The organism is Actinosynnema sp. ALI-1.44, assembly GCF_001984155.1.
GTDB lineage: Bacteria > Actinomycetota > Actinomycetes > Mycobacteriales > Pseudonocardiaceae > Kibdelosporangium.
Window position 1 is genome coordinate 341664 of record NZ_MTQO01000053.1, and the last position, 57671, is coordinate 399334.

54 protein-coding genes and 1 pseudogene (2 of these 55 cut by a window edge) are annotated in these 57671 nt (G+C 67.6%); 26 read left to right on the forward strand and 29 right to left on the reverse strand.

Annotated elements, in window-relative coordinates; genetic code table 11:
• A protein-coding gene (locus ALI144C_RS43510) for an inositol-3-phosphate synthase (RefSeq protein WP_076993127.1) crosses the window boundary here: on the forward strand, nt 1-1037 show its 3' portion. 46 nt of this gene lie to the left of the window's left edge; the window shows 1037 of its 1083 coding nt (coding positions 47-1083); its start codon lies off the left edge, out of view; the stop codon is at nt 1035-1037.
• Nucleotides 1038-1106: 69 nt separating this feature from the next.
• On the opposite strand, the gene ALI144C_RS43515 is transcribed toward ALI144C_RS43510, so the two are convergent.
• From ALI144C_RS43515 to ALI144C_RS43530, 4 genes are all read right to left on the reverse strand, one after another.
• Nucleotides 1107-3167, reverse strand: a complete 2061-nt coding sequence (locus ALI144C_RS43515; protein ID WP_441297609.1) for a PhoX family protein — start codon at nt 3165-3167, stop codon at nt 1107-1109.
• 166 nt (nt 3168-3333) lie between these two features.
• Nucleotides 3334-5373 carry a PhoX family protein gene (locus ALI144C_RS43520; protein ID WP_076993129.1) on the reverse strand — a complete coding sequence of 680 codons (2040 nt, stop codon included), beginning with the start codon at nt 5371-5373 and terminating at the stop codon, nt 3334-3336.
• Nucleotides 5374-5464: 91 nt separating this feature from the next.
• Nucleotides 5465-6253, reverse strand: a complete 789-nt coding sequence (locus ALI144C_RS43525; protein ID WP_076993130.1) for a hypothetical protein — start codon at nt 6251-6253, stop codon at nt 5465-5467.
• Nucleotides 6253-6726: an RNA polymerase sigma factor gene (locus ALI144C_RS43530; protein WP_237774600.1), complete on the reverse strand. Its 474-nt coding sequence runs from the start codon at nt 6724-6726 to the stop codon at nt 6253-6255. Before ALI144C_RS43530 ends, ALI144C_RS43525 begins: the two co-directional genes overlap by 1 nt.
• A gap of 148 nt (nt 6727-6874) precedes the next feature.
• On the opposite strand from ALI144C_RS43530, the gene ALI144C_RS43535 reads away from it, so the two are divergent.
• Genes ALI144C_RS43535 through ALI144C_RS43545 form a run of 3 tightly spaced genes read left to right on the forward strand, consistent with a single transcriptional unit; the run spans nt 6875 to nt 9192 of the window.
• Entirely contained in the window at nt 6875-7765 is an 891-nt protein-coding gene (locus ALI144C_RS43535; protein ID WP_076993132.1) for a DNA-processing protein DprA, read from the forward strand.
• Nucleotides 7762-8514 (forward strand): ComF family protein, encoded by a 753-nt coding sequence (locus tag ALI144C_RS43540; protein ID WP_083753909.1) that lies wholly within the window; start codon nt 7762-7764, stop codon nt 8512-8514. The genes ALI144C_RS43535 and ALI144C_RS43540 overlap by 4 nt, the downstream gene beginning before the upstream one ends.
• 18 nt (nt 8515-8532) lie before the next feature.
• Nucleotides 8533-9192, forward strand: coding sequence for an SDR family oxidoreductase (locus ALI144C_RS43545; protein WP_076993133.1), 660 nt, complete (start codon nt 8533-8535; stop codon nt 9190-9192).
• Here the strand turns inward: ALI144C_RS43545 and ALI144C_RS43550 are convergent.
• The 9 genes and pseudogenes from ALI144C_RS43550 to ALI144C_RS43595 all read right to left on the reverse strand — a co-directional run bounded on the left by ALI144C_RS43550 (nt 9164) and on the right by ALI144C_RS43595 (nt 17411).
• Nucleotides 9164-10474: an amidohydrolase family protein gene (locus ALI144C_RS43550; protein WP_076993134.1), complete on the reverse strand. Its 1311-nt coding sequence runs from the start codon at nt 10472-10474 to the stop codon at nt 9164-9166. The two genes, ALI144C_RS43545 and ALI144C_RS43550, sit on opposite strands and share 29 nt — an antisense overlap.
• A 9-nt stretch (nt 10475-10483) precedes the next feature.
• Nucleotides 10484-11430: pseudogene (locus ALI144C_RS59265) on the reverse strand (nitric oxide synthase oxygenase).
• A 32-nt stretch (nt 11431-11462) separates the two neighbouring features.
• The gene (gene trmB / locus ALI144C_RS43565; RefSeq protein ID WP_441297610.1) at nt 11463-12140 is read right to left on the reverse strand and encodes a tRNA (guanosine(46)-N7)-methyltransferase TrmB; all 678 of its coding nucleotides are present in this window, start codon (nt 12138-12140) and stop codon (nt 11463-11465) included.
• A gap of 67 nt (nt 12141-12207) precedes the next feature.
• Nucleotides 12208-12717 (reverse strand): hypothetical protein, encoded by a 510-nt coding sequence (locus ALI144C_RS43570; RefSeq protein WP_237774639.1) that lies wholly within the window; start codon nt 12715-12717, stop codon nt 12208-12210.
• A 370-nt stretch (nt 12718-13087) separates the two neighbouring features.
• Nucleotides 13088-13846 carry an ABC transporter permease gene (locus ALI144C_RS43575; RefSeq protein ID WP_076993139.1) on the reverse strand — a complete coding sequence of 253 codons (759 nt, stop codon included), beginning with the start codon at nt 13844-13846 and terminating at the stop codon, nt 13088-13090.
• A complete protein-coding gene (locus ALI144C_RS43580; RefSeq protein WP_076993140.1) occupies nt 13843-14781 on the reverse strand; it encodes an ABC transporter ATP-binding protein in 939 nt (312 codons plus the stop codon). The genes ALI144C_RS43575 and ALI144C_RS43580 overlap by 4 nt, the downstream gene beginning before the upstream one ends.
• A gap of 233 nt (nt 14782-15014) precedes the next feature.
• Nucleotides 15015-15671: a response regulator gene (locus ALI144C_RS43585; RefSeq protein WP_076993141.1), complete on the reverse strand. Its 657-nt coding sequence runs from the start codon at nt 15669-15671 to the stop codon at nt 15015-15017.
• 5 nt (nt 15672-15676) lie between these two features.
• Nucleotides 15677-16846, reverse strand: a complete 1170-nt coding sequence (locus ALI144C_RS43590; RefSeq protein WP_076993706.1) for a sensor histidine kinase — start codon at nt 16844-16846, stop codon at nt 15677-15679.
• A gap of 97 nt (nt 16847-16943) precedes the next feature.
• The gene (locus tag ALI144C_RS43595) at nt 16944-17411 is read right to left on the reverse strand and encodes a hypothetical protein (protein WP_076993142.1); all 468 of its coding nucleotides are present in this window, start codon (nt 17409-17411) and stop codon (nt 16944-16946) included.
• 59 nt (nt 17412-17470) lie between these two features.
• Here ALI144C_RS43595 and ALI144C_RS43600 point away from each other — a divergent pair, with 59 nt between their 5' ends.
• The 4 genes from ALI144C_RS43600 (at nt 17471) to ALI144C_RS43615 (ending at nt 22094) form a co-directional block, all read left to right on the forward strand.
• Nucleotides 17471-19048, forward strand: coding sequence for a dynamin family protein (locus ALI144C_RS43600; protein ID WP_168211520.1), 1578 nt, complete (start codon nt 17471-17473; stop codon nt 19046-19048).
• 120 nt (nt 19049-19168) lie between these two features.
• Complete coding sequence (locus ALI144C_RS43605; RefSeq protein WP_076993707.1) at nt 19169-19528, forward strand: nucleotide exchange factor GrpE; 360 nt, start codon at nt 19169-19171, stop codon at nt 19526-19528.
• Nucleotides 19525-21399 (forward strand): dynamin family protein, encoded by a 1875-nt coding sequence (locus ALI144C_RS43610; RefSeq protein WP_076993144.1) that lies wholly within the window; start codon nt 19525-19527, stop codon nt 21397-21399. Before ALI144C_RS43605 ends, ALI144C_RS43610 begins: the two co-directional genes overlap by 4 nt.
• Before the next feature lie 146 nt (nt 21400-21545).
• Nucleotides 21546-22094 carry a hypothetical protein gene (locus ALI144C_RS43615; protein ID WP_076993145.1) on the forward strand — a complete coding sequence of 183 codons (549 nt, stop codon included), beginning with the start codon at nt 21546-21548 and terminating at the stop codon, nt 22092-22094.
• 127 nt (nt 22095-22221) lie between these two features.
• On the opposite strand, the gene ALI144C_RS43620 is transcribed toward ALI144C_RS43615, so the two are convergent.
• Together ALI144C_RS43620 and ALI144C_RS43625 are read right to left on the reverse strand one after the other, a co-directional pair.
• A complete protein-coding gene (locus ALI144C_RS43620) occupies nt 22222-24036 on the reverse strand; it encodes a phosphoenolpyruvate carboxykinase (GTP) (protein WP_076993146.1) in 1815 nt (604 codons plus the stop codon).
• A gap of 629 nt (nt 24037-24665) precedes the next feature.
• Nucleotides 24666-25316 (reverse strand): DUF6802 family protein, encoded by a 651-nt coding sequence (locus tag ALI144C_RS43625; protein ID WP_076993147.1) that lies wholly within the window; start codon nt 25314-25316, stop codon nt 24666-24668.
• A gap of 317 nt (nt 25317-25633) precedes the next feature.
• Between ALI144C_RS43625 and ALI144C_RS56055 the strand changes: the two genes are divergently transcribed.
• Nucleotides 25634-25804 (forward strand): hypothetical protein, encoded by a 171-nt coding sequence (locus ALI144C_RS56055; protein WP_168211502.1) that lies wholly within the window; start codon nt 25634-25636, stop codon nt 25802-25804.
• Here the strand turns inward: ALI144C_RS56055 and ALI144C_RS43630 are convergent.
• Nucleotides 25778-26620, reverse strand: a complete 843-nt coding sequence (locus ALI144C_RS43630) for a septum formation family protein (RefSeq protein WP_083753911.1) — start codon at nt 26618-26620, stop codon at nt 25778-25780. The two genes, ALI144C_RS56055 and ALI144C_RS43630, sit on opposite strands and share 27 nt — an antisense overlap.
• A 175-nt stretch (nt 26621-26795) precedes the next feature.
• On the opposite strand from ALI144C_RS43630, the gene ALI144C_RS43635 reads away from it, so the two are divergent.
• Both ALI144C_RS43635 and mctP read left to right on the forward strand, forming a co-directional pair.
• Complete coding sequence (locus ALI144C_RS43635) at nt 26796-27071, forward strand: DUF3311 domain-containing protein (RefSeq protein ID WP_076993149.1); 276 nt, start codon at nt 26796-26798, stop codon at nt 27069-27071.
• Nucleotides 27068-28714: a monocarboxylate uptake permease MctP gene (gene mctP, locus ALI144C_RS43640; RefSeq protein WP_076993150.1), complete on the forward strand. Its 1647-nt coding sequence runs from the start codon at nt 27068-27070 to the stop codon at nt 28712-28714. The genes ALI144C_RS43635 and mctP overlap by 4 nt, the downstream gene beginning before the upstream one ends.
• Nucleotides 28715-28773: 59 nt before the next feature.
• On the opposite strand, the gene ALI144C_RS43645 is transcribed toward mctP, so the two are convergent.
• From ALI144C_RS43645 to ALI144C_RS43660, 5 genes are all read right to left on the reverse strand, one after another.
• On the reverse strand, nt 28774-29280 hold the full coding sequence (locus ALI144C_RS43645; protein ID WP_143231215.1) for a hypothetical protein: 507 nt from the start codon (nt 29278-29280) through the stop codon (nt 28774-28776).
• A 131-nt stretch (nt 29281-29411) separates the two neighbouring features.
• Complete coding sequence (locus tag ALI144C_RS43650) at nt 29412-30338, reverse strand: bifunctional helix-turn-helix transcriptional regulator/GNAT family N-acetyltransferase (protein ID WP_076993152.1); 927 nt, start codon at nt 30336-30338, stop codon at nt 29412-29414.
• Between the two features lie 404 nt (nt 30339-30742).
• Nucleotides 30743-30892, reverse strand: coding sequence for a hypothetical protein (locus tag ALI144C_RS56060; RefSeq protein ID WP_168211503.1), 150 nt, complete (start codon nt 30890-30892; stop codon nt 30743-30745).
• 187 nt (nt 30893-31079) lie between these two features.
• Complete coding sequence (locus ALI144C_RS43655) at nt 31080-32273, reverse strand: AAA family ATPase (protein ID WP_076993708.1); 1194 nt, start codon at nt 32271-32273, stop codon at nt 31080-31082.
• A 125-nt stretch (nt 32274-32398) separates the two neighbouring features.
• A complete protein-coding gene (locus ALI144C_RS43660) occupies nt 32399-33679 on the reverse strand; it encodes an acetyl-CoA C-acetyltransferase (protein ID WP_143231216.1) in 1281 nt (426 codons plus the stop codon).
• Nucleotides 33680-33757: 78 nt separating this feature from the next.
• On the opposite strand from ALI144C_RS43660, the gene ALI144C_RS43665 reads away from it, so the two are divergent.
• Nucleotides 33758-35074 carry a 3-oxoacyl-ACP reductase gene (locus tag ALI144C_RS43665; protein ID WP_076993154.1) on the forward strand — a complete coding sequence of 439 codons (1317 nt, stop codon included), beginning with the start codon at nt 33758-33760 and terminating at the stop codon, nt 35072-35074.
• Between the two features lie 3 nt (nt 35075-35077).
• Nucleotides 35078-35923: a MaoC family dehydratase gene (locus ALI144C_RS43670; protein ID WP_076993155.1), complete on the forward strand. Its 846-nt coding sequence runs from the start codon at nt 35078-35080 to the stop codon at nt 35921-35923.
• Nucleotides 35924-36087: 164 nt separating this feature from the next.
• On the opposite strand, the gene ALI144C_RS43675 is transcribed toward ALI144C_RS43670, so the two are convergent.
• Complete coding sequence (locus ALI144C_RS43675; protein ID WP_237774601.1) at nt 36088-36735, reverse strand: TetR/AcrR family transcriptional regulator; 648 nt, start codon at nt 36733-36735, stop codon at nt 36088-36090.
• A gap of 91 nt (nt 36736-36826) precedes the next feature.
• On the opposite strand from ALI144C_RS43675, the gene ALI144C_RS43680 reads away from it, so the two are divergent.
• Nucleotides 36827-37468, forward strand: coding sequence for an SCP2 sterol-binding domain-containing protein (locus ALI144C_RS43680; protein ID WP_076993157.1), 642 nt, complete (start codon nt 36827-36829; stop codon nt 37466-37468).
• A complete protein-coding gene (locus ALI144C_RS43685) occupies nt 37465-38043 on the forward strand; it encodes an SCP2 sterol-binding domain-containing protein (RefSeq protein ID WP_237774602.1) in 579 nt (192 codons plus the stop codon). The genes ALI144C_RS43680 and ALI144C_RS43685 overlap by 4 nt, the downstream gene beginning before the upstream one ends.
• Here the strand turns inward: ALI144C_RS43685 and pdxR are convergent.
• On the reverse strand, nt 38006-39358 hold the full coding sequence (pdxR, locus tag ALI144C_RS43690) for a MocR-like pyridoxine biosynthesis transcription factor PdxR (protein ID WP_076993158.1): 1353 nt from the start codon (nt 39356-39358) through the stop codon (nt 38006-38008). The two genes, ALI144C_RS43685 and pdxR, sit on opposite strands and share 38 nt — an antisense overlap.
• Before the next feature lie 46 nt (nt 39359-39404).
• Here pdxR and ALI144C_RS43695 point away from each other — a divergent pair, with 46 nt between their 5' ends.
• Nucleotides 39405-40367, forward strand: coding sequence for an aldo/keto reductase (locus tag ALI144C_RS43695; protein WP_076993159.1), 963 nt, complete (start codon nt 39405-39407; stop codon nt 40365-40367).
• Here ALI144C_RS43695 and ALI144C_RS43700 read toward each other — a convergent pair.
• Nucleotides 40361-41095, reverse strand: coding sequence for a helix-turn-helix domain-containing protein (locus ALI144C_RS43700; protein WP_143231217.1), 735 nt, complete (start codon nt 41093-41095; stop codon nt 40361-40363). The genes ALI144C_RS43695 and ALI144C_RS43700 overlap by 7 nt on opposite strands.
• Nucleotides 41096-41146: 51 nt before the next feature.
• Here ALI144C_RS43700 and ALI144C_RS43705 point away from each other — a divergent pair, with 51 nt between their 5' ends.
• Nucleotides 41147-41719, forward strand: coding sequence for a TIGR03086 family metal-binding protein (locus ALI144C_RS43705; RefSeq protein ID WP_083753913.1), 573 nt, complete (start codon nt 41147-41149; stop codon nt 41717-41719).
• On the opposite strand, the gene ALI144C_RS43710 is transcribed toward ALI144C_RS43705, so the two are convergent.
• The 3 genes from ALI144C_RS43710 to pdhA are packed head-to-tail and all read right to left on the reverse strand — an operon-like array spanning nt 41716 to nt 45254.
• The gene (locus tag ALI144C_RS43710) at nt 41716-43023 is read right to left on the reverse strand and encodes a dihydrolipoamide acetyltransferase family protein (protein ID WP_076993160.1); all 1308 of its coding nucleotides are present in this window, start codon (nt 43021-43023) and stop codon (nt 41716-41718) included. The genes ALI144C_RS43705 and ALI144C_RS43710 overlap by 4 nt on opposite strands.
• Before the next feature lie 3 nt (nt 43024-43026).
• Nucleotides 43027-44046, reverse strand: a complete 1020-nt coding sequence (locus tag ALI144C_RS43715; protein WP_076993161.1) for an alpha-ketoacid dehydrogenase subunit beta — start codon at nt 44044-44046, stop codon at nt 43027-43029.
• The gene (gene pdhA, locus ALI144C_RS43720; protein ID WP_076993162.1) at nt 44046-45254 is read right to left on the reverse strand and encodes a pyruvate dehydrogenase (acetyl-transferring) E1 component subunit alpha; all 1209 of its coding nucleotides are present in this window, start codon (nt 45252-45254) and stop codon (nt 44046-44048) included. Before pdhA ends, ALI144C_RS43715 begins: the two co-directional genes overlap by 1 nt.
• Before the next feature lie 359 nt (nt 45255-45613).
• Here pdhA and ALI144C_RS43730 point away from each other — a divergent pair, with 359 nt between their 5' ends.
• Nucleotides 45614-47032, forward strand: a complete 1419-nt coding sequence (locus ALI144C_RS43730) for a M20/M25/M40 family metallo-hydrolase (protein WP_076993164.1) — start codon at nt 45614-45616, stop codon at nt 47030-47032.
• Here the strand turns inward: ALI144C_RS43730 and ALI144C_RS43735 are convergent.
• Nucleotides 46994-47671 (reverse strand): endonuclease V, encoded by a 678-nt coding sequence (locus tag ALI144C_RS43735; RefSeq protein ID WP_441297605.1) that lies wholly within the window; start codon nt 47669-47671, stop codon nt 46994-46996. The two genes, ALI144C_RS43730 and ALI144C_RS43735, sit on opposite strands and share 39 nt — an antisense overlap.
• Nucleotides 47672-47679: 8 nt before the next feature.
• Nucleotides 47680-48765, reverse strand: coding sequence for an ADP-ribosylglycohydrolase family protein (locus tag ALI144C_RS43740; RefSeq protein ID WP_083753915.1), 1086 nt, complete (start codon nt 48763-48765; stop codon nt 47680-47682).
• A 145-nt stretch (nt 48766-48910) separates the two neighbouring features.
• Here ALI144C_RS43740 and ALI144C_RS43745 point away from each other — a divergent pair, with 145 nt between their 5' ends.
• From ALI144C_RS43745 to ALI144C_RS43780, 8 genes are all read left to right on the forward strand, one after another.
• Nucleotides 48911-49840 (forward strand): ABC transporter substrate-binding protein, encoded by a 930-nt coding sequence (locus ALI144C_RS43745; RefSeq protein WP_143231218.1) that lies wholly within the window; start codon nt 48911-48913, stop codon nt 49838-49840.
• Nucleotides 49841-49859: 19 nt separating this feature from the next.
• Nucleotides 49860-50768, forward strand: a complete 909-nt coding sequence (locus ALI144C_RS43750) for an amino acid ABC transporter permease (RefSeq protein WP_083753916.1) — start codon at nt 49860-49862, stop codon at nt 50766-50768.
• 5 nt (nt 50769-50773) lie between these two features.
• Complete coding sequence (locus tag ALI144C_RS43755) at nt 50774-51535, forward strand: amino acid ABC transporter ATP-binding protein (protein ID WP_076993715.1); 762 nt, start codon at nt 50774-50776, stop codon at nt 51533-51535.
• A 4-nt stretch (nt 51536-51539) separates the two neighbouring features.
• Nucleotides 51540-53726: a hypothetical protein gene (locus ALI144C_RS43760; protein WP_237774603.1), complete on the forward strand. Its 2187-nt coding sequence runs from the start codon at nt 51540-51542 to the stop codon at nt 53724-53726.
• Nucleotides 53727-53738: 12 nt separating this feature from the next.
• On the forward strand, nt 53739-54113 hold the full coding sequence (locus ALI144C_RS43765; RefSeq protein WP_076993717.1) for an NTP pyrophosphohydrolase: 375 nt from the start codon (nt 53739-53741) through the stop codon (nt 54111-54113).
• Between the two features lie 172 nt (nt 54114-54285).
• Nucleotides 54286-56085 (forward strand): NHL domain-containing thioredoxin family protein, encoded by a 1800-nt coding sequence (locus tag ALI144C_RS43770; protein WP_076993718.1) that lies wholly within the window; start codon nt 54286-54288, stop codon nt 56083-56085.
• 80 nt (nt 56086-56165) lie between these two features.
• On the forward strand, nt 56166-56459 hold the full coding sequence (locus ALI144C_RS43775) for a GroES family chaperonin (protein ID WP_083472926.1): 294 nt from the start codon (nt 56166-56168) through the stop codon (nt 56457-56459).
• 19 nt (nt 56460-56478) lie between these two features.
• Nucleotides 56479-57671 carry the 5' portion of a VanW family protein gene (locus tag ALI144C_RS43780; protein ID WP_076993166.1) on the forward strand. Its footprint extends 688 nt past the window's final position, so the window shows 1193 of its 1881 coding nt (coding positions 1-1193); the start codon lies at nt 56479-56481; its stop codon lies off the right edge, out of view.

A 57671-nucleotide genomic window follows, 5' to 3' on the forward strand; every position in this document is an offset into this window, starting at 1 on the left:
CGGCTTCGCTGGTGCAGGGCGTCCACTACTACCGCGACGCCGATCCAGCCACGCGCGTGCCCGGCCTGATGCACGTGCAGTTCGGTGACTACCACGTCCGCGACGTCGAGTTCGTCGCGGCTTTCGACGTGGACGCCAAGAAGGTCGGCCGTGACCTGTCCGAAGCCATCGTGGCCAGCGAGAACAACACGATCAAGATCTGCGACGTGCCCCCGCTCGGGGTGACCGTGCAGCGCGGCCACACCCTCGACGGGCTCGGCGAGTACTACCGCGAGATCATCACCGAGGCCGACGAGGACCCGGCCGACGTGGTCAAGGTGCTCAAGGAGTCCGGCGCCGACGTGCTCGTGTCCTACCTCCCGGTCGGTTCGGAGGAGGCGGACAAGTTCTACGCCCAGTGCGCCATCGACGCCGGTGTCGCGTTCGTCAACGCGCTGCCGGTGTTCATCGCCTCCGACCCCGTGTGGGCCGAGAAGTTCCGCGCGGCGGGCGTGCCGATCGTCGGCGACGACATCAAGTCCCAGGTCGGCGCGACGATCACGCACCGGGTGATGGCGAAGCTGTTCGAGGACCGCGGCGTGGAGTTGCTGCGGACGTACCAGCTGAACTTCGGCGGCAACATGGACTTCATGAACATGCTGGAGCGCAAGCGCCTGCAGTCCAAGAAGATCTCCAAGACCCAGTCGGTCACGTCGCAGATCCCGCACGAGATGGAGAAGGCCGACGTGCACATCGGTCCGTCGGACCACGTGCCGTGGCTGGACGACCGCAAGTGGGCGTACGTCCGCCTCGAGGGCCGGTCCTTCGGCGACACCCCGCTGAACCTGGAGTACAAGCTCGAGGTCTGGGACTCCCCCAACTCGGCCGGTGTGATCATCGACGCGGTACGCGCCGCCAAGATCGCCAAGGACCGCGGCATCGGCGGCCCGATCCTGTCGGCCTCGTCCTACTTCATGAAGTCCCCGCCCGAGCAGTACTCGGACTCCGAGGCGTTCGACGCGGTCGAAGCCTTCATCCGCGGTGACGTCGAAGCCTGACCCATAAAACCCTCGTGAGTGGTTAACCGTGTTAGAACACGGTTAACCACTCACGAGGTGTTTTTGCCCTCAGTCGCAGATCGAGCCGCGGCGTGGCCAGACCGCGACCACGGACGGCCGCGGCTGGCTGTTTCCGCCGTCCGGCCAGTGCGACAGCGGGTTGTCGGCGCTGGCGCCGGTGAGCTCACCCGGGTGCTGCACGGACACGAGCACGAAGTCGTTCTCGACGACCGGCCCGCAGGTCTCCGCGCCCTTCGGCACGGTCAGGAACTGCTTGACCCGGCCGCGGTAGCGGCCCTCGGTCGGCACAGCGAACAGGCCGTCGTTGGACTTCAGCGCGTTGCCGTCGGTCGAGATCCAGAGATTGCCCCGCTTGTCGAAGGCGACGTTGTCCGGGCACGAGATCGGGCTGACCTGGGTCTTGTCGTAGCCGCCGAAGTAGGTGTCCGGCGAGGCCGGGTCACCGCAGACCAGAAACAGCTTCCACGCGAACTTCGTGGCTGTCGGGTCGTTGCCGCGCTCTTCCCACTCCAGCACGTGGCCGTGCTTGTTGTTGACGCGCGGGTTGATCTCGGTCGCGCCTTCCTTGCCCGCCGCCACACCGCGGTCGGTGTTGTTGGTCAGCGCGGCGTAGACACGGCCGGTCTTCGGGTTGGCCTCGATGTCCTCGGGGCGGTCCATCTTGGTCGCGCCGACCTTGTCGGCGGCCAGCCGCGTGAAGACGTAGACCTCCTCGGCGGTGAAGCCGTCCACGAAGGACTTGTTGCCGCTGGCGAGCGGGATCCACTCACCGGTGCCGTCGAACTCGCCGTCGGACGGCAGCTTGCCGGTGCCGTCGATCTCGCTCGCCGGGCTGTCCCCGGTGAACTTGGCGACGTACAGCGTGCCGTCGGTGAGCAGCTTCTTGTTCTCCTCGCGCACCCGCTGGCTGCTGCCGTGCTTGAAGCGGTTCTTCGAGACGAACTTGTAGACGTAGTCGAAGCGCTCGTCGTCACCCATGTACGCGACCACGCGACCGTCGCGCGCGATGCGGATGGTGCAGCCCTCGTGCTTGAAACGGCCGAGCGCGGTGTGCTTGACCGGCGTCGAGTGCGGGTCGTGCGGGTCGATCTCGACGACCCAGCCCGCCCGGTTGAACTCGTTGGGCTCCTGTGCGACGTCGAAACGCTTGTCGAACCGCTCCCACTTGCGCGTGGTCGACTTGCCCAGCTTGCCGTAACGGGTCACGCGCGGGTCGGTCGACGCGGTGCCGCTGTTGGCGTAGTAGCCGTCGAAGTTCTCCTCGCCGGACAGGATCGTGCCCCAGGGGGTCACGCCACCGGCGCAGTTGCCGAACGTGCCGAACACCTTGCGGCCGGTCTTGTCGGCGGAGGTCTGCAGGTACTTGCTGCCCGCGGCCGGTCCGGCGAACGCGAACTCGGTGGTGACCGTGATCCGGCGGTTGTAGTGCCGGTCGAGGACGGGCACGAGCTTGCCCGACCAGAAGTCCTTCTGCACCACGACGACCGAGAAGCCGTGTGCGGCCCAGCCGATCTTGACCTGCTCCTCGGTCGGGTTCTCGGCGCTGTAGCCCTTGAACATGAAGGTCTCGGACGTGTACTCGTGGTTCGAGCCCATCAGCCAGCGGTTCCAGCCGAGCGGGACCAGGCCGCAGAAGTCGTTGTTGAAGCCGAACTGCTTGGCCTGGGCGGCCGCGGTCTGCTTGTCGAAGTCGAACCTCGGCGCGCCGGGCAGCACCGCGTCGCCCCAGCGGATCACGACAGCCTGGTCGTAGCCCGCGGGCGTGACGATCCTGTCCTCGGTGTTCGGCGCGACCGGGTCGAAGTTCAGCCCGTCCCGGCCAGGCCTGCGCCCTTGGGCGTCAACTGCCTGCTCCTTCGTGTCGGGCGCGAACTGTTCCTTGGTGTCAGCCGCGGCCGTGCCTCCGAGCGCGGTCACCCCGGCACCGGCGACAGCGAGCACGGCACCTGCCTTGAGCATTCCGCGCCGCCGAACCACATCGCGGACGACGTCACCGAAGTACTCGTTGTCAGAGGTGTTGGGCGCATCGTGGAAACACGCGTTGTTGCAACGATACTGACAGGTGATGGCCTGCCGTCCGTGGTGGTTTTGGGTGAGCAACGGCAGCATGCGGCGGCCATGCTCGGGGCGTGAGGACACGCGAAGCCTCCCGTACGAGGGTCAGTCCGGAACGGCTGAAACGTAAGCTCGAGAAGGGGTGATCAGCCGAAATCCAGGTGAACGCGGAGCGAACAGCTGACGCCATCGCACGGGAGAATCGCCTGGTTACCGCACGTTATGACCCGATCTTGTCCGGTCCGTGCCGTCCCGGCTTCCACACCGCGACGACCGACGGCCGCGGCTGGCTGTCCCCGCCGTCCGGCCAGTGCGACACGGGCTTGTCCGCGCTCGCGCCGTCGAGCTCACCGGGGTGCTGCACGCAGACCGTGACCAGCCGCTCCTGCACGATCGGCCCGCACGTCTCCGCGCCCCTGGGCACCGTGAGGAACAGCTTGAGGTTGCCGCGCTGCGGGCCTTCGGTCGGCACCGCGTACAGGCCGTCGTTGATCCCCAGCGCGCCTGCCGAGTCCGAGGAGATCCAGAGGTTGCCGTACTGGTCGAACGCGACGTTGTCCGGACTGGAGATCGGGCTGACCTGGTCCTTCGGGAAACCGGCGAAGTACGTGCCCGGGTCCTTCGGATCACCGCACACCAGGAACAGCCACCAGTCGAACCGCAGTGCCAACGGGTCGTGCTCAGTCAGCTCAAGGACGTGGCCGTGCTTGTTGTTGTTGCGCGGATTCGGCTCGGTCGCGCTTTCCTTGCCGGGCAACACACCCCGGTCGACGTTGTTGGACAACGCCACGTAGACCTTGCCTGTCTTCGGGCTGGCCTGCACGTCCTCCGGGCGGTCCATTTTCGTCGCACCGGCCTTGTCGGCGGCCAGCCGCGTGAAGACGTAGACCTCCTCGGCGGTCATGCCCGGCACGAACGAGCGAGTGCCACTGGCCAACGGGATCCACTCGCCGGTGCCGTCGAACCTCCTGTCGGACGGGAGTTTCCCGGTTCCGTCGATCTCGCTCGCCGGGCTGTCCCCGGTGAACCTGCCGACGTACAACGTGCCCTCGTCGAGCAGGGTCATGTTGTAACGACGCGCGGCACGGCTGTTGCCCTTGCGCATCTTGTTCTTGGACACGAACTTGTACAGGTACTCGAAGCGCTCGTCGTCGCCGGAGTACGCGACCACACGCCCGTCACGCGCCACACGGATGTTGGCGCACTCGTGCTTGAAACGGCCGAGCGCGGTGTGCTTGACGGGCATGGACTCCGGGTCGTTCGGGTCGAGTTCGATGACGTACCCGAAGCGGTTGACCTCGTTGGGCTCCTGCAGCATGTCGAACCGCTTGTCGAACCGTTCCCACTTGCGGGTGGTCGCACCGGTCGCGACGCCGTAGCGCGCCGCCCGTGACTTGACCGGCTCGGCGGTCTGGCCCGCGTTGGCCCAGTACCCGTTGAAGTTCTCCTCACCGGACAGGATCGTCCCCCACGGCGTGACGCCGCCCGCGCAGTTGTTCAACGTGCCGAGTGCGAGCGTGCCGCTCGGGTCGGCGGACGTCTTCAGCAGGTCGCTGCCCGCGGCGGGCCCGGTGATCCGGAACGGCGTCGTCATCGTGATGCGCCGGTTGTGGCGGCCGATCACCGGCTTCAGCCTGCCCGACCCCCGGACCTGCTCGACCTCGACGACCGACAGGCCGTGCGCCGCCCACGCGATCCTGGCCTGTTCCTCGGTCGGGTTGGCGGCCGAGTAGCCCTTGAACATGAAGCTCTCGGACGTGTACTCGTGGTTGGTGACCAGCAGCTGGTTGCGGCCGGGCCCCGGCAGCAGCGCCGCGAAGTCGTTGTTGAAGCCGAACTGCATGGCCTGCGCGGCGGCGGTCTGCCTGTCGAAGTCGAACGCCGGGGCGCCCGGCAGCACCGGGTCGCCCCACCTGATGACGATCGCCTGCTCGTAGCCGTCGGGCACGACCACGGCGTCCTTCGTGTTCGGCTGGACGCGCTCGAAGTTCATCCCGGGGATCCCCCGGTCCTGGTCTTCGTCGGCCGCGGCTGTGCCGCTGAGCCCGGCCACACCGCTCGTGGCGAACGCGACCACGGCACCCGCCTTGAGCGCCGACCGCCGGGAGATCACGTCGGTGACGATGTCGCCGAGGTAGTCGTTCGCCGAGGGGTTCGGCGCCGGGTGCGAGCAGGCGTCGCCGCAGCGGTACGCACAGGTCACCGCCGCCCGGCTACCGCCGTTGAGCAGGGGCAATGGGATGCGTGGTGGTGAGGTCAAAGCTCCTCCAGTCCGCTCGGGAGGAGATCGACACTAAGCCGCGGCGGTCGGAAAGTGAACGACCGAACGTCGCCTTGTGTTCACCTCGCGTTCATGTACCGCTGTAGAAGATCTCGTCGGCATCGTTGTACAGCGAGTACGCCGACGGCGGCCTGGCCGAGTTCATGTAGGCGCCGAAGAGCACCACGTCTTGGCCGAACTGCTTGGTCGTGGCCGGGAGCAGGTCGTTGTCCTCGACTCGGCGCAGCATCATCTTGTGAGCCGGGCGGCTCATCACGTACACCCAGACACCCTTGGTGCCGTCACCGAGAAACTTGTCCGGCACCTGCCTGCGGCCCCAGTCGTACTTGCCGTTCTTCGGCTGGCTGACCGGTGTGCAGTCGGGTTCACCGAAGGTCAGCTGGTCCGGTCCGTTGATCACGCCGCCGTCCGGCGTCTGAGCCAGGCACATGAGTCGCTCACCGCGCCTCGTCTGGATCACGTATGCCCACGTGATCAGGAACTTCTTGTCGGCAAGCTGCTTGGTCATGAGGCTCGCCGGCTGGATCACGACGGTTTCGCCGTCACGCGGTACGTACTTGGCTCCCCACCCGCTGTCCGGCAGCGGCTGCCCGGAGGTCGTCCTGCCCGCCGGGCCGGTGGTCTCCGGCAGAGCGCCCGGCTGGACCGGGGCGGTCGCCTGTTGGATGACCATGATCGGGACGGCGATCAGAACCGCCGCCGCTGCCGCCACGATGGCCGTGACCGCAGGGCGAAACCGCTGCTTGCGGCTTTTCAGGGCGAGCCTGCGTTGGTGTTCGTCCCATGCGCTGTGGCTCGGCGGCACCTCCTCGGCCATCGAGGTGAGTGTCGAGCGCAGCCGTTGCTCCAGCTCGTCCATCACCAGTCCTCCAGGTGCTTGCGCAGATTGGTCATCGCGTGCGACGTGGTCGCCTTGACCGTGCCGACCGCGACACCCAGCGTCTCGGCGATCGCGGCCTGATCGAGATCCAGCCAGTAGCGCAACACGAGTACCTCGCGTTGCCGCCGGGAGAGTTTGCCGAGTGCCTCCCTGATTCGTTTGTGCTCCTGCCGCGCCATGGCGTGCGTTTCGGCGGACAGCTCGTCCAGCATCACATCCGGTGGTGTGCGTCGCACAACACGCAGATGCCTGAGCCTCGAGCGGCTCAGATTCACCACCATCGCCCGCAGGTACGGCAACGCCTTGCTGTCGTCGTACAACGTGTCCCAGCGGTGATGCAGCCGGACGAACGCCTCCTGCGCGATGTTCTCCGGGTCGTCCGCACCGAGCAGGTACGCGAGTCGCTTCATCGCCTCGAAGGACTCGTCGAACAACGTCGAGAAAGCAGCCATCGGGTCCATTCTGGACGGTCCGATGTCAGAGCTCGCAGCAGCCACCGCTTCCACAACCACTACACGTCCCAGCCGACGTTCGGGTTTAGTGGCAAGATACGGACCGACCCGGGACCGCTGATGAACGTGTGTTCGATAGGATGTCGGTGTGGCTGATCGTCGCGAGCAGGCGGCCCTGCTGCTGGCGTTGCGAACCAGCGAGCTGGCATGGCCCAAGATTTCTCGTAGGGTCGAGGAATCCGGCTCCGCGCTGGAGCTGCTCGAGGAACTGACCGCGCCGACGGCGCCCACGCTCGACTATCGACCACTCGATCTCGACGCCGCGATCGTCGCGATCGAGGACGAGATAGAGCAGTGGTCCGCCGAAGGTATGGCTCTGGTCACTCTGCTCGACGAGAGCTATCCCACACAGCTGCTGATGGTTCACCAGCGACCGCCGTTTTTGACGTTCCGCGGGTTGCCTGAGCCGTCCGAGATGAACGCCGTCGCTGTTGTCGGTAGCCGCGCGGCCAGCCCGGCCGGTGTCCAGCGCGCCCGAAATGTCGCGACCCTCTTGGCGAATCACGGCACGACCGTGGTGAGCGGTCTGGCCGCGGGCATTGACGCCGCAGCACACCGTGCGGCGTTGGATGCCGGTTCGCGGACAGTCGCGGTCGTGGGAACTGGCCTGCGACACTGTTACCCAGCCGAGAACCGCGATCTGCAGAAGCAGATCACCCGCACCGGTGCGGTGATATCGCAGTTCTGGCCGGACACGGGACCAGCGAAACACCAGTTCCCCATGCGCAACGCAGTGATGAGCGGGCTCACTGCGGCAACCGTGATCGTCGAGGCCGGTGAGCACAGCGGAACGCGAACGCAGGCCCGCATTGCCTTGGAACACGGCAGGCACGTCTTCCTGATGCGGGAGACACTGACCAACGACTGGGCCCGAGCGATCGCGGACCGCCCCAACACCACTGTGCTGGAAGGCCCGAACCAGCTGATCGAAGTCCTGGACGATCTGCTCGCCGAGGTGCCCGACCTGATTGCCGGATGAGCCCGCTGTCGCGGACGTTGGAGAGCTACCGCAACGTGCTGGTAGCTGTTCCACCGACAGGGACCGGTGTCTGCCAGGTCTGCTGGCGTGACACCAAGAACTACCTGCATTGCTGGCGATGCCACGAGCACCACCAGGAGCACGCGCATTTGCTGGCCGACCTCGTGGTTCCGATCGCGCTCGCCGAACAATCGAAGCAGTTCGCACACGAACTCCGTCAATATAAGGACGGCCGGGACGACATTCGGCGAAGGTTGTACATCGGCCTCACGGCGGTACTCGCCGAATTCCTGCGCCTGCACGAGCGGTGTCTCGCGGTAGCAGCCGGCGTGGAGGTCTTCGAGCGGGTCACCTATGTACCCAGCACGAGAAGTCGTCAGCCTCATCCGTTGGTGAGGATGCTTGATGAAGCCATCCTCCAGACCAAGAGCCGGTTTGTGCAGGTCCTGGAGCCAAGGAAAGGTACTTCAGCTGATCGAGTTGTGGTGGCTGACCGGTTTTCCGTGCGCCAGGACGTTGCTGGGCTGAGCATTCTGCTTGTCGATGATGTCTGGACAACTGGCTCTCGCATGCAATCCGCAAGCGTGGCTCTGAAGAACGCCGGTGCGGCCAAGGTCGTCGGACTGGTACTTGGCCGATGGTTCGATGACGACTACCCACCTGCGAGGGCGTACCTGCGGAACGCTAAAGCGGAGCCGTTCGATTGGGGCCGCTGTTGCCTTGGCCGGTCCGGACTCGGCAGGTGCTGATCTCTTAGGGTTAAGGGCGTGAAGAGAGCTCTGGTGACGGGTGCGTCCGGCGGGATCGGGGCGGCGATCGCCCGGCTGTTGGCGCCGACGCACGAGGTGTGGCTGGGCGGCCGCACGATCCCCGAGGACCTGCCGGGCCGGCCCTGGCCACTGGACCTGCGGGATTTCGACGCGTTCGAGGAGCGCACCGCCGAGATCGGCGACCTCGACGTGCTCGTGCACAGCGCGGCCATGAGCGACCTGGGGCCGGTGGCGACCACGTCGCTGCAGACCTGGCGTGACACGTTCGAGTTGAACGTCTTCGCTGTGGCGGAGCTCACCAGGGTGCTGCTGCCCAAGCTCCGGGCGGCCAAGGGGCACGTGGTGCTGATCAACTCCGGCGCCGGGATCCGGATCAACGCAACGTGGGGGTCCTACGGCGCCAGCAAGTTCGCGTTGCGGGCGTACGCCGACGCACTCAGGGCCGAGGAGCCTGACCTGCGTGTGACCTCGGTCTTCCCTGGTCGGACGGCCACCGAGATGCAGCGCAAGGTGCGCGCGACCGAGGGCGGCGCGTACGAGCCGGAGAACTACCTCAAGCCCGAGTCGGTCGCCACGGCGGTGCTCAACGCCATCAACGCGACCGACGACGCGCACCCGACCGAAGTGATCATCCGCCAGCGAGCAACCGCTGGCTGACGGCGCCGGCCAGGGCCTGTGCCTCGGCCCGGTCCACCCGTGTCGTCTCGAAGTCCTCGACCACCTTGTCGCCCGCGACCCACACGTCCTCGACCTGACGCGCACCCGCCGCCCACACCACATTGGACAGCAGTTGCGCGTCGGGCACGTCGACACCGGCCGAGAACGCGGGCGCGTCGGTGCTGATGTGCACGAGGTCCGCCCAGCGCCCCTGTTCGATCGCGCCGATGTCGTCGCGGCCGATCGCGGCCGCGCCGTGCCGGGTCGCCATCAGCAGCACGTCCGGCGCGATCAGCGCTGAGGCGTCCATGGTGGACAGGCGGCTGAGCAACGCGGCCAGCCGCACCTCCTCCCACAGGTCCAGGTCGTCGTTGCTGGCGGGGCCGTCCGTGCCGATGCCCACTGTCACACCGGCTTCGCGCAGGTCGCGCACCCGCGCGATGCCGGATGCCAGCTTGGCGTTCGAGCCGGGGCAGTGCGCGACCGCGACCCCGTGCCTCGCGAAGATCGAGATGTCCTCGTCGGACAGGTGGACGCAGTGCGCGGCAATCACCCGGCCGCCGTAGAAACCCAACGATTCCAACAACTTCGGTACCGAACCGTGCTCGGCGCGCTGCACCGAGTCCTCAAGCGCCGCTTCGGCGACGTGGATGTGCATCAAGGCGCCACGGTCGTGCGCCGCGGCCGCGACCTCGGTCAGGATCTCCGGCGGCAGCGTGTACGCCGAGTGCGGGCCGTACCCGATCTCGATCCGGTCACCCGGCCCGAACCGCAGGCCCTCGACGTCGATCAGCCTGCTCACGTCGTCGATCAGCGACCGCAGCTTGAAGCCGGGCGCGTCGATGATCCCGCCGGTCAGCACCGCCCTGCCCCCGGTCCGCAGCACCACCTCGGCGAGTTTGTCCAGGTTGAAGTACATCTCGACACTGGTGGTCACCCCGGCGCGGAGCATCTCGACCGACCCGAGGAGCATCCCCGCGGCCATGTCCGACGCGCTCAGTTGCGCCTCGGCAGGCCAGATGACTTCATGCAGCCAGCGCAGCAGCGGCAGGTCGCCGCCCATCCCGCGCAACACCGTCATCGGGGTGTGCGCGTGCGTGTTCACCAGTCCCGGCATCAGGATTCCGGAAAGCTGGGTGACCGGTTCGTCGCCGGGCGCGTCGGCGAGCGGGCCGACGTACCCGATGCGGCCGTCGTCCTCGATGTCCACAACGGCATCGCGCAGCACAGAACAACCCGGGTCGCATGGCAGGACGATCGGAGCACGCAAACGCTGACGCATGCGGAAACGCTATCCCAGAAAACGGGGTGCGTGCTCCTCCGGTTCGCGCCTGGCAGGGCGCGCGTCCCGCGGTGCGATGCTCACACCCGCTGATCGGAACGAATGCAGCACCGCCCGGTCGAGTTCGAGCGCGGCGCGTTCTCGCCACAGCGAATCGTCGGTCGACGTGTCCAGGCCGAGGTGTTCGGCGATCACCCGGCCGAATCCGTACGCCCGGTCGTCGCCGAGCGCGTTCGCGCCGATCGCGGACGACGTGTGGATCCCGTTGAACACCACCGGGTACTCCAGACCGCCGATCGACAACAGCTGCGACCGCGCGCCGACCGCGTGCCAGCGCAGTCCCAGATCGACGAACCAGCCGAGCTCGGGGTGCTCCAGCGGAACCTCCCGTACGACATCCCGCGGCAACCCGAACAACCGAACGCCTACGCGATCGTCGCGCACGACGAGCGGCAACAGGTCGAAGGCGCTGCGCGCGGTCGGCGAACGCCAGCCCATCTTGCGCACTGTCTCGGTGAACGCGACATGCTGCGGTCGCCCATCACCTGACCGTGTTGGGCGTATCCCGCGTACCGGATCAGGTGTTCGTTGATCAGCCTCGGGCTGTCCGGCGCGAAGATGGTCACAGTGGGCCGGATCCGGCCTTTGCTCGCAGCGAACCGCAGGTGTTGCACGCACCCGGTCGCGACCTCGGTCGCGGTCGCCGCCAGGCGCAGGTCACGCACCAGCAGACCGCGCCACGGGATCCCGTCCGTGTAGACATCGCTGTCGCGCAAGGCGATCCGCGCGCCGTACGCCAGCTCCGCACGAGTGTGTTCGTACGTCCCGGTTTCCGCGATCTGTGCGCGGACTTCGCCGAGCCTCGTCCGCACGTTCCCGGCACGCGGACGCGCGCGGTGGTAGCGGTGCAGGAACTCGTCGGCGGCGACCAACTCGGTGGATAACAGGGCAGTCACCCACTGCTTATCGGCCGAATGCAGCAGTGGGCTCAACTACCTGGTCGGGTGTTGCCGCGGCCGGGCGAACTACGGAGTGTGTGCCTTTCGAAGATCAGGTCGCGGATCTCCCGGCCTTCGGTGTGCGCGCGTGACTCGAACTTGGTCACCGGCCGCCATTCCGGCCGCGGTGCCCAGCCGGAGTACACATTGCGCAGTGCCGTCTCGGCCGAACACACCTCGAGCATGTGCTCGGCGTAGTGCTCCCAGTCGGTCGCCATGTGGAACCGGCCGCCGGGGGCGAGCCGCGACGCCACCAGCGACACGAAGTCCGGCTGGACGATTCGGCGCTTGTGGTGCCGTTTCTTGGGCCACGGGTCCGGGAAGTACAGCCGAACCTCGGACAATGTGCCGGGTTCGATGTGGTCGGTGAGCAGGATGACGGCGTCACCGCGCAGCAGCCGCAGGTTGTGCACGTCCAGGTCGGCCGCGCGCATCATCAGTTGCGCCAAGCCCGCTTGGTACACCTCGACCGCGAGGTAGTTCACCTCCGGCGCCGCGGCGGCCAGTTTGGACGTCGTCTCGCCCATCCCCGACCCGATCTCCAGCACGACGGGCGCGGACCGGCCGAACCACGAGCCGGTGTCCAACGGCCCGGCAGGCAGGCCGGAGACGTCCTGGCCCCACCGTGGCCAATAGCGTTCCCAAGCCCGTTCCTGGCCGACCGTCATCCGCCCGCCGCGCTGGACATAGCTGACGACTGTGCGCCTGTGTACCTGTTGCTCCACCCGCAAGAAGCTAGAACACCGTCTCCCACCGGGCGAGATTGGACCGCAGATCGCCCATTCCCTTCACGGCGAGCGGCGTCGGCGACTGCGCGGTGGTCAGGTGCACGGGGTGGATGTCCAGCCAGCCGTCGTGCCGGTGGGTGAACACCAGCGTCGTCGGCACGGCCGGTCCGGTGACGCGGCGCTCGGAAGGCATGTACTCCCAATAGCCGCTGTCGCCGTCGCTGTACCACGGCACGAAAACCCACCCGGGACGGGCGTCGAGCAATTTGCCGACCCGGTCCTCCAGAAGGAAACCTTCCGCCCGCGAGCTCAGTTCGCCTGCTGCCAACGCCTTCAGCCACCACGGCGCGGCGAGCTGCCTGTCGACCTTGGACGCCGACGTGTACAAGGCGAGCACCTGGTCCTCGGGTGCGCGGTGGATCCACGCGCGGCGCGTCTCGGCCGGTCTGGTCGCTCCCGCGATCGACGCCAACGCGGTGTGCGGCTCGATGGCCTGCGACCATTCGAGCTCGATCATCGGCTCGACTCGTAGTTCACGGCGTGCCCTTGGCACGACCGGCTCCTGTGGTTCGGTAGGAGCGCTTACATCAGTGACCGTCAACGTCCACCTCCGATGGTTCGTGACGGGGTCAACATCGATCTGAGCGCTAGTCGAACACCGTTGTCCGCGAACTGTGCAAGGACTCACAGCCTCTTTACGTGGTCTTAACCAGACCGCATGCGCTAGATCGCTTCGTTACATCCTTGCAAGCGCGTGCGGTGATCGCAACCGTCCGTGACCAGACCAACAGAGGAACCCGGGCCACCCCCCGACAGGTGACCCGGGCTCTCATTCCCCCGTTGGCCCCGGCAGATCCCCCGATTGACCTGCCAGGTGGTTCTTTCGTTCAGGCGTCGCGCCTCTTGGCGACCACGATGGCGATCACCAGCATGACGACGGAGAAGCCCGCGAAGTAGGCGAGCGCGGCCCACGGCGGGAGGGTGCTGGTCGACGAACCGGGACCCTGGAAGTCGACCGCTCTTTCCGGGTTGCCGGTCAGGAACCGGTAGGCGACGTTGAACGGCAACCACTTGTGGATGTCGGCGCCGACGCTCGGGATGAGCTGGACCAGGTTCTCGGCGACCAGCGAGTACGCCAGCAGGATCGAGACGGCACCAGCGGTCTGCCTGATCAGGATGCCGACGGACACCGCGACCACCGCGGCGAAGAGCGTCACCAGGCCGGTGCCCGCGATCTGGCGCCAGTCGGCCTCGCTGTTGAGCGCCATGTCGGCGTTCGGCTGGATCAGCGAAGCGATGCCCAGCGACCCGAAGGCCGCGACCAGACCGAGCACGCCCGCGGTGAACGCGACCACGATCGTCTTGGCCAGCAGGGCGGACGTCCGGCTCGGCACGGCCTGGAACGTCGTCTTGATGGTGTTGAAGCGGTACTCGGTGGTCACCGACAGCGTGGCGAGCACGAGGATCACGGCGAGCGCGAAGCTGAACCCGAACTGGGAGACCGGGACCGACACCTGACCAGGGTTGCTGGCCGACGCGCTGACCAGTCCGGCGAAACCGACCATCAGCCCGAGTGCCAGTGCCATGCACCACCACGGCGAGCGCGTGGAGAAGAGCTTGATTCGTTCGACAGCGAGCAGGGTCATCGGTTCACATCCACCATCTGGTCAACGGATTCGGCAAGTTCGGTGCGGTACTCGACGGAGTCGCCGGTCAGCTGCATGAACGCCTCTTCCAGCGATCCGCGCTGCGGGCTGAGCTCGTGCAGCACGACCTGGTTGGCCGCGGCGATCTCCCCGATCTGCGCGGCGTCCACACCGGACACGATCAACGCGTCGGCGTCGTCGCGCATGGCCGCGTTGGTTCCGGCGAGCGCGTCACGCAGCTTGCTCACCTGCGGGCTGCGCACCTTGACGGTGTTCTCCGTCGCGGCGTGGATGAAGTCCTCAGTGGAGCGCTGCGCGATCAGCCGTCCGCGCCCGATCACCACGAGTTCCTGCGCGGTCAGCGACATCTCCGACAGCAGGTGGCTGGAGACCAGCACGGTCCTGCCCTCGTCGGCCAGCCGGTGCATGAACTTGCGGATCCAGAGGATGCCCTCCGGGTCGAGGCCGTTGACCGGCTCGTCGAACAGCAGGATGCCCGGGTCGCCGAGCAGCGCGCCCGCGATGCCGAGCCGCTGTGACATGCCGAGCGAGAAACCACCCGCGCGCTTCTTGGCCACGGCGGTCAGGCCCACGAGGTCGAGCACCTCGTCCACCCGGCGGGTGGGGATCTTGTTGGACACGGCCATCCAGCGCAAGTGCGCGTAAGCCGACCTGTTCGGGTGCACCCACTTGGCGTCCAGCAGTGCGCCGATCTGGCGCAGCGGGTGGTGCAACTCGCGGTAGTGCTTGCCGTCGATCAGCGCGACACCCGCTGTCGGGTTGTCCAGGCCGAGCATCATCCGCATGGTGGTGGACTTGCCCGCACCGTTCGGTCCGAGGAAGCCGGTGACCCGGCCGGGCTGAACCGTGAACGACAGATCGTTGACCGCGAGGGTCTTCCCATACCGCTTGGTGAGGCCCCGTGCCTCGATCATGGTCGCTCCTTCTTCGGTGGTTCCCGCCTCGACGGGTCAAATAGTGTCGCGCCCGGGTGTCCGACCGCGTCCTCCCAGAGTCCGGAGTCGCCTCCTCCGGTGGTCGGAACTCGGGGTCGACCCGTAGTCGTAGCGTGGCGGACAATCTGTCCACCCGCGATCCGGGACATCCCCCACTTGTCCCGGGGGTGCCAGGTCAGGGTCGGCACGACACCCGTTCCCCCAGGGGGTTCTCAGGCCTCACCTGGGCGGACGAGGCCGGTCTCATACGCCAGCACGACAGCCTGCACGCGGTCGCGTAGCTCCAACTTGGCGAGCACGCGGCCGACGTGCGTCTTCACCGTCGCCTCCGACAGGAACAACTTCCGGGCGATCTCGGTGTTCGACAACCCCTGCGCCATCAGCACGAGCACCTCGCGCTCACGGTCGGTCAACGCGTCCAGCACCGAGGCGTCCCGCAGTTGCCCACCCGAGGCGCCGAGGAAACGGTCGAGCAGGCGCCGGGTGACGCTGGGCGAGACCACGGCGTCGCCGCTCGCGACCGACCGCAGCGCCGCGACCAGGTGATCCGGTGGTGTGTCCTTGAGCATGAAACCACTGGCGCCGTTGCGCAGCGCGGCGAGCGCGTACTCGTCCAGGTCGAAGGTCGTCATCACGAGGACCTTCGCCGTGCCGGCCTCGGTGATCAGTTTGGTCGCCTCGACACCGTCGAGGACGGGCATGCGCACGTCCATCAGCACCACGTCCGGCCGCAGCCGCGCCGCCAGTTTCACGGCCGCGTCGCCGTCCCCCGCCTCGCCGACGATCTCCATGTCCGGCTGTGCGCCGAGCACCATCCTGAAGCCGACGCGCATCAGCTCCTGGTCGTCGACCAACACCACTTTGATCATGTTCTCTAGGTTCCCTGGATTGGTAGTACCGCGTGGACGTGCCACCCGCCGCCCGGCCTCGGCCCGGCCTGGAGGCTGCCGCCGAAGACGTTCGCCCGCTCGCGCATCCCGATCAGGCCGTTGCCACCGGAGATCGACACCAGCTCGTGCGGCGTGCCGAAACCATCGTCGGTGATGTCCAGTTCGACGTTGTCACCGACCCGTGCGACACGCACGACCGCGGACGCCCCCGCGCCCGCGTGCTTCAACGTGTTCGTCAGTGCTTCCTGCACGATGCGGTAGATGCCCAGACCGATGCCCGCGGGCAGCCCGTCCAGCTCGCCCTTGAGCTTCAGCCGCACAGGCAAGCCGACGAGGCGGACGCGTTCGGCGAGGTCGTTGAGCGAGTTCGTGCCCGGCTGCGGGGTGCGTTCGTCGCCGCCGCCTTCCTCGGCGCGCAGCACGCCGAGCAACCGGCGCAGTTCGGTGAGGGCTTCACGGCCGGTCGACGAGATCGTCTTGATCGCACGCTCGGCCAGCTCGGGATTGGTGTGCACGGCGTACGTCGCGCCGTCGGCCTGCACGACCATGACGCTGACCGCGTGCGCCACGACGTCGTGCAGTTCACGGGCGATGCGGGCGCGTTCCTCGGCGACGGCGATCTTGGCCTGGTGGTCGCGTTCTGTCTCCAGCAGACGCAGGCGCTGCTCCACCTCGGCCTGGTAGGCGCGGCGGGCGCCGACGAACTCGCCGAGCGTCCAGCAGAACGCCAGCAGGACGAAGATCGAGACCCCGGCGATCCACCACTGGTCGTTGATCCGCGGTTTGACCAGCCAGACGGCCCACAACACGGTCCCGATCGTGATCCAGACCGCGTAGATCGACGCCTGTCGGCGGCCGACGTAGACGACCATCGTGTACAGCGCGATCCCGACCGCGATGTTCGCGGGCCGGAGCACGGTCGGCTCGTCGGCCAGTGCATCGGTGATCAGCTGCACGTACCCGGTGAGCAGGATCAGGTAGCACGCCACCATCGGACGGCGCCTGCGCAGCACGAGCGGGCCGATCATGCCGACATCGACCAGCAGGTACAGCCACAGCGGCTGCGGTGGGCGGTCGCTGACGAAGATCAACGACTCGAACAGCGCCAGGAAGAAGGCCAACAGGGAGTCGCCGAACGTCGGATGCTTCCGCATCCACAGGCTCAGCCGTCGCACACGAGCAGCCTAAGCCGACTCAGCCCCCGGCGCGTCGAGCCGGAGGCTGAGTCGGGTCGGACCAGAGGTTGACGTTCTACGGTGCGAGGTACGGCGGCGGGGGGTTGGTCGGCGACTTCGGGGTGATCGTGGACGTCGGCGTCGTGTCGACGCTGGGCTCCGGCGGCTGCTCAGCGCGCAGCGGCGAGTGCGGGTGCGTCATCTCCTCGGCCAGTTGTTCCTGGATCTGGTGCTCCTTGATCCGGGCGAGGATCGCGATGGTCACCCCGTGCGCCGCGGCCAGCAGCAGCAGGACGATGCCGAGCCGGATGATCACACCTTCGGCCTGGTTCTCCCCGACATCGACGGTCGAGACAAGCATCAGCAGACCGAGCACCACGAGGTGGAACAGCACGGTGACCAAGCGCGCCATGGACGTGCCCGCACCGGAATCGCCATAGGAACGCTCGAGGTACTTCCGTCCGCTCCGATAGATGATCTGCCCGTCGATGGCCACGAGGATGACACCTATCACGATGAAGGCGATGTAGCTGTTCGTGTCCATGGCAGGTGGATACCCCTTAATGCCGGGTTTGCAACCGTGCGTCGCCTGGACGTGGCACGATTTCTCGCGTGACTACGGCGACCGATCAACAACAGCACCTGGCAGGCCCCCTGTCGGCCGCGGTCGCGCAGCTGTGTGTCCGGCTGCAGTCGCAGGTCACTGCCCGTACGGCCGCCGGGTTCCGCGAGGTCCTGCGCAGGCTGTCCGCGCCGCTGCAGGTCGCCGTCGCCGGTCGGATCAAGTCGGGCAAGTCGACGCTCGTCAACGCGCTGATCGGTCGCCGGGTCGCGCCGACCGACGTCGGCGAGTGCACCCGACTGGTGACCAGGTTCCAGTACGGCACGGTCGACCGGGTCGAAGTGATCTTCAACGACGGCCGCAAGCAGGTGTTGCCGTTCGACGCGAGCGGCATGATCCCCAACACCCTCGACCTGGACTTCGACCAGGTGTCGCACATCGAGGCGTACCTGACCAACGCCGTGCTGCGCGACCTGACGGTCATCGACACGCCGGGTCTCGGCTCGCTGGACGCCGCGTCGGTGGCCCGGACCGAGCAGCTGCTCGGCGCGGCCAAGCCTGCCGACGCCACACCGGACGACGAGGAATCCAGCGACGACCTGGACGACACGTCCCGCAACGCGGTAGCGGGCGCCGAAGCCGTGCTCTACGTCGTCACCCAGGGTGTACGAGCCGACGACCAGCAAGCGCTTGCGGCGTTCACCGCGGCGACCGCCAGCCGTGAAGCCGGACCGGTGAACGCGATCGCGGTGCTGAACAAGGCGGACACGATCGCGCCGGAGTCCGTGACCGGCTCGGACGGCGACGTCTGGAAGGCAGCGTCGCTGCTGGCCGAGAAGCAGGCGCTCACCCTCAAGCCGAGGGTCGCCGACGTGCTGCCGGTGATCGGGCTGCTCGCCGAGACGGCCGAGTCCGGCGGGTTCACCCAGGCCGACGCGGACGCGCTCAAGCAGCTCGCCCAGCTCGACGAGGTCACCTGGGAGATGCTGCTGGTCTCGGCGGACATGTTCACGTCGTGGGACTGCGACGTGCCCAGCGGCACGCGCCTGCGCCTGCTGGAGAAGCTCGACCTGTTCGGCATCAGCCAGGCTGTCGAAGCAGTGCGGCAGGAACCCGAGCTGACGGCGGGTGCGTTGCGGCGCAAGCTGCTTGACGCGTCAGGTCTGGCTGGCGTGCGCGCCCGGCTGGACGCGGTGTTCCGCGCCCGCGCCGACGGGATCAAAGCCGCCGCCGCGCTGGCTTCCGTGACCGCGCTCGCGCAGGCGTCCGGTGATCTGGGCGAACGGCAGCGCGTGCACGACGCGATCGAGGTGCTGCTGGCCAAGCCGGAAGCACACGCGTTGCGCCTGCTCGAAGCCCTCACGCTGGTCACGTCGGGCGCGGTGTCGATGCCGGACGACCTGGCCGAGGAGGTGCTGCGGGTCGGTGGCAGCGCGGACGTCGGCGAGCAGCTCGGCATGAAAGGCCGTCCGCAGCAGGAGTTGGTCGCGTACGCGCTGGAGCGCGCCGGGTGGTGGCGGTCGTTCGCGTCGTTCGGGGCGACGCCGGCGCAGAGCCGGGTGGCGCACGTGGTGCACCGGGCGTATTTCCTCATCTGGCAGCAGCTTCGGGGCAACTAAAGGTAACTTCGGCGCGACAGTCGTTCTCATCTCGCAGACAGGGTGATCTCGTTGGCTTCCCTATTCCGCCGCACCAAGGCCGACGACGACACCGACACGACCACCGAAGTGAGCGCGGACATGATCGCGGGCATCGACAACCCGGACCAGACCGACCAGCCCGACCAGGCCGAGACGCTCAAGAAGGCGCTCACCGAGCGGGACACGCTGGTGCAGCTCTGCCTGTACGCCCTCGACCGCGCCCGCAGCCCCGGCGTGGTCGAGCGGCTCGAGGAGGGCCTTTCCGGCATCGGGGTGTCGGCGATCCGGCCGGACGGTGACGTGTTCGACCCGGCGCAGCACGAGGCGGGCGGCACCGTACCGACCCAGGACGTCACGATGGACGGCGTGGTCGCGGAGACGGAAGTGGTGGGGTTCGCCGACCGCGGGCGTCTGCTGCGCGCGCCGATCGTGACCGTGTACAAGGTGAAGCAGCCGTGACAGCACCAGCCCAGCCCAGCCTGCCCAAGCAGGTCGCCGCACACCGCGAGCAGATGCTGACCCTGCTGCGTGAGGTCGCACCGGACTCCGCGGCGTGGGTGGAGCAGCTGCGGGCCAGCCGCAGGCGGCAGCCGACCGTTGTCGTCGTCGGCGAGACCAACCGCGGCAAGAGCTCGCTGGTCAACGCCCTGCTCGGGCAGCCGGGACTGTCGCCTGTGGACGCCGACGTGGCGACGGCGACGTACCTGGTGTTCGGGCACGCCGAGCAGTGGGAGGCGCGGGCGTGCTACCCGGGCCACCTCGCCCCGATCCAGGTCGACATCGGCAGCCTGATCAACTGGGTCTCGGCCTCGCACGAGCTGCCGGAAGGACACCTGCCGCCGAGGTACGTCGAGGTGGATGGCCCGGTCGAGCTGCTCGACAAGATCTCCATCGTGGACACCCCCGGTGTCGGCGGGCTCGACTCGGTGCACGGCGAACTCGCGCTCGAGGCCGCGGCCAGCGCGACGGCCCTGCTGTTCGTGGTCGACGCGTCGGCGCCGTTCACCGCCGGCGAGCTGAACTTCCTGCGCAACGTCGGCGACCGCGTCGAGACGGTGCTGTTCGCGTTGTCCAAAGTGGATCAGTTCCGCGGCTGGCGGCAGGTGCTCGAAGCCAACCAGGAGCTGCTGCGCGAGCACGCGCCCCGGTTCGCCGACACGGCGTTTCACCCCGTCTCGGCCCGGATGGCCGAGATGGCGGGCAAAGCACCCAACCAGCAGGCCGCCGACATGCTCAAGGAGAAGTCGGGACTGACCGCCCTCGCGGACGCCTTGCAGGAGCTGGTGATCGGCAAGGCCGCGATGCTGGCGGAAGCCAACACGATGCGGGCGCTGACCACCTCGCTGGACGAGGTCAAGGTCAAACTGGCCGGCGAATCGCGTGCGTTGACCACCGGCGCCGACGAGGTCAAGGCGCTGAAGGCACGCAAGGAGGAGCTCGCCGTCCAGCGCAAGTCGGCCACGCGCGGCTGGCAGGTGAAGATGCGCGGTGAGATCCAGCGGGCCCGCATGGAGAACACCCACGAGGTCAGCCGCGAGATGCGCGACATGCAGGCCTGGTTCCGCCAGCAGATCGACGTGGCCGACAAGGACGCGTTGGCGTCGCTGTCCGCCCAGGTCGACGCGGCGCTGCAACTGGTGTCCCGCCGGGTCAGCGCGTCGGTCGGCAGCAGGCTGAACAAGATCGGCGAGAACGTGCTGACCGGACTGTTCTCCCCGGACGAGCTGGCTATCCTGCAAGCGCAGTACGCACGAGCGGGTCAGCCCCCGGTCGTGCTGCGCTCACCGGAGAAGCGACCGGGCACCTCGGAAGACAAGCTCATGGTGATGATGGGCATCTCCGGCGGCGTCGGCCTCGGGAAACTCGCCACCCTGCCGCTGGGGCTGTTCGGCGCGGCGGCGGCCGGAACACTCGGCGTGATCGTCGCCCCGGTGACGATCATCCTCGGCCTCGGCGCGGGCTGGTGGATCTCGAAAACCCGGCGCCACGCCCAGGACAAGCAGCACATGAAGACCTGGCTGACCGACGCGATCGCCGACGCCAGGTCCACACTGGACCAGATGGTGGCCGACCAGCTGATCCAGGCCGAGCAGGAGCTGTCACTGGCACTGGACGACGCCCTCGGCCGCCGCATCACCAGCATCGAGACAGAACTGCGCGAAGTCGACAAAGCCATGCGCCTCGACGCGACCGAGCGCTCCAAACGCCTGCAAGTCGTGAACAAGCAGACGGCCCAGGTCGAATCCGGCATCGAAACCGCCAAAGCCCTCCTGGCCCGCATCCGCACGACGAAGGTCAAGGTAGCCACCCCCGCCGCCAGCCCAGCCTGACCCGAAACCGGAGGCTGGACACTGCCCGAGCACGGGCACAGGAACTTCGGCGAGATCGGACTGCTGTCAAAGGCGACGTTCCAGGCACCTTTGGCTCACTTTCCTTGGCATCCTGGGACGCTGCGGCGCCCGCCGACGAGTCCTATGTGGATCTGGTGCGCGCGACGTCGCAGCAACTGATCAGGCTGGATAGCCAGTGGGGCGGGATCGATGTCGCCGGTCTGGCCAACCGGGCCTTCAGTGTTGTGCGGCAGCGGATCAACACCGGTGGATACTCCACACGGGTGGAACGTGATCTCCATGCCGCCGGAGCGGAACTCGCCGAGGTGGCTGGGTGGATCGCCTTCGACGCCGAGCGGCAGCCGCTGGCCACAGAACTGAACCATGAGGCTCTGTATCTCGCCCGACTAGCTGGCGATCGAGACATCTCGCTTCTGACACTGTTGAACGCGAGCCTGCAAGCTTGGTATCTCCGACACGAGCGCCTGTCCATCGCGACCGCGCAAGCAGTGATCGATGACGGTTGGATCACTCCTCGAATCCACGCCATGGCACTTGTCCGTCAAGCGCGGGCGCATTCCCGCGCAGGCCACCGCGCGGATGCGCTTCGTGCATTCGATCAGGCAAGATCGTTGCACCTCGATGGCGTGTCCGGGCAGCATCCATCGGCTCAGCCCGCGCTGTCACCTTGCTGAGGAAGACCGCTGGAGCACTCGACCGAGCCGCCGCGCCCGTCACACTCCGCGACACGGTCCATCACATCATTGCCCACCGATGAAAACGGCCCCGAGGATGAATCCTCGGGGCCGTCACCGCACCTGGCTACGCTGACAGGCGCTGCTTGAGGGCTTCCAGTTCGTCACGCAGCGACGTCGGAAGCTTCTCGCCCATCTTGTCGAACCACTCCTCGATCAGCGGGATCTCCGCGAGCCACTCCTCGCGGTCGACCTTCAGCACGGCCTCGAGGTCTTCGGCCGGGGCGTCGAGGCCTTCGGTGTCCAGGTCGGCCACCGTGGGCACCCAGCCGATCGGGGTCTCGTGCGCGGCGGCCTTGCCCTCGATGCGCTCGATCGCCCACTTGAGCACGCGCGAGTTCTCGCCGAATCCCGGCCACAGGAACTGCTTCTCCGCGCCGCGGCGGAACCAGTTCACGTAGAAGATCTTCGGCAGCTTGTCCGCGTCCGCGCGCTTGCCCGTGGCGATCCAGTGTGCGAAGTAGTCCGCGGCGTTGTAGCCGATGAACGGCAGCATCGCCATCGGGTCCCGTCGCACGACTCCGACCTTGCCCTTGGCGGCGGCCGTCGTCTCGCTCGACAGCGTCGCGCCCATGAAGGTGCCGTGGTTCCAGTCACGCGACTCGGTCACCAGCGGGATGGTGTCCTTGCGGCGGCCGCCGAAGAAGATCGCCGAGATCGGCACACCCTTCGGGTCGTCCCACTCCGGCGCCAGGATCGGGCACTGCGACATCGGCGTGCAGTAGCGCGAGTTCGGGTGGCTCGACGGCTCGTCCGAGTCCGGCGTCCAGTCCTGCTTCTTCCACGAGGTGAGGTGCGCGGGCGGCTCGCCCATGCCCTCCCACCAGATGTCGCCGTTGTCGGTCAGCGCCACGTTCGTGAAGACCGTGTTGCCGCGCTCGATCGTGCGCATCGCGTTCGGGTTGGTGTGCCAGTCCGTTCCGGGGGCCACACCGAAGAACCCGGCCTCCGGGTTGACCGCGTAGAGGCGACCGTCCTCACCGAACCTCATCCACGCGATGTCGTCACCCAGCGTCTCGACCTTCCAGCCGGGGATGGTCGGCTCCAGCATCGCCAGGTTCGTCTTGCCGCAGGCGCTGGGGAACGCCGCGGCGATGTAGTAGACCTTGTTCTCCGGCGAGATCAGCTTGAGGATCAGCATGTGCTCGGCCAGCCAGCCCTCGTCCCGGCCGATCACCGACGCGATCCGCAGCGAGTAGCACTTCTTGCCCAGCAGGGCGTTGCCGCCGTAGCCGGAGCCGTAGCTCCAGATCTCCCTGGTCTCCGGGAAGTGGCTGATGTACTTCGTCTCGTTCGCGGGCCAGGGCACGTCCTGCTGACCTTCGGCCAGCGGCGCGCCGACCGAGTGCAGGCACGGCACGAAGTCGGCGTCGTCACCGAACTTGGCCAACGCCTTCGAACCCATGCGCGTCATCACTCGCATGGACACGACGACGTACTCCGAGTCGGTGATCTCCACACCCAGCATGGGCTTGTCCGCCTCAAGCGGCCCCATGCAGAACGGGATCACGTACATCGTGCGACCACGCATGCAGCCCCGGTAGAGCTCGGTCATGGTGGCCTTCATCTCGGCCGGGTCCATCCAGTTGTTCGTCGGCCCCGCGTCCTGCGGGTCGACCGAACATATGAACGTCCGTTCCTCGACCCTGGCGACATCGCCCGGATCCGACGCGGCCCAGAACGAGTTGGGTTTCTGCTTCAGCGCCGTGAACGTTCCTGCGTCGACCAGCTTCGCGGTGAGCCGGTCCCACTCCTCGTCCGAACCATCGGCCCACACCACGCGGTCCGGTGTGGTCAGCTGGGCAACCTCGTGCACCCACTCGAGAAGCCGCTGGTGCGTCGTCGGTGCGGTGTCCAGACCTGGAATGGCCAATGCGGTCATCTCGCCTCGTCTCCTGACTGGGGTTCATAATCCGCGACCGGACGCCGTTGTCTCAAGCGCGGGGACTGCGACGTCCTCACCAATGGCTTCGCCCACCCACCGGAGGAGATGGGCGTGCCGTGAAAAGGGATGCAGCGAGGTTAACCAGGTGACGGCTGGTTAAACGACAGCTGGCGTGTGGGTTGCCTCACCGGACCGATAAGGGAATCGATTCAGCACTCGAATGCGCACGTGGGCTTTCCCACACAACCGCCGATCCCCGGGAAGATTTCCGGGCAGAGTCCGATTTCCTGATCGGTTCAGCGATCGGTTCAGAACCCGAAGGCCGCCACGCCACGCTCCGCAGTCCTTTTGCCCCAGACAGCCAAAAGGACGATGCGCCCGAGGCCACACAAATCCGGCTTTTCCTTGCCACACAAGGAAGCCGCCGATTCGCCCACACACAGTCCCCCACCCGACCCGGGGGGCGTCCCTGCTCCAGTCTACCGGGGATAGCGCTGGTCAAAGGGGTTACCGGTCGGTTGTGGACAACTGGATTCGTCGGTGATCCCACCGGTGCGAATCGAATCCGGACATGCGACCGGCCCCTGCCCGCGAACCGCGGACAGGGGCCGGAGACGGTCGGGCGGTCAGCCCTTCTTGCTGTCGGGGACGTAGTTGCCGCTCGAGTCGACGTGGCCCTTCTCGACCTCGGTCCACTCGTCCTCGCCGGTGTGCTGCGAGATCGTGACGCTGCCGTCGGACTCGATCACCGTCATCTGGTCGGCCTCGCCGTCGCCGTCCCTGTCGGTGAAGCCGATGGTGTCGCCGTCGTCGGTCTTGACGACCGCCGTGTCGTTCTTGCCGTCCTGGTTCATGTCCACTGTGGCCGGACCGGCGCTCTTGTCCTGCGATTCGCCCGGAACGTCCACTTTGATGTCACCGCTGGCCGACGACGACTGGCCCGCGGTGGAACCGGTCGACTGGTGGTCGTCACCGCCACCGCTCTTCGGGTCGACGGGAACCCACTCGCCGGAGGCCTCGTCGTAGCGCGCGGCGCCGGTGACGTTGCCCTGCTCGTCCATCTCCACCGCCACGTCGGCGTCGCCGTCGTTGTCCACGTCGGTGAAAGCGACCTTGCTGCCGTCGTCGCCGGTGATGATCGCGGTGTCGTTGTCACCGTCCTTGTTGAGGTCGTAGTCGGCCTCGACCTCGTACTGCTCACCGTCGACCGTCACGGTCATCTCGTCGCCGTGACCGCTGTTGTTGGTGTGGTCCTGGCTGGAGTCGTCTTCGTACACAGCGGCCCCCTGGGGTGAAGTTGGTCCCGATTACTACGGCAGGTTGGACTCACGATAGGGCCATTCGGTTCCGGTCGCGGCCCGGCCCGCCGAATTGTGGCCTATCCACAGCCGGTGCGACCGATGTGGCCATTGTGACTCGTGGTGCAAGGGCTGGAGCTGGGTATCCACGGATTTGTCCACAGCCTGTGGATAGAACTGTGCACAGCCTGGGGACGAGACCTCGCCGTGACCGCGTCGAAACTCAGTTGTCCCCGGTCGCAGGAAACGAGGACCCTGGTCATGCGTCATACAGAGACGAGGAACACACGAAGGTGGTGTCAGAAGTGGTTGTCGCCGGATTGGCCATGATGGTGCTGGCACTGGCCGCCTTGTTGATGGTCGTCATGACGTCGACGGAGACCGACCAGGAGCCCGCGAACAGCGAACCCGTCGCGCCCGCGCGCGACGGGCTTCGCCCGCTAGCTGGGCAGCGCTCCCTGGCCTAGGTTGCGCAACCGGACTTTCACCGGACGGGTGGCTTCGGCGTAGCAGACCAGGTTGGTGTAACCGCGGGCCCACGATTCGGCGTTGGGCAGTCGCCACGCGGTCGTCACTTCTTTGCTGGCGCCGCCGAGGTATTTCTTCACCAGCGCGGGGCATTTCGCTCCCGCGGTCCGGTTCATCGAATCGTTGCCGGGGATCGCGCCGCCCGGCTTTCCGACGCTGATCACGCCGGGCACCGCCTCGCCGAGGTGTGGCCCGTCGCACGGCCCACGGCGGATCTTGGCGTCGCGGGACGGCGAGGACACCGAACACGTCTGGAACCGGAACAACTCGTTGCCCTGCAACGCGCCTTCGACCGAACCGGTGCGCTTCACCAGGTTCTCGTCCGACCCGACCTCGGCCACCGTGCACAGCAGCCACCGCTCGCCCTTGGCCCACTGCTCCTGGTTCGGCCACAACGGCATGGCCACGAGATTGGTCGCGTCCATGTCCGGTCCGCCCAGGTACTCGGCGATCTTCTCGCGGCACGGCGGGATGGTGAGCGTGGCCGCGGTCGCCTCGTCCGGCATCGACGTCGCGGTGAGCTTGCCGGTGTTGACCACTTCGGCGTCGTGCGGATCGGCGCAGTCGACGACGATCGCGTTGCCGGTGTCCAGGCACTGCCCCGGCTTCGGTGGATTCTCGCCGTACATGTTGGCGGGCACGGTCACGCGCCCCGATGGCGACGTCGCCGGTGGTGCCGACGGGGACGCGGCGGGTTCACAGGCGGTGATGCCGAGTAGGACCGCGCAAGCGGCCAGCCCCCAAGCGATCCGCATGACGTGACCGTACCGGCGCCGGTGCGTTATGTGACTGCCCGAAGTCACGATTCGGCCACTGCTGCGCACTGGCTGGATCAAGCCGGGATCCCGCGACCGGAATGTAATGCATCCGGTGCCGTGTCATGTCTACGATCCGCCCTACGTAATGGCCCGATGCGGGAGTGGGACGTCGATGTCAGAGTCACCTGGGAAGACCGGGTACGGCCTGCGGTGGAACAACTGGAACCTGCTGCTGCTGGTTCCGCTGGCCATGTTGATCACACCACTGATCAACTTCGATGGCCCGCACCTGTTCGGCATGCCGTTCTTCTACTGGTCGCAGTTCGTCTTCGTGGTCGTCGGTGTGATCTGCGTGTGGGTCGTCTACGTCAAGACGAAGGATGAGCCAGTCAGCCACCAGCCCGACCGGTTGAGCGTGGACGACCTGGACGAGGGGACCACCAAGTGAGCAACCTGCAGTGGACCGAGATCATCATCTTCGCGGTCCTCTTCCTTGTCGTGACCGTCCTCGGTTTCGTCGCGGCGCGCTGGCAGGCGGGCAGCACGCTGGACCACCTGGACGAATGGGGGCTCGGCGGCCGCAAGTTCGGCTCGTGGATCACCTGGTTCCTGGTCGGCGGTGACCTCTACACCGCGTACACGTTCGTCGCGGTGCCCGCGCTGGTGTTCGGCGCCGGTGCGCTCGGCTTCTACGCGTTGCCGTACACCGTGATCCTCTATCCGATCGTGTTCCTGCCGTTGCTGCGGATGTGGTCGGTGTCGCGAGTGCATGGATACGTCACGCCCGCCGACTACGTGCGCGGCCGGTACGGCTCCCGCACGCTGGCTCTGCTGATCGCGGTCACCGGGATCGTCGCCACGATGCCGTACATCGCGTTGCAGCTGGTCGGTCTGGAAGCGGTGCTGCGCACCATGGGCTTCAACGGCTCCGGTTTCCTCGGGCACCTGCCGCTGCTGATCGCGTTCGTCGTGCTGGCTGTCTACACCTACCAGTCCGGCCTGCGCGCGCCCGCGCTGATCGCGTTCGTCAAGGACATCCTGATCTACATCGTCATCCTGGTCGCGGTGTTCTACCTGCCGTCCAAGCTGGGTGGGTGGGAGACGATCTTCAACACGGCACAGGCGAAGTTCGATGCGACCAAGGACAACCCGAACGACGGTGTCCTGCTCAGCCCGGCCAACCAGTTGCAGTACGCGACGCTGGCGTTGGGCTCCGCGCTCGCGCTGTTCCTGTACCCGCACTCGTTGACAGGTGCGTTGGCGTCGCGGGGACGTAACGTGATCAAGCGCAACATGGTCGCGCTTCCCGCTTACTCTCTGTTGCTGGGTTTGTTGGCGTTGCTGGGCTTCGTGGCCATCCAGGCGGCGTCGAAGCCGATCGTGAACCAGGCGACCGGGCGGCCGGACACCAACACGATCGTTCCCGTGCTGTTCGACCAGCAGTTCCCGGCGTGGTTCGCCGGTATCGCGTTCGCCGCGATCGGGATCGGCGCGCTCGTGCCCGCCGCGATCATGTCGATCGCCGCGGCGAACCTGTGGACGCGCAACATCTACAAGGAGTACATCAAGAAGGACGCGGACCCGAAGCAGGAAGCCAAGCAGGCCAAGCTGGCGTCGCTGATCGTGAAGTTCGGCGCGGTGCTGTTCATCCTGCTCGTCGACCCGCAGTTCTCCATCGACCTGCAGCTGATCGGCGGCGTGATCATCCTGCAGACGCTGCCCGCGGTGGCGATCTCGTTGTACACGCGGTGGTTCCACCGGTGGGCGCTGGTCGCGGGCTGGGTCGCCGGGATGGTGTGGGGCTTCGCGATGCTCTACGAGATCCCGAACAAAGCTGCGGGCAAGGCGCACTTCGGCGGGTCGGCGCTGCCGCTCGGGCAGCTGAGCCTGTTCGGCTGGCACCCGTTCGCCGGTTCGCTCACCCAGATCTACGTCGGGTTCGTCGCACTGATCGGCAACCTGGTCGTCGCGGTCATCGCGACCTGGATCCTGCGGGCCATGAAGTCGCCCAACGGCATCGACCAGACGCAGAACGAGGACTACCACGCCGACGAGGGCGATCCGCGGCTCAAGGAAGTCGCTGTCCACTGACGACTCGCGAACCGGAGCCGGTCGTCCTGTCCACTGCGGACAGTGCGGCCGGTTTCGCGTTACGAGGCGCGGGTCTGCAGCGCGGAGAGGGCTTTGGCGGCGTAGTCGCGGGCCGGTTTGCACGGCGCGAGGTGCGGGTCCGCCGCTCCCTTCTGGCGGTAGACGATCATCAGGATCTGGTCGTGGGCCACGTCCAGCGCGACGCGGCACGAAGCGATGCCGTCACTGCCCGATCCGTTGGACAGCTGGATCGCGGGGAACTTGTCGATGCCGAGCCAGCGCACGGTGTCGCCGTCGACATCGCCGGAGTAACGGCGTAAACCGCCGTCCACCCTCGGGATGACGTAGATCTCGGCCGTGCCGTTCTCGGCCATCAGGTGGCAGCCGGAGGTGATCCGGTCGGCGCCCAACGTGGCGCACACGTCCTTGTTCCGCAACGAGATGTCGGCGGGTCGTTCCAGTGGCGACATGGGTAAGTCCCACTGACCGTCGGCCATGCCGCACGCCGCGAGTAACCCCGTGGCGAGCACCGCCGAACCAATACCCGTGATGGCGCGACCAGGCACGCCGACCTCCCTCGAAACAGCGGAAATTCCCAGGTGACCACCAAACCACTGTTCGGCTGGTTAGTCGATGCTGCGTTCGAGTGTGATTTGTTCAACCCCGGCGGGTGCAATTGCGTTCCGCGCTTTTTCGACTACCGGTCGTCAAGGTCCTTGCTCCAAGTTTCTGCGGTCTGACCTGGGGCGAAGTCGTCGTGACGCTCGGATTCGACCACCGTGAAACCCCGGCTCTGGTATATCCGTCGCGCCGAGGTCAGCACGTTCATCGTCCACAGTTGAATTGTTCGGTAGCCGACCGAAGTCGCGAACCGCAGGCACTCGTCGACCAATCGGCCGCCGACGCCCATACCGCGGGCAGTTGGTTCAACCAGTAGTAACCGCAACTTCGCGGTGACGTTGTCCTTGCGTGTGCAGAACACGCTACCGACGCGTTCCCCGTTGATTTCCGCAATCCAGCCCGCTTCGTACTCCGGGTCGTGGTTCGCCGCGAAGTCGGCGATGATCCGCGCGACGACCGCTTCGTAGGGCCTGCCCCACTGGCGCTCCTGGGCGTAGAGCGCGCCGTTGCGTTCGACGACCCACCCGAGATCTCCCGGCCGGGGTGGGCGCAGCACAACCGTGTTGTCCCGATGGGTCGCGTCGAGACGGCGGCGGATCACGTCCATGGCCGTGACGAGTTCGCGCTGGTCGTTGTCGCCGAGCGGATCGAGCAGCCGGTGGACCGCTGCCTCGGATCGCTCGTTGAGCATCTTCATGGTGGTCCGGCCGACCTCGGTCAGTCCGGCCACCTGGCGCCTGCCGTCGGTCGCCGACTTGTCGCGGTCGACCAGGCCGTCGGCCTCGAACCGGCTCAGCAGCCGGGACAGGTAGCCGGCGTCCAGGCCCAGATCCCGGCGCAAGGTCGTGACCTCGGTGTGCTCGCGTTGGCTCAACTCGTAGAGCACGCGCGACTCGGTGAGCGAGTAGGGCGTTTCGTTCAAGCCTTCGGCGAGCACGCCGAGTACGCGCGTGTAGAAGCGGTTGAACTCACGGATGGACTGGACGCGTTCGTCCGGGATCATTGGACCACCTCAAAGAACTCTTTGACGCAGTCAAATATATCGGGCCGTCAACCCTTGGTTGTGTGGTCGACAACGGCTCCGGCCGCGATCTTGGTTCCACCGACGTCCAGCGCGAGAACGGTCATCCCCACGCGGGACACACCAACGAGGGAACGTCTACCCGGTTCGTGACCGGCTGGCGACCGCCCGGGCCGCCGGGCCGGACCACCGGCCCGAGACAGTGGAAGACCCCGGGATGCTGCCAGGTCGGGGGTCCGCCAGCATCTCGGGGTCACTGGGAACATCGCCGGTCTGTACCAAGTCGTTACCGACTTCCCGGATGTGTTCCAGCTCACTCTTTCGAGTGTACTTATTCAGCTGTTGGTGGATGGCTCAACCACTCTGCGTGCTGGCCCGACCCTGGGTCAGCGAAGGTGGTTGGCCTGCTGGTGCTGCGCGATCATGATCAGCTCGTGACGCATCGCGGGCGTCGCGGCACTGTCGATCGCACGGTTGACTGCTCGCCGGGTACGGGCCTCGGCGCGGCGGGCACGAATCTTGGCGGCGATGTTCACAGGTACTGCACCCCTTGGCTTGTGTCTCGGTGGTTCTGTACCTATTATGCGCGCTCGCGCCCGAGAATGCACCCGATTGTCCGGTGATATGACGCACACGCCGACGATTCGTTGGTCAAAGAGGGTGCTCGGCCGGACATGTCGTCTTATCCCGCCGTCTACCTGGCGGACTAGAGTTCGTTAGACGTCACTCCTCGCGGCCCAACAGGAAGCGTCCGAAGTGCGGCACGGTGAACGCGATCCGGCCCCGTTCGGCGGAGTACACGAGGCCCTTCTTGATCAAGCTGTCCCGTGCGGGCGACAGCGACGACGGCTTGCGCCCCAGGAAGACAGCGATGTCCGTGGTGCTGACGCCCTCGTCGCGCCCCTCGGTCAGCTCGGCTATCGCCCGCAGGTACTCCCGCTCGGCGGGCGTCGCGCGTTCGTAGCGTGAGCCGAAGAACCCGACGGCCAGTTCCGTCTCCGCCTCCGGCGCCGCCACCTGCACGTCCTCGGCCGTGATCGGATCGCTGGGCGCGGCGTCCCACGCCGCCTTGCCGTACGCCTGGATGAAGTACGGATAACCGCCGGACGCCTCGAACAAGGCGTCCAACGCGTCCGAGGTGATGTCCGCGTCCTCACGGGTGACCGGCGCGAGGATCGCCTGGTGGGCATCCTCCTGGTCGAGCCGGTCGATCCGGACGTACCGGAACAGCCTTTCCGAGTAAGACTTGCTCGCCGACAACACCGCGGGCAGGTGCGGCAGCCCCGCCCCGACGACCACGAGCGGCGCCTGGTTCTGCGACAGCTCGTGGCAGGCGGCGCACATCGCGGACACGTCATCGGGCAGCAGGTCCTGCATCTCGTCGATCAGCAGCGCGACCCCGGTTCCCACGTCCTGCGCGAGTTCGGCGACGTCGGTGAACAACTCGACCAGGTCGATCTCGATGTCGCCGGAGTCCGCCCGTCCGTTGGCCGCGGGCACGTCGATACCGGGTTGCCAGCGGTCCCGCAGCTTGGCGCCCTCCGGCGCGGCCCGCAGCGCAAACGCTTTCAGCACGCCGAGGACGTGTTCGACGCGATCCGGCGCGCGGTGCCGCACGGCCAGATCCCGTACGGCGCGGTGCAGGGCGGCGGACAGCGGCCTGCGCAGATCCGCGTCGGGGCGTGCTTCGATCTTGCCCGCGCCCCAGCCGCGTTTGAGCGCCATCGACCGGAGTTCGCCGAGCAGCACGGTCTTGCCGACACCCCGCAGGCCGGTCAGGACAAGGCTGCGCTCCGGCCGCCCGCGTGCGATGCGTTCCAGCACGACCTCGAAGGCGGCGACTTCCTTGTCCCGACCGGCGAGCTCGGGCGGGCGCTGGCCCGCGCCGGGAGCGAACGGGTTGCGTACCGGGTCCATCATCGGAAGGTATCGGCCTGTCTAGCGTCGATCCGATATTCCCGGATACATCGGTACGGCGTGTCGTCCATCGGGACGTCTACGGCTTTCTAGCCTTGGAACTAGAAAGCCGTAGACGCCGCTACTCACTTCTCGACGATGGCGGTGACGCCCTGGCCGCCCGCCGCGCAGATCGAGATCAGCCCGCGGCCGGAGCCGCGCTCGTTCAGCAGCTTGGCCAGGGTGGCGACGATCCGGCCGCCGGTCGCGGCGAACGGGTGCCCGGCGGCCAGCGACGAGCCGTTGACGTTGAGCTTGCTCCGGTCGATCGAGCCGAGCGGTTCGTCGAGGCCGAGCTTCTCCTTGGTGAACGTCGAGTCCTCCCACGCCTTGAGCGTGGCGAGCACCTGCGAGGCGAACGCCTCGTGGATCTCGTAGAAGTCGAAGTCCTGCAACGAAATCCCGGCACGGGCCAGCATCCGCGGCACGGCGTACGCCGGAGCCATCAGCAGGCCCTCGCCGCCGTGCACGTAGTCGACGGCCGCGGTCTCGGTGAAGGTCAGGTACGCCAGCACCGGCAACCGCCGCGCCTTCGCCCACTGGTCCGTGGCCAGCAGAACCGTGGAAGCGCCATCGGTCAGCGGAGTCGAGTTGCCCGCGGTCATCGTGCCGTCGGAGCCGCCGAACACCGGCTTGAGCTTCGCGAGCTTCTCCACCGACGAATCGGCCCGGAGGTTCTGGTCACGCTGCAGGCCCAAGTAAGGCGTGATCAGGTCGTCGAAGAAGCCGCGCTCGTAGGCCGCGGCCAGGTGGTGGTGGCTCGCGGCGGCCAGTTCGTCCTGGGCGGCTCGTTCGATTCCCCACTCCTTCGCCGTGATCGCGGCGTGGTCACCCATCGACAGCCCGGTGCGCGGCTCGGCGTTGCGCGGGATGTCCGGGATGATGTGGCCGGGCCGCAGCTTGGCCAGCAGCCGCAGCCGCCCGCCGAGCGACTTGGTCCGGTTGAGCCGCAGCAGGATCGCGCGCAGGTCCTCGTGCACACCGATCGGCGCGTCGCTGGTGGTGTCCACGCCGCCCGCGACGCCCGCGTCGATCTGACCGAGTGCGATCTTGTTCGCCACCTGGATGATCGCCTGCAGGCCGGTGCCGCACGCCTGCTGGATGTCGTACGCCGGGGTTTCCGGGGAAAGCCGTGAGCCGAGCACGGACTCACGTGCCAGGTTGAAGTCGCGGCTGTGCTTGAGCACCGCGCCCGCGGCGACTTCGCCCAGCCGTTCGCCTTGCAGTGAGAAGCGGCTGACGAGTCCGTCGAGTGCCGCGGTGAACATGTCCTGGTTCGAAGCGGTGGCGTAAGGGCCGTTCGACCGGGCGAACGGGATCCGGTTACCGCCGATGATCGCGACCCGCTTCAAGCCTCGTGGCGCCATCTCGTCCTCCCACATAGGTCGTACTGGCCATCTTAACCTACTCACAAGTAGTATTACCGCGAGTAGGGAGGCGTCACGATGACCGATGGCTACAGCCGATTCGCTCGTTCGGGACCAGGAAAACTCCTGGTCAAACGGCTAGGACTGCCCAATCCGGCACCGTTGCTGCGGTATCGGGCCGGACAGCCCGCACTGCCCGGACCAGCGGTTGTCGGGTCGGCCAAGGGTGGCCGCCTCGAAGAGCAGATCCGCAAGACCCTCGCCCAGTCCGGCGTCGACGTCATCGACACGGCCGATCGACCAGGCGCTTTGGTGTTCGACGCGACCGGCATCGACAGCCCCGAGCGGCTGCGTGAGCTTTACGACTTCTTCCACGCGCGCATCCGGGGTATTGCCCCGTCCGGACGCGTCGTGGTTCTCGGCACAACGCCGGACGGCTCGAAGGAGTCGATCCCGCAGCGCGCGCTCGAAGGCTTCACGCGCTCGGTCGGCAAGGAACTCAAGCGCGGCGCCACCGCGCAGTTGGTGTACGTCGCACCCGGAGCCGAGGACAACATCGAGTCGACCCTGCGGTTCCTGCTGTCGGCCAAGTCCACCTACGTCGACGGCCAGGTGATCCGGATCGGCGAGGGCACGGTCACCCGCCCGGAGAACTGGCTCACGCCGTTGGAAGGCAAGGTCGCACTGGTCACCGGCGCGTCACGCGGCATCGGCGCGTCCATCGCCGACGTGCTCGCCCGCGACGGCGCCCACGTCGTCGTCCTGGACATCCCCGCACAGGGCGAAGAGCTCTCCAAGGTGGCCAACCGCGTCGGCGGCTCGGCACTGCAACTCGACATCACCGCGCCGGAAGCGCCCACCCAGCTCGCCGAGTACTTCAAGACACGCCACGGCGGCGTCGACATCGTCGTGCACAACGCGGGCATCACCCGTGACAAGACGCTCGCCAACATGACAGACGCCCAATGGGACTCGGTGCTGTCGGTGAACCTGGCCTGCCAGTTGCGGATCAACGACGTCCTGCTGGAGGGAACGCTGAAGCCCGGCGGCCGGATCGTCGGCGTCTCGTCGATCGCGGGCATCGCGGGCAACGTCGGCCAGACCAACTACGGCACCAGCAAGGCCGGCGTGATCGGCATGGTGAACGCCTACGCGCCACTGCTGGCCGAGCAGGGCGGCACGATCAACGCGGTCGCGCCCGGCTTCATCGAGACGAAGATGACCGCCGCGGTGCCGTTGTTCATCAGGGAAGCCGGTCGCCGGATGAACAGCATGTCCCAGGGCGGGCTGCCGGTGGACGTCGCCGAGGCGATCGCCTGGTACGCCAGCCCGGCATCCGGCGGGGTGAACGGCAACGTGGTACGCGTCTGCGGCCAGAGCCTGATCGGAGCCTGACCCATGCCGATCACGCACACCCACGAACTGGACGCTCCGCCCAACCTGCTGGCGCTGTACGGCAAAGCCGCCATCACCGGCATCGGCAGGCGAGGCGGCTCTCTGCCGTCCACTGTGTACAGCCGGTCGACGGTGGCGATCGACCAGGAACACCTGGCCCGCTACGCCAAGGTCTGCGGCTTCCGCCTCACCGACCAGCTGCCGGTGACGTACCCGCACATCCTCGGTTTCTCGTTGCAGGTCAAGCTGATGACCGACAGCGACTTCCCCTTCCCGCTGGTCGGCACAGTGCACGCGGCCAACCGCATCACTCAGGTGCGCCCTTTGTTCGTGACCGACGCGCCTCAGTTGCGTGTGCACGTGGAGAACCTGCGCGACCATCCCAAGGGCAAGCAGTTCGACGTGATCACCGAAGCCCTCCTCGGCGAGGAACTGGTGTGGCACAGCACCAGCACCTACTTGCGTCGCAAGGGCTCCGGCTCGTCCGGGGAGAAGAAAGCCACCGAAGCCCCCAAGGCGCAGGCGGAGTGGTACGTCCCGGACGATATAGGCCGCCGTTACGGCGAGGTCTCCGGCGACCGCAACCCGATCCACCTGCACGCGCTGACCGCCAAACTGTTCGGGTTCCCCCGCGCGATCGCGCACGGGATGTGGACGAAAGCCCGCAGCATCGCCGCTTTCGAAGGACGGCTGCCGGAGGCGTACACGGTCGACGTGTCGTTCAAGCTACCGGTGATGCTGCCGTCGAAGGTCGGCTTCGCCGGTGTTCGCACCGACGAGGGGTGGGGGTTCGAGCTGTTCAACGCCCGCACGGGCAAACCCCACCTCAGCGGCAGGATCACCGGCTGACGGCCGTACTTTCACGCCCATGGGATCATCGGCGAATCTGGTTGTCCACAACTGACCGGTAACCCCGTTGACCAGGCCTGTTGCCGATAGACTGGAGCCGGGGACGCCCCCCGGGTTGGGCGGGGGACTGTTATGGGGATGGTGGGCTTGGGAAGGCTGGGGAATCAGTGGTCGGATGGTGACCAGGTGTTTCCTTCCACCAGGTCGCCGAAGCCCATCCAGACCAGGTTCATCAGCCAGGCCACCACTGTCCTCGTCGGCACTGCCGGGTGGTCGAGCCACCAGTCCGCCAGTGATTCGCTGGCGCCGACGAGGGCCGCGGACATCGCCTCCGTGCTCTTCTGCGCGTGTTCGTCCATGCCTCGTTTGGTGGCGACTCCCACCAGCAGCGCGTCGACCAGGGTGATCGCCCTTGAGCGCATCGCCAGTACTTCGTCGCTGAACGGGCCGCCCTGTGAGATCACCTGGCGGTGGAGCACCCGCCAGCTTTGCTTGTTGCCGCCCACGAACTCGAAGAAGGCTTTCAAACCCATCCACAGCTGCATGTCCGGGGCCACGGTCGCGTCCACGCCTGCCACGATCGCTTCGAGCAGCAGGCCCGCCTCGCGCCTGATGCACGCCGCGAACAGGTCTTCCTTCGAGCCGAGGTAGGCGTAGATCATCGGTTTGGACACGCCCGCGACCTCGGAGACCTCGTCCATCGAGGCCTCGTGGTACCCGTGCTCGGAGAACACGCGGACGGCCGCGTCCAGGATCTGCTTCTCCCGGACTTCCCGTGGTAGCCGTTTGACACGCCTGTCCTCCACGCTCACCGCATCCACCCCTCCGCGTCTCGTACGACAGATTGCCATCGTATCTACCCGACCGTATTCTTACTCCGGAGTAGGTAACGAGGAGGCGTTCATGCCCGACCTCAGTGTTGAGGCCATCAGCCGGCTCAGCCCCAGTGAGCTGATCGCGCTGATCGACCAGTTGGAACCCACGACCGAGGGCCTCGGCGACATCGACATCGACGAGGTCGCGCGGCTGATCGACCCGGCGAGGCTCAAGGGCGACGAGTTCGTCCGGCTGATCTCCGGCCTGCAACGGCTGTCCGGCGGGAGCGTCGACATCGCCAGGATGGGCCCGCGGACCTTCGCCCGGCTCATCTCGGGCGCGTCGAAGAGCCAGCTCGACGAGGTGCTGTCGCGTCCCGAGCTGCGTGCGTTGATCCTCGGCGAGATCTTCCGCCGGATGACCACGCACCTGCGCAAGGAGAAGGCACGCGACGTCAACGCTGTCGTGCACTGGCGGTTCTCCGGGGGCAGCGGCGAAGGCGGCTACGACCGCTACGAGACCGTCATCGCGGACGGCGCCTGCACGGTCAACCAGGACATGGCGAACTCCAGCCGGGTCACGATCACCATGCCGCCGCAGGACTTCCTGCGCCTGATCACGTCGAACGCGTCGGCTCCTGTGCTGTTCATGACGGGCAAGCTCAAGCTGCGGGGTGACCTGCCGTTCGCCGCGGGCATGCTCAGCATGTTCGACCTGCCGAAGCCTTGAGGACCTGGCACCGGCTGGCGGACGAGCCGAAGCTGGGTGCGTTCGACGAGTTCGCCCGGTCGATCGACCTCGAGAAACTCGACCCCGGCCAGTTCGTCCGTCTCATCGAGACGATGGACATGCTCGGCAGGGCCGGTACCGGCATCGAACTCGCCGGGTTGAGCACCAGCACGTTCGTCCGGATCATCGAGCAGGCGTCGGCCGCGCAGCTCGACGCCCTGATGGAACACACCGAACTGCGTTCGGTCGTGCTGGCCGAGCTGTTCGGGCGGATGGGCAGGCACCTCAAACCCGGCGCGCCGAACCTGGTGCTGCACTGGCGGTTCACCGGCGGCTGCGAAGCCGGTGGCTACGACCGCTACCAGACCGTCATCGAGAATGGACAGTGCGTCTCGGGAATCGTGCAGGACCGCGATCCCCGTGCGACTGTCACCATCGTCCCGACGGACTTCCTGAAGGTCGCGACCGGCAACGCGTCCGCGCCGCTGCTGTTCCTGCGTGGGCGGGTGAAGGTCAAGGGGGACATCCCCTGCGTCGCTAACTTCCCGAACCACTTCGACCTATCGAGTCCTTGAGCACGGCGACCGCGTCGGTCACCGAGCTGTCCGCCAGGTTGCCGTAGCCCAGCACGAGCGCCGGATCGCCGGGACGGGTGCGGTACGCGTCCATGCTGACCAGCTTCAGCCCCTGGGCCGCCGCGTGGTCGACCACTTCGGACGCGTCGGTGTCCAATGGCAACACCAGGTGCAGGCCCGCCGCCGCGCCGGAGACGGTCAACGGGTCGAGCGATTCCAGCAGGGCGTCGCGCCTGGCGCGGTAGCGCAGTCTTGCCGCCCGCAGGTACCGGTGGTACGAGCCCTGCTCGATGAAAGTGGCCAGTGCCAACTGGTTCACGACCGACGGCGCCGCCTTCGGCACCCTTTCGGTCCACTGTGGTGGGACTACGTACCAGCCGATGCCGAGCGCCGGGCTCAGCGTCTTGCTGACCGAGCCGAACAGGAAGACCCGCCGGGGATCCATGCCCTGCACGGTGCCGACCGGCTTGCGGTCGTAGCGGAAGTCGGCGTCGTAGTCGTCCTCCAGGATCACCCCGTCGACGTCCCGCGCCCACGACAACAACGCCGCCCGCCGCTCCGGTGAGAGCACGACACCGGACGGGAACTGGTGCGCGGGCGTCACGACCACCGCGCGCACCCCTGCTGGGATGTCGGAAACGCGCAGGCCGCCCGGGTCGACGGGCACGGGGACGATCTCCAGCCCGGCTTCCTCGGCAGCGCGCCAGACCTTCGTCCAGCCCGGTTCCTCCACCGCGATGCGCGTGATGCCCTCGGCGTGCAAAGCGCGGCCGACGAGTGTCACGCCGTGGCAGACCCCGGACGAGACGAGTACGTCGTTGGTGACCGCGCCACGGGTTCGGTGCAGGAACTCGGCCAGCACTGTGCGCAATCGGGGATGACCGCCTGCGGTCGGCAAGCCCAGATCGGTGTGCGGCGCCGCCGACAGCGCGTCGCGGACCGCGTCCGCCCAGCGCTTACGTGGAAACGCGCGCAGGTCCGGCAGACCGGGTGCGAGGTCGTGACGCGGCGGGACAGGGGCGGGCTTCGGTGGCACGGGACGCCAGACCTCGTCCGCCCAACAGTGCACGCGGGTGGCCGAACCGGCACGGGCCTCCAGGTAGCCCTCGGCGACCAGCTGCGCGTACGCCTGCGTGACCACCCACCGCGAGCACTGCAGATCCCCCGCCAGCCTGCGGCTCGGTGGCAGCGTCGCGCCCTTGCGCAGAACCCCGTCCCGGATCGCGCCGCGCAACGCGCGGGCGAGCTGGTCCGCCCCGGGGCCGGACACGTCCAGCAGGACGTCCCACCCCAAATTGGTCTGCGATCTACTCACGGAAGTGGACTGTAGTACCGGACCGATCGGTTCTAGGTTGGGTCGCATGAAGAGAGTTCAACTGGGAGAACAGACCGTCAGCCAGGTCGCGCTCGGCTGCATGGCCATGGGCACGCTCGCGGACAAGCCGACGTCCGGCCGCATCCTGGACGCCTACCTCGACGCGGGCGGCGACTTCCTGGACACCGCCGACTGCTACTCGTGGTGGAACTCGGACACGAGCGAAGGCGGCGAGAGCGAGCAGATCCTCGGCGAACTGCTGAAAGGCAGGCGCGACAAGGTCTTCCTCGCCACCAAGGTGTCGGCGATGATCACCGACTACGCGGCGGCACGCGAAACCGGCAACGCCGAGCCGTACTTCGTCGGCGCGGGCGCCGACGTGATCCGGCGTGGCATCGACGACAGCCTCCGCAGGCTCAAGACCGACCACGTCGACCTCTACTACATCCACGTCGACGACATGGCGACTCCGCTGGAGGAGACGCTGCAGGCGCTGGACGAGATCGTGCGGGCGGGCAAGGTCCGCTACATCGGCTGGAGCAACGTCTGGACCTGGCGGTTGGAGCGGATCCGCGCGCTGGCCCGCGCCAACGGCTGGGCCGTGCCGATCGTCGCGCAGCAGCAGTTGACGTACCTCGAACCGGTGCGCAGCCGTCGCAATGTCGCGGCCGCCGACATGCTGGCGTGGCTGGAGCACAACCCGGACGTCACGTTGGCCGCGTACGCGCCGATCCTCCAGGGTTCCTATGAAGAAGGGGGGAGGAGCAAGTCGATCTACAAGCAGTACGACAGCCCGGAAGCCGACGCGAAGCTGGCGGCTCTCGGCAAGGTCGCGCGGGAGCTGGGCGTGACCAACAGCCAAGTCGTGCTGGCCTGGTTGTTGCAGGTGTCGAACCAGGTCGCGCCGATCGTCGGACCACGGACCTGGGCGCACTACGAGGCGTACGCGCGTTCGTTCGACCTGGAGCTGTCGCCGGAACACGTTGCCCTGCTTGACGATGCTCAGTAGCGCTGCGCGTAGCGCGTCGGCGTCTCGCCGAACATCCTGGTGAAGTCCCTGGTGAAGTGGGCCTGGTCGGCGTAGCCGAGATCGGCGGCGAGCCCGGCCCAGTCGATCGCGTCGCCCTTGGCCATCCGCTCGGTCACCTCGTGCAGCCGGTAGCGGCGGATCACCCATTTCGGCCCGACGCCGACGTGTTCGGCGAACAACCGCTGCAGCTGGCGCACGGTCGTGTCGAACTCCGCCGCCAGTTCGTCGACCCGCACGATCTCAGGCGTGGCCGTGATCTCCTCGACGATCCGCGCCGCCAGTTCGGCCTTCGGGTCCGGCTCGGGCAGATTCGCCCGCAGGAAGTCCTCCACCTCACCGATCGCGTACTTCGCCGGAGTGCCATGGAAAACCTCGGCTGCCGGGATGACGCGGTCGGTGATGGTGGTGACCGCGCGGCCGAGGAACGGCCGGAACACCCCCGGCCGGAACGCGATGCCGAAGACCTTCTTGCGGCCGTCGAGTTCCTGGAACACGTGTCCACTGGAGACGCCGTTGACGTTGGCGGTGTCCTCGTGGAACGTCAGGTGCACGTTCGGGTACGGCACGATCAGCTGGCGGTACGGCTCCGCGTAGTCCCACTCGACCATCCAGTACCGGGCCACGTACGGCGCCAGGTCCGGTGCGGGCGCGGCGAACTCGTGGCTCTGGAACTTCCGCCAGGCCAGTTCACGCGGGTCCCGTCGCATCCGTCGCCTTTGTTCAATACACGCCCCGCCGACCACCCTACTGTTGCGCGCATGTCAGGGAACCAGCTGATCAAGCACGCCACCGGGCCCGTGATCGACGTCGTCAACGGGATCAAGCCGGACCAACTCGGCGCGGCGACGCCGTGCAGCGACTACGACGTCCGCAAGCTGCTCAACCACCTGCTGTACTGGGGGCCGTCACTGGAAGGCGCCGCGCGCAAGGAACTCGTGCCACCACCCGTCACCCCGGAAGACGAGACCGACATCCCGGACGACTGGCAGGACAAGCTGGTCTCGAACCTCGAGAAGCTCACCGCGTCCTGGAGCGAGCCGGACGCCTGGGACGGCACCACGCACATGGGCGGGCCGACCGAACTGCCCGCGGCGCTGGTCGGCGGCATGGTGACCGGTGAGGTCCTCATCCACGGCACCGACCTGGCCAGGGCCACCGGCCAGCGGCTGGAGTTCGACGCCGACCTGCTCGACTACGTCCACCATGAACTCGTCGCGAACGTGGAATGGGGCCGCGACATGGGCGTCTACGGGCCGGAAGTGCCCGTACCCGCAGACGCCCCGCTACTGGACCGGATCCTCGGCCTCACCGGCCGGGACCCGAACAGCTAGTACGTGATCGCGATGCTCGGGTCGGCGAGGAGGGCACCCACGTCCGCGAGGAACTCGGAACCCTGCTGACCGTCGATCACCCGGTGGTCGAAGCTCAGCGACAGCTGGCAGATCTTGCGCGGCACCACCTGGCCGTCGACCACCCACGGCATGTCGCGGATCGTGCCGAGCGCCAGGATCGCGGACTCGCCGGGGTTGATGATCGGTGTCCCGGTGTCCACACCGAACACCCCGATGTTGGTGATGGTGAACGTGCCGTTCGCCATCTCCGCCGGGGTGGTCTTGCCGTCGCGGGCCTTGACGGTCAGCGCTTCGAGCGCCTCGGCCAGTTCCCGCATCGACAGCTGGTCCGCGTCGTGGACCTTGGGCACGACCAGGCCACGCGGGGTGGCCGCGGCGATCCCCAGGTGCACGTACGACTTGTAGACGATCTCGTCGCCCGCCCACACGGCGTTGATGTCCGGCGTCCGCTTCATCGCCAGCAGCACGGCCTTCGCCGCGAACACCAGCGGCGTCAGCTTCACGCCACGGAACTGCGGGTGGTTCTTGAGCTTCGCCCGCAGTTCCATCATCGGCGTGACGTCGACGGTCATGAACTCGGTGACGTGCGGCGCGGTGAACGCACTGTCCACCATGGCCTTCGCCGTGGCCTTGCGGACACCGCGAACCGGGACACGGCGTTCCCGTTCACCCGAGGACACCACGGCAGGCGCCTGCGCAGCAGCGGGCGCTGCCGCGCGTTCGACGTCGTCCCGCGTGATGACCTGGCCAGCGACAGCCAGTGCCCGCAGGTCGACGCCGAGGTCCTTGGCCAGCTTGCGCACCGGCGGCTTGGCCAGCGGCACGTACCCGCCGGGCAGCGCCACGGGCTCCGGCTCTGGTTCGACGACGACCGGAGCAGCCGGAGCCGGAGCGGATCCCTTGCGGGCCCGGCGTTTCGCGGCACCGGTCTTCGGTCCGTAGCCGACCAGGCTCTGGATCCGGCCGTCCGCGCTCTCCTCGCCGATCTTGGTCCCGCCCCCGCCCGATGCGTCCGGAGTGGACTTCGGGGCGCCGTCGGGGTCGACGTCGAACACGATGAACGGCGTGCCGACCGCGACCGTCTCGCCCGGCTGGGCCAGCAGTTCGGCCACCACGCCCTCGTAGGGCGCGGGCAGTTCGACGGCCGCCTTGGACGTCTCGATCTCCACGAAGATGTCGTTGACCTTGACCTTCGACCCCACCTGGACGTGCCAGGTGAGGATCTCGGCCTCGACGAGACCTTCGCCGACGTCGGGAAGGGGGAAGTGCTTGAAGTCAGGCACGGGTCACCACGCCAGCGAACGGTCGACGGCATCGAGCACGCGGTCGAGGTCGGGGAGGTACTCCTCTTCGACCTTCGACGGCGGGTACGGCGTGTCGAACCCGGTCACCTTCAGCACCGGCGCCTCCAGCGAGTAGAAGCACTCGCGCTGCACCCGGTCGGCGATCTCGGACGCGATCGACACCTCACCCGGCGCCTCGCTGGCCACGACGAGGTGCCCGGTGCGGCGCACCGACTCGAACACCGGGTCCAGGTCAAGCGGGGACAACGTGCGCAGGTCGATCACCTCGAGGTCCTGCCCGCTCTCCGCGGCGGCGGTCGCCGCGTCCAGACAGGTCTTCACGAGCGGCCCGTACGTCGCGAGGGTCGCGGTCGTGCCCGGTCGCACCACACGCGACTTGAACAGCGGGTACGGCGTCGCTTCCGTGTCGATCTCGGCTTTCTCGTGGTAGCGCCGCTTCGGCTCGAAGAAGATCACCGGGTCGTCGGAGTCGATCGCCTGCTGGATCATCCAGTACGCGTCCACCGGGTTCGCGCAGGACACGACCTTGATCCCGGGCATGTGCGCGAAGTACGACTCCGGTGACTCGGAGTGGTGCTCGACCGCACCGACACCGCCGCCGAACGGAACGCGGATCACCAGCGGCAGCTTGAGCATGCCCTGCGTCCGGTAGTGCAGCTTGGCCACCTGGCTGGAGATCTGGTCGAACGCGGGGAAGATGAAGCCCTCGAACTGGATCTCGCACACCGGCCGGAACCCGCGCACGGCGAGGCCGACCGCGGTGCCGACGATGCCCGACTCGGCCAGCGGGGTGTCCAGCACCCGGTGCTCGCCGAAGTCCTTCTGCAGCCCGTCGGTGATTCGGTAGACGCCGCCCATCTTGCCGACGTCCTCGCCCATCACCAGGACCTTCGGGTCGCGCTCCATCGCGGCGCGCAGACCCATGTTGATCGCCTTGCCCATGGTCAGCTTCGTGGGCGCCGCGGGCACTGCCGTCTGCTTGTCCATCACTGGTGCCGCCATCAGTGCGCACCTCCCTCGAAACCGGCCAGGTAGTCCATGTACTCGTCGCGCTGCTTGTCCAGCAACGGGTTCCCACCCGCGTAGACCTTCGAGAAGATCCGTTCGGCCGGGGGATCCGGCATGTTGAAGCAGTACGCGCGCAGTTCGGAGGCCAACTGGTCGGCCTCGACCTGCACCTCTTCGAAGAACTCCGGCTCGGCCATGCCGTTGCGCACCAGGTGCACCCGGACGCGCTCGATCGGGTCCTTGAGCTTCCACGCCTCCAACTCGTCCGACAGCCGGTAGCGGGTGGGGTCGTCGGACGTGGTGTGCGCGTCCATCCGGTAGGTGAACGCCTCGATCAGCACCGGGCCGTTGCCCGTGCGGCACTCCTCCAACGCCCAGCGGGACACCGCGAGGCAGGCCAGCACGTCGTTGCCGTCAACGCGGATGCCGGGGAAGCCGTAGCCGCGGGCGCGCTGGTACAGCGGGAGCCTGCTCTGCCGCTCGGTCGGTTCGGAGATCGCCCATTGGTTGTTCTGGCAGTAGAAGACGACAGGCGCGTCGTACACGGCGGCCCACACGAAACCCTCGTGCACGTCGCCCTGGCTGGTGGCGCCGTCGCCGAAGAAGACCATGGTGGCCTCGGCGTCCGGCTCATGGCCGACCTTGCCGTCGAACCGCTGACCCATCGCGTACCCGGCCGCGTTCACGACCTGGTTGCCGATCACGATCGTGTACGGGTGGAACCGGTGTTCCACCGGGTCCCACTCGGAGTGCTGCGTGCCCCGGAACGTGGCGAGGATCTGCTCCGGCTTGATGCCGCGGCACCAGGCGACGCCGTGCTCGCGGTAGCTCGGGAACGCCATGTCCTGCGGCTTGAGCGCACGGCCCGCGCCGATCTGCGCGGCTTCCTGGCCGAGCAGCGGGACCCAGATGCCCAACTGCCCCTGGCGCTGCAGGGCGTTGCCCTCACGGTCGGCGCGGCGAACGAGAACCATGTCGCGGTACAGGCCCCGCAGTTGTTCGGCACCGATGTCGTCGACGTACTTGTCGAACTCGGGGTTCGCTACTCGCTCACCCTCCGGCGTCAGGAGCTCGACCAGCTCCGCGCCACCTTCGTTGGTCGCACGCAAACCCGCGATCACCTGTTCTGGGGTCGGTTTCGCCGCGGTTGCGGCTGGACCGCCTCCCGGCTCCGGGTGCGTCCACTGTTCTGGGGACGACATGCGGCTTACTCCTCGCGTTCGAGGCCACGGCATCGCTCGTGACGGCACCTGGCGGCCACTCCGGTCGCCTGCCACCACCTCAGGTTGGGAGGCGGACAGCGGCGGTCGGCGTTGACGGCTGTCACATCCATCCTGGCACGCCCGCCCTCGATCTGGTGAGCCCGGCACGTGCCCGCAATCGTCTCGAAATCGTCCTGAGCAGGCACAATCGTAGGATCACCGATGATCGGGCTGCCTAGCGAGCCCATCCGCCGCGCACGCCAGAGCACGTTCGGTCCTTTCGTCGTGCGCCTTCCGGACGACATCGGATCCCGCCGATGTGATCTGGACCACCGCTCTGGCCGTGGCAGGATCGGGACGTGGAGCACAACACCCTGAACTCGACCGTCAGCCGGCTCTGGGATGCGGAGATCCTGCCCAGTTTGTCCGAGCTGGTCACGATTCCCGCCCTGTCGCCCGCGTTCGACCCGGACTGGGCGACGACGGGGCACCTGGACGACGCGGTCACGCACGTCAGCAAGTGGATCACCGCGCGCGACCTGCCCGGCGCGACGGTGGAGACTGTGCGGCTGGAAGGCCTGACGCCGCTGGTGATGGTGGACGTCCCAGCGACCCCGGGTGCGGAGGACGCGGGCACGGTCCTGCTCTACGGGCACCTGGACAAGCAGCCGCCAGTCGGCGGCTGGAGCGAGGGGCTCGGTCCGTGGACGCCGGTTCTGCGCGACGGACGGCTGTATGGGCGTGGTGCAGCCGACGACGGTTACTCGGCTTACGCCGCGACGGCCGCCCTTGAGGCCGTACGCGCCGGCGGCGGTTCCCACGCGCGGTGCGTGATCCTGCTGGAGACGAGCGAGGAGTCAGGCAGCCCCCACCTGGCGCCGTACCTCGAGCACCTGCGCGACCGCCTTGGTGACGTGACTCTGGTGGTATGCCTGGATTCGGGCGGTAGCGACTACTCGCGGCTGTGGCTGACCACCTCGCTGCGGGGCATGGTCTCGGCGGATGTCACCGTGCGCGTGCTCGACGCCGGTGCGCACTCGGGCCTGGCGGGCGGGATCGTGCCGAGCTCGTTCCGGATCATGCGGACCCTGCTCGACCGCGTGGAGGACTCGGCGACCGGAGACATCCCGCTGTCGGCGATGAACGTCGAGATCCCGCCGCACCGCGTCGAGGAGGCCAAGGTCAGTGCGGACGCCGCGGCGGGCAAGGTCGGCACGTCGTTCCCGCTCGCCGGGGGCACCCGCCCGGTCACCGACGACGGCCTGGAGTTGCTGCTGAACAACAGCTGGCGCCCGACGCTGTCGGTCATCGGCGCCTCGGGCATGCCGGAACCGTACGACGCGGGCAACGTGCTGCGGCCGTACACGACGCTGTCGCTGAGCTTCCGCCTGCCGCCGACCGCGGACTCGGCCGCGGCCCTCGAGCAGTTGACGCAGGCGCTGACGACGGATGTCCCCTACGGTGCGCAAGTCGAGCTGACCCGCTCCGAGGTGGCCTACGGCTGGGACGCGCCGGAGCTGGCGCCGTGGCTGCGGACCACATTGGACGACGTGAGCTCGACGGTGTTCGACGCGCCGTGGGGCACCGTGGGTCTCGGCGGTTCGATCCCGTTCATGAACCTGCTGGCCACGACCTACCCGTCGGCCCAGTTCCTGGTGACCGGCGCCGTCGGCTCGGACAGCAACATCCACGTGCCCGACGAGTGGCTGCACCTCGGCCAAGCCGCACGCGTGACCACCTCAGTCGCCGAGGTTCTGCACGCCCACGCGACCCGCTAGCGCTTCGCGGCCGAGGTGATCGGCTGCCCGGGTGGTCTCGGGCAGCCGGTATCTCGCGCTGAGCCGGAGAACCAGGTCGCACGCGGTGCCGAGGTCGATCCGGTGCCCGACGGACACGAACACCGGCTTGACGCCGTCCTGGGTGCGCACCGCCCGCCCGACGGTTTCGCCGTTGTCCACCAACGGTTCCCAGTCGCCGCGCTGCGGCCCCGGCGCCTCGTACTCGCCGAGCGCCTGTTTGCCCACACCGATCGACGGCAGACCCGTCTCCACCCCGACGTGGCAGGCGAGCCCGAACCTGCGCGGATGCGCCAGCCCTTGCCCGTCGCAGACCAGGACGTCCGGCCTGGTGCGGAGCTTCGCCAGCGCCGGAAGCAACGCGGGCAACTCGCGAAAGGCGAACAGCCCAGGGACGTAAGGGAAGTCGGCCACGGCCTCGTGCACCGCGCTGTCCACAATCGCCAGTGTCGTCATGTCGACACACACCGCGGCCGCGACGATCCGGTCCGAGTCCGGCGCGTACGCCACATCCAGCCCGGCCGCGACCTTCGGCGCGAAGCCGTCCGGCGCCGTCCGCTCGACCAGGTGCGCCATGTCCAGCTGCAGCCGGACAGCTTGCTCGACGGAAGGCGCCGCCACGTCGTGCCTCACCAGTCCGGGTAGCGGGCGTACCAGGCAGCGTCGCGCAACGGCTTCGGCCCGAACTCCACGACGGCGTCGAGGCTCAGGCGTTCGACCACCTCGCGCAGCTCCAGCTGGGCCAGCCACGCGGCCGGGATCGCGTCGATGCCCCATGCGGCGCCGAGGATGTTGCCGCAGATCGCGCCGGTCGAGTCGCTGTCGCCGGAGTGGTTGACGGCCATCAGCAGGCCTTCGGTCATGTCGTCGGCCGCGAGGGCCGCGCACACCGCGATCGCGAGGGCCTCCTCGCCGACCCAGCCGCCGCCGAGTTCCGCCGCGATGGTCTCCGGATCGGGCTTGTGCGGGGACAGTTCGACCGCTTTGTCCAAAATATCCAGCTGCTCCTGGTGGTCGTCCCAGCGCAGCAGGTGTTCCCGAGCCACCGTGATCGCGTCCGGCAGCGCCGTGCCTTCGAGCAGTTCGCTGACGACCACCGCCAGCACGCCCGCGGACAGGAAGCCGCTGGGATGGCCGTGGGTGAGTGCGGCGCTCCGCACGGCGATGTCGAAGATCTCCGCCGGGTCCTCCGACCAGAACGCCACCGGCGCCGCCCGCATCACGCCGCCGCAGCCCTTGGAGTCGTTGATCCGCCGGTCCGGCGTGGTCGGTTCGCCGGAGTTCATGAACGCCCGCAACGACGCCAGGCACGTGCTGCCCGGCGCACGCCGGTGGAACAGCCCCTGGTTGGTGATCAGCCAGCCGTCCGGCTCCGCCGACTGCTGCGCGAACACGCCGCCGCAGCGCTCCCACGGCGTGCCCTGCGTGTGGTGCCACCGCTGGTAGGCGTGCTGGATGACCATGGTCAGGTCGATCGCCGTGCCGCGCCGCAGCCCGGCGTGCGCCCTGATCAGGCCTTCCAGGGTGAACAGCGTCATCTGGGTGTCGTCGGTGATGTCGCCGTTGACGGCGTAGTCCCGCAGTCCGTGCGGGCCGTACCGCTGCCTGATGCCTTCGATGGAGTCGAACTCGATCGAGGCACCGAGCGCGTCACCGACCGCCCCGGCGAGCATCGTCCCCAGCACCTTCGACGGCGGCAGCGATCTTCTGGTCACTGTCAGAATCGTAGGCGACACACCGGCTCGGCGAAGCAGATCAGCCAATCGGCTGGTCGGTGACCAGGTCGTAACGGGTGCTTGCTGGGAACGAGCGCTGACAAGTGGCAGTATGCGGACACTTGACCAAGAGAAGGAGTGACCTGTGGCGCTACGGACCAGGCACAAGGTGCTCGCCCTGTTGCCCACGGTGGCACTGGCGACGCTGGCGGCCGCGTGCGGAACCGTGCAAGACAACCCCGGCAGCGGTGGTGGGGCGCCCGGCAACAGCTCGTCAGCGGAGATCCCGACGGCGACCAAGGACGACAAGCTCGCGGCGCTGCTGCCCGCGGACATCAAGACCGACGGCAAGATCCTGATCGGACAGGACCAGAGCTACCCGCCGAACGAGTTCGTCGAGAACGGCAAGGCCGTCGGTATGGACGTCGACCTCGGCAAGGCCATCGGGCAGAAGCTCGGCGTCGAGGTCCAGTACGAGAACACGGCGTTCGACGGCATCATCGCCGGGCTCGCGTCCGGCCGGTACGAGGCCGCGATGTCGTCGTTGACCGTCAACGCCGACCGCCTCAAGGAAGTCGACATGGTGTCGTACTTCAGCGCGGGCACCTCGGGTGCCGTGCTGAAGGGCAACCCGGACAAGCTGACGCTGGACACGCTGTGCGGCAAGAACGTCGCCGTCCAGAAGGGCACCGTCCAGGTCGACGACCTGGAGGCCCGCACGGCCAAGTGCAAGGCGGCAGGCCAGCCGGACATCAACGTCCAGCAGTTCCAGAACCAGACCGACGCCAACCTGGCGCTGACGTCCAAGCGGGTCCAGGGCATGCTGGCCGACTCGCCGGTCGTCGACTACGCGCTCAAGATGACCAACGGCCAGCTCGAGCAGTTCGGCCAGGTCTACGACAGCGCTCCTTACGGCCTCGCGCTGCCCAAGGGCAAGGGTGACTACGCCAAAGCGATCCAGGGTGCCATCCAGGCGCTGATCGACGACGGCACGTACAAGAAGATCCTGGAGAAGTGGGGCGTTCAGCAGGGCGCGGTCACCAAGTCTGAGGTGAACCCCGCACCGGCGGGCTGATCTGGAGATTCCCTTGTCTTTGTCAACCGAAGAACGCCGCCCGGAACCGGTCAAAGCGGTTCCGGTGCGGCACGTCGGCCGCTGGATCGGCGGTGCGATCGTGCTCGCGCTCGCCGCGTTGGCGGTCCGCAGCATCATCGTCAACCCGAACTTCCACTGGGAGCTGGTCGGGCCGTACCTGTTCGACACCCGGATCGCCAACGGCCTGGTCACCACGCTGCTGCTGACCGTCGGCTCGATGGCCATCGGCATCATCGGCGGGATCGTGCTCGCGATCATGCGGCTGTCACCCAACCCGGTGCTGTCCGGTGCCGCGGGCGTGTACATCTGGCTGTTCCGCGGCACACCGCTGATCACCCAGTTGATCTTCTGGGCGAACCTCGGCGCGCTGTACCCGACGTTCGGGCTCGGCATCCCGTTCGGCCCCGAGTTCGTCACGTGGCAGACGACCGCGACGATCACCGTGCCGGTCGCGGCACTGCTCGGGCTCGGCCTCAACGAGGCCGCGTACATGGCCGAGATCGTCCGCGCGGGTATCTCGTCGGTGGACGAGGGCCAGAACGAGGCCGCAGGCGCACTGGGCATGACCAGGGGCAAGACCCTGCGCCGGATCGTGCTGCCGCAGGCGATGCGCGTGATCATCCCGCCGACCGGCAACCAGGTGATCTCGATGTTGAAGACCACGTCGCTGGTCGTCGTGATCGGGTACACCGAGCTGACGGTCGTCGCGCAGCAGATCTACGCGCAGAACTACAAGGTCATCCCGCTGCTGGTCGTCACGGCGATCTGGTACCTGGTCTGCACCAGCGTGCTGACGGTGTTCCAGGGCTTCATCGAACGCAAGTTCTCCCAGTCGACGATCCAGACGACCGGCTGGGCCAGCCGGATGTTCGGCTTCCGGTTCGGCGGCGGAAAGGATCGCCAGTGAACCCGATGGTGAAGGCCGAGGGCGTCTGCAAGCGCTTCGGCCGTCTCGAGGTGCTCAAGGGCATCGACCTGGAAGTCCAGCCCGGTGAGGTGATGTGCATCATCGGGCCGTCCGGCTCCGGCAAGTCCACCTTCCTGCGCTGCATCAACCACCTGGAGAAGGTGGACGCGGGCAGGCTGTCGGTGGACGGCGAACTCGTCGGCTACCAGCAGCGCGGCGACAAGCTCTACGAGCTCAAAGAGAACGAGGTCGCGCACAAGCGCAGGGAGATCGGTATGGTCTTCCAGCGCTTCAACCTGTTCCCGCACATGACCGCGCTCGAGAACGTGATCGAGGCGCCGGTGCAGGTCAAGGGCGAATCCAAGGCGCAGGCCCGTGCGCGCGGGGCGGAGCTGCTCGACCAGGTGGGGCTGGCCGACAAGGCGAAGAACTACCCGCGTCAGCTCTCCGGCGGCCAGCAGCAGCGTGTCGCCATCGCGAGGGCGTTGGCCATGCAGCCCAAGCTGATGCTGTTCGACGAGCCGACCTCCGCGCTCGACCCGGAACTGGTCGGCGACGTGCTCGCTGTCATGCGTCAGCTCGCCAAGGACGGCATGACGATGGTCGTCGTCACGCACGAGATGGAGTTCGCGCGCGAGGTCGCCGATTCGGTGGTGTTCATGGACGGCGGTGTCGTCGTCGAGGCAGGCAAGCCGGAAGACGTGATCCGGTCGCCCGAACACGAACGCACCAAGGCGTTCCTGTCCCGCGTGCTGCGCAAGGACTGAGGGTTTGTCGGGCAACCGTGGCGGCTCCGCACCCGAGGAGTCGCCACGCCTGGACGTGTCCGATCCGAATCCCGGCAAATGGGCCCACATGTCCGCCACGGACGTGGTCCGCCGGGTGGTCGAGCCGGACGGCGCGGGCCTGCGGTTCCGTCGCAGGCCCGCGAGCCCGCCGGTGATCGTCGTGGAGGACCGCTTCCTCACCGGCCTGTTGAACCTGCGGGCGTTGGAGTTCCCGTACGTCCTCGAGTTCGTCCGCTGCCGCTTCGAGCTCCCACCCGACCTGCGGCAGGCCAAACTGGCCGGACTGGAGTTCCGGGACTGCTGGCTGCCCGGACTGCAGGCCAAGAACATGCGGTGCGACAACGACCTCGTCCTCGTTTCCTCCACTGTGGATGGTTCGACGGTCGACCTCGTCGACACCCAGATCGAGGGATCGCTGAATCTGGCCGACAGCAGGATCGGCAACCACACCGGCCGCGCGCTGCAAGCGGACCGGCTGGTCTGCGCGGGCACGTTGCTCGCCAACAACCTGGTCGCGCGCGGTGAGATCCGGATGCCCGGCCTGCGCGCGGGCGGCAACGTGAACTTCTCCGGTGCCGTCCTGGACAACGCCGATGGCTACGCGCTCAACGGCTACGGTCTGCACGTCGGCGGGAACCTGTTGTGCGGCATCGACGTCAACACCGGCGCCCGGTTCTCGTCAACCGGCTGGGTGTTCCTGCCCGCGACCAGGGTGGAGAGCGACTTCTCGCTGCGCGGCGCCGAACTCAACCACGGCGACACGACCGGTACCGAGGTCACCGGCGACCCGGGCTTCGACGTGAGCGCGACGCTGATCGCCGACCGGCTCAGGGTGGAGGGCAACCTCGAACTGGACCGCGGTCTGCGGTCGAACGGGACCCTGCGGATCGTCAACGGCGTCATCGGCGGGTCCCTGCGACTGTCCAGTGCGGACATCGACGTGTCCGGCGACCAGGACCCGCCGTGGCCGCACCGGGCGCTGCACCTCGACGGAACACAGATCAGCGGCGACTTCGACGCGCGGTCGATGCGGATGGCCGGGCAGGCGCGGCTGGTCGACGTGTCGATCAGCGGCAACCTGATGCTCGACGGCACGAACCTGCGCAACCCCGACTCGGACGTGATCCTCGGCAGGCGGATGTCCGTCGGCAGCAACCTGGACGGCCGGTTCATCGAGGCAGCGGGCTGTCTTTCCTTGCAGGGCGCCAAGATCGGCGCGAACATGGACCTGCGTGGCTCCCGGTTGACCGAGCCGGGCAAGAACTTGCGCACCGGCGCGGTGGCGCCGTCGGTCGACATCCGTGCCGCGACGGTCGGGCGTGACCTGATCCTCGCCGCCGGGCACCGCCCGTTCGCGGCGCACGGCGGCGTCCGGATGCACCGCGCGGAGATCGGCCGCGAGGCCAACTTCGACGGTGCGATCCTCGGCTCGGGCCTCGGCGGCACGGCGTTGAACGCGCACGGCATGGTCGCGCAGGAAGTCGTGCTGACTGTCGGCCAAGCGCCACGCGGCCGTGTGACATTGCGGCACGCGCGGTGTGCTTCGTTGGCGGACAACGAGAAGTTCTGGGACGGAACAGGCCGCATCGACCTGGAGGACTTCCGCTACGAGGCGTTGGCCGTCCCCATCGACCTGAAGGACGACAAGAAGGTCCGGACCCGATTACGGTGGCTGCGCACCTCGATGCAGGGCCAGTACAGCCCCGGCCCGTACGACCAACTCGCCGCGGTGTTCCGGGCGACGGGCAACGAGGAACACGCGGCCACAGTCCTGATCGAGAAGCACCGGTGGCGTTACGCCGCACTGGCGGAAGGAATGCGTGTCCTCTGGCCGGGCGTGCGATTGTGGAGCTGGCTGCAACGCTCGATGGTCGGCTACGGCTACCGGCCGACCCGCGCGTTGGTGTGGCTGTTGCTGTGCCTTGTGCTCGGCAGCGTCTGGTTCGCGCTGCGCGGCGAGCCGAACGAGATCAACTCCGACGACACGCTGATCTGGAACCCGGTGCTGTACACCCTCGACCTGATCGTGCCGATCATCGACTTCGGCAACAAGAATCGCTGGCAGGCACCGGGAGCCTCGCAATGGGTGGCGACCGGCCTGATCGCCACCGGCTGGGTGCTGGCGACCACCGCGGCGGCGGGCCTGACCCGGATGCTCAGACGCAACTGAGGCGGAGACATGATGACCCCGTTGCTGATCATCGACGCCGCCAACGTGGTCGGCTCGGTCCCGGACGGCTGGTGGCGTGACAGGTTCGGCGCGACGGAACGCCTCCGCGACGCCCTCACAGACGTGCCAACCACGGGCGTCCCAGGCGTACAACCACCGGTCGACGTGGTGATGGTCGTGGAAGGCAAGGCACGCGGTGTGGAGTCCTCCGACACGATCCGCGTGGTCCCCGCGTCCACCTCGGGCGACGGCGACGACGCCATAGTGGACCTCGTCCGCACCGAGGGCGCGGACAGGACCTGCTACGTCGTCACCGCCGACCGGGGCCTGAAAGCCAGGGTGACCGAGCTCGGCGCAGCGGTGCTCGGCCCCAGCTCTGTGCGCTAGAACGAGGGGTGTTGGGCGGGCTTCGCCTAGCCGACGACGGAAAACTGCGCCGAGGCGACGGCAGTGGCGATTCGGCCGATCGAACGGGACCAGTGGGTGGACGGTTGGAACAGAGCCTGCTCACCTGGTGTTGACTGCGTCCGTGACCTCTTCGACCAAGCGGCGGGCTCGCGTGCGGGCGCCGGAACTCGTCGGCCGCGGCTGGCTGAACACCGGTGACAAGGACGTCCGCCTCGCGGACCTGCGCGGCAAGATCGTGCTGCTGGACTTCTGGACGTTCTGCTGCATCAACTGCCTGCACGTGCTCGACGAGCTGCGGCCGCTGGAGGAGGAGTACGCCGACGTCCTCGTCACGATCGGGGTGCATTCGCCCAAGTTCGTGCACGAGGCGGATCCGGAGGCGCTCGCTGCCGCTGTCGAGCGCTATGAGGTCCACCACCCCGTGCTCGACGACCCCAAGCTCGCCACGTGGCAGAACTACGCGGTCAAGGCATGGCCGACCCTCGTGCTGATCGACCCCGAGGGGTACGTGGTCCACCACGCGGCGGGTGAGGGGCATGCCGAGGCGCTCAGCCGGGTGGTCCGTGAGCTGGTCGCCGAGCACGAGGCGAAGGGCACGCTGCACCGCGGCGACGGGCCGTACTCCCCGCCGGAGCGCGAACACACCGAGTTGCGGTTTCCGTCGAAGGTCGTCGTTGCGCCACAAGGGACGCTGCTCGTCGCCGACGCCGCCAACCACAGCGTGGCCGAGCTCGAGCCCGACGGGGAGACGCTCGTCCGGCGGATCGGCACAGGCCAAAGGGGACGGTCCAACGGCGGCGCCCCGAGTTTCTCGGAGCCGTCCGGGATCGTTGTGCTGCCAACCGACATCGCGGTGAAGACGGGGTACCACGCCGTGGTCGCCGACACCGTCAACCACCTGCTGCGCGGGGTGAACCTGGACACCGGCGAGGTGACCACGGTCGCGGGCACCGGTGAGCAGTGGCGCGACGGGCCGACCGACGGCCCGGCCGGCGAGATCGACCTGTCCAGCCCGTGGGATGTCGCGTGGTGGGACGGGAAGATCATCATCGCGATGGCTGGCAACCACACCCTCAGCGCGTTCGACCCGATCGCCGCGACCGTCACCCGGTACGCGGGCACGACCGTCGAAGGCCTGCACGACGGCCCCGCGGCGGAGGCCTTCTTCGCGCAGACGTCCGGGCTCGCCGCGACCGACGACCGGTTGTGGCTCGTGGACTCCGAGACGTCCGCGTTGCGCTGGATCGACACCGACCACGTCGTGCACACCGCGGTCGGCAAGGGCCTCTTCGACTTCGGGCACCGCGACGGCGACGGCGACCAGGCGCTGCTGCAGCACCCCCTCGGCGTCACCGTCCTTGGCGACGGGAGCGTCGCGATCGCCGACACGTACAACGGCGCGATCCGCCGTTACGACCCGGCGACCGGCCAGGTCTCGACGCTCGCCGACGGCATCAAGGAGCCGTCCGGCGCGGCTGTCGTAGACGGCAAGCTCGTGGTCGTGGCGTCCGCCGCGCACCGGTTGGAGTGGCCTGTCTCGCCCGGTGACAACGAGCAGTTGGTCGCGGGCAAGGCGCACCAGGTCACACGGCCGCCGACCGTGTTGGCTCCCGGTGAGGTCGACCTCACTGTCGTGTTCCAGCCACCACCCGGCCAGAAGCTCGACGAGCGGTACGGCCCGTCGACCAGGTTGGAGATCACGTCCTCACCACCGGAATTGCTGGTCGACGGCGCGGGCACGAGTACAACTCTCAGCAGGCGGCTTGTGTTGGCTGAGGGAGTTGACATGGGCGTGCTGCATGTGGTCGCGCAGGCGGCCAGCTGTGACGATGATCCCGCGATCGACCACCCCGCGTGCCGCCTGACCAGGCAGGACTGGGGTGTGCCGATCCGGGTGGAGCAGTCCGGTCCGCGTCGTTTGCCGTTGATGTTGGGGGGAATGGACGACTGATAAGGTGCCGTGCACTTTTCGGTCCCATTCGGCGGACAAGTACGATTCCTGACGTGTCCGAACTCAAACTCGAGATCCAGATGCTGCACGACCGCGTGCTCGTGCGGATATCGCCCGAGGATGGGGAACGGCGGAGCACAGGCGGCATCGTCATCCCGGCAACCGCGCAGATGGCCAAGCGGCTGGCGTGGGGCGACGTACTGGGGGTCGGCAACAGCGTCCGGCAGGTCAAGATCGGCGACCGGGTCCTGTTCAACCCCGAAGACCAGCTCGAAGTCGAGGTTCAGGCGCAGACCTACCTGGTCATGCGCGAGCGCGACGTGCACGCCATCGCCAGCGAACGCACCGAACACGGAACCGGGCTGTACTTGTAGTCCCGCGGAGGATTGAGCCTTGCCGGAACAGCACCACTGGCCGGAGTCGCACAGCGAACAGACGGATGTCCTGCCGCCCGTCCGCGTGCAGCCGTCGCCTGCCCCGATGTCTCCGCACGACGTGCCCCCGTTCCAGGCGTCGTCCGCGTACGACGAGCCGACCGCCCGGTGGGCGGACGAGCAGCCCGAGGCCGAACCGGCGCCGGACCGCAAGAAGAGGAGCCTGCGCAAGGCCGGCCTCGCGGCAGGCGCGGTCGTCGGTGTGCTCGGTGTTCTCTACCTCGTCGACGTGCTGGTCAGCCAGGGCAACGTGCCACGGGGCGTCACGGTCGCCGGTGTCGAGGTCGGCGGGATGAGCCGGGCAGCGGCCGAGAAGAAGCTCCGCGACGAGATCGAGCCGCGCCTCAACCACCCGGTCCAGCTCAAGGCCGGTGACGTCACCACGGAGCTGGAACCGGCGAAGGCGGGGCTGACCCCCGACTGGACCAAGACCCTCGACGCGGCGGGCGAGCAGCCGATCAACCCGGTCACCCGCCTGACGTCGTTCTTCGGCAACCGCGAGGTCGGGTTCACCACCCAGACCGACCAGAAGGCGCTGACCACCGCGGTCGACGAGGTGCGGGGCAAGGTCGACCAGGACCCGGTCGAAGGCAGCATCAAGTTCGACGGCGCCACCCCGGCGATCGTCGACGCGAAGCAGGGCCGCAAGCTCGACCAGCAGGCGGCGGTCGACCAGATCGTGGCCGACTGGGTCAAGGGCAAGCCGATCGAACTGCCGGTGGCGGTGACCCCGGTGAAGGTCTCGCCGGACGCCGTGAAAGCCGCGTTCGAGCAGGCCAAGGCCGCCACGTCCGGGCCGATCGTGCTGAAGGGCGAAGGCAAGGACGCGACGCTGACACCGGTGCAGGTGGCCGCGGCGCTCCGCTTCGAACCGGCGGAGGACAAGCTGGTCGGCAAGGTCGACAACGCGAAAGTCGCCGAAGCGGCCGGACCGCAGCTGAAGTCGACGGAGAAAGAGGGCAAGGACGCCACCATCGTCTTCGAAGGCGGCAAGCCCACCGTGCACCCGTCGGAAGACGGCAAGACGGTGAACTGGGAACCGAGCCTGGTGCCGTTCGTCGAGGTCGCCCAGAAGCAGGACGGCCGCGAACTGAAGCTGCAGTACACGGTGAAGCCGGCGAAGGTGACCACGGAACAGGCCAACGCGCTGGG

Bases quoted from the DNA above. Each gene is read 5' to 3' on its own strand.
- ALI144C_RS43695 (WP_076993159.1), top strand. From the start codon at position 39,405: ATGAAGAGAGTTCAACTGGGAGAACAGACCGTCAGCCAGGTCGCGCTC.
- ALI144C_RS43620 (WP_076993146.1), bottom strand. From the start codon at position 24,036: ATGACCGCATTGGCCATTCCAGGTCTGGACACCGCACCGACGACGCAC.
- ALI144C_RS43530 (WP_237774600.1), bottom strand. From the start codon at position 6,726: ATGGCTGCTTTCTCGACGTTGTTCGACGAGTCCTTCGAGGCGATGAAG.
- ALI144C_RS43585 (WP_076993141.1), bottom strand. From the start codon at position 15,671: ATGATCAAAGTGGTGTTGGTCGACGACCAGGAGCTGATGCGCGTCGGC.
- ALI144C_RS43595 (WP_076993142.1), bottom strand. From the start codon at position 17,411: ATGGACACGAACAGCTACATCGCCTTCATCGTGATAGGTGTCATCCTC.
- ALI144C_RS43655 (WP_076993708.1), bottom strand. From the start codon at position 32,273: ATGGACCCGGTACGCAACCCGTTCGCTCCCGGCGCGGGCCAGCGCCCG.
- pdhA (WP_076993162.1), bottom strand. From the start codon at position 45,254: ATGTCGTCCCCAGAACAGTGGACGCACCCGGAGCCGGGAGGCGGTCCA.
- ALI144C_RS43630 (WP_083753911.1), bottom strand. From the start codon at position 26,620: ATGCGGATCGCTTGGGGGCTGGCCGCTTGCGCGGTCCTACTCGGCATC.
- trmB (WP_441297610.1), bottom strand. From the start codon at position 12,140: ATGACGGTCGGCCAGGAACGGGCTTGGGAACGCTATTGGCCACGGTGG.
- ALI144C_RS43665 (WP_076993154.1), top strand. From the start codon at position 33,758: ATGACCGATGGCTACAGCCGATTCGCTCGTTCGGGACCAGGAAAACTC.
- ALI144C_RS43660 (WP_143231216.1), bottom strand. From the start codon at position 33,679: ATGGCGCCACGAGGCTTGAAGCGGGTCGCGATCATCGGCGGTAACCGG.
- ALI144C_RS43590 (WP_076993706.1), bottom strand. From the start codon at position 16,846: ATGCGGAAGCATCCGACGTTCGGCGACTCCCTGTTGGCCTTCTTCCTG.
- ALI144C_RS43515 (WP_441297609.1), bottom strand. From the start codon at position 3,167: ATGCTGCCGTTGCTCACCCAAAACCACCACGGACGGCAGGCCATCACC.
- ALI144C_RS43525 (WP_076993130.1), bottom strand. From the start codon at position 6,253: ATGGACGAGCTGGAGCAACGGCTGCGCTCGACACTCACCTCGATGGCC.
- ALI144C_RS43605 (WP_076993707.1), top strand. From the start codon at position 19,169: ATGATCGCGGGCATCGACAACCCGGACCAGACCGACCAGCCCGACCAG.
- ALI144C_RS43575 (WP_076993139.1), bottom strand. From the start codon at position 13,846: ATGACCCTGCTCGCTGTCGAACGAATCAAGCTCTTCTCCACGCGCTCG.
- ALI144C_RS43650 (WP_076993152.1), bottom strand. From the start codon at position 30,338: ATGATCCCGGACGAACGCGTCCAGTCCATCCGTGAGTTCAACCGCTTC.
- ALI144C_RS43700 (WP_143231217.1), bottom strand. From the start codon at position 41,095: ATGCGACGGGACCCGCGTGAACTGGCCTGGCGGAAGTTCCAGAGCCAC.
- ALI144C_RS43540 (WP_083753909.1), top strand. From the start codon at position 7,762: ATGAGCCCGCTGTCGCGGACGTTGGAGAGCTACCGCAACGTGCTGGTA.
- ALI144C_RS43775 (WP_083472926.1), top strand. From the start codon at position 56,166: ATGCTGCACGACCGCGTGCTCGTGCGGATATCGCCCGAGGATGGGGAA.
- ALI144C_RS43680 (WP_076993157.1), top strand. From the start codon at position 36,827: ATGCCCGACCTCAGTGTTGAGGCCATCAGCCGGCTCAGCCCCAGTGAG.
- ALI144C_RS43765 (WP_076993717.1), top strand. From the start codon at position 53,739: ATGACCCCGTTGCTGATCATCGACGCCGCCAACGTGGTCGGCTCGGTC.
- ALI144C_RS43715 (WP_076993161.1), bottom strand. From the start codon at position 44,046: ATGGCGGCACCAGTGATGGACAAGCAGACGGCAGTGCCCGCGGCGCCC.
- ALI144C_RS43570 (WP_237774639.1), bottom strand. From the start codon at position 12,717: ATGATCGAGCTCGAATGGTCGCAGGCCATCGAGCCGCACACCGCGTTG.
- ALI144C_RS43705 (WP_083753913.1), top strand. From the start codon at position 41,147: ATGTCAGGGAACCAGCTGATCAAGCACGCCACCGGGCCCGTGATCGAC.
- ALI144C_RS43755 (WP_076993715.1), top strand. From the start codon at position 50,774: ATGGTGAAGGCCGAGGGCGTCTGCAAGCGCTTCGGCCGTCTCGAGGTG.
- ALI144C_RS43580 (WP_076993140.1), bottom strand. From the start codon at position 14,781: ATGATCGAGGCACGGGGCCTCACCAAGCGGTATGGGAAGACCCTCGCG.
- ALI144C_RS43550 (WP_076993134.1), bottom strand. From the start codon at position 10,474: ATGCGTCAGCGTTTGCGTGCTCCGATCGTCCTGCCATGCGACCCGGGT.
- ALI144C_RS43635 (WP_076993149.1), top strand. From the start codon at position 26,796: ATGTCAGAGTCACCTGGGAAGACCGGGTACGGCCTGCGGTGGAACAAC.
- ALI144C_RS43670 (WP_076993155.1), top strand. From the start codon at position 35,078: ATGCCGATCACGCACACCCACGAACTGGACGCTCCGCCCAACCTGCTG.